Source organism: Roseinatronobacter alkalisoli (genome assembly GCF_028745735.1).
Lineage (GTDB): Bacteria > Pseudomonadota > Alphaproteobacteria > Rhodobacterales > Rhodobacteraceae > Roseinatronobacter > Roseinatronobacter alkalisoli.
This window is the reverse complement of the sequence record NZ_JAQZSM010000020.1, coordinates 1-57,671: the sequence shown is the minus strand read 5'-3', so window position 1 is coordinate 57,671 and position 57,671 is coordinate 1. Positions and strand designations below refer to the sequence as shown.

The window sequence follows — 57,671 nt, the reverse complement described above, 5'->3', positions numbered from 1 at the left end:
GCAATATTGCCCAGAAGGCTGCTCAGCCGGGGGTCGTCGCTGGTCATCAGATGTTCAACGACATTCAGCGCGGTATAGGCTACAAAGACAATTCCTGTCACGCGCCCGGCCGCGCGGGCAATCGATCTTGCACCCACAGTGATATGGGCAACCTGCGGATTGGACGCCAGATAGCGTGTGCCGCGCAGGACCGGTCTTTGTCTGGGGTTGCCCTTCAGAATCAGATATTGCTTGCCAGCATGGGTTTTCACATAGGCACGGCCCGACAGCCCCAGTGAATTCTTGACCTGTGCCACCCCATAGGCATCAACCCCCGCCGAGGCCAGCGAGACCATATCGAGGCCAGTTTCCTCGGCTATTCTTCTGTCAAGTTCGACAACATAGACCAAGGCCTGTTCGACATCATATGAATTCGTGCTGCCGGTGATGGTGTAATTGGCTGTCTGAAAGCCGGCGCCGCCAAAATTATCCGCCATATACTGTCTCCAAATCTTGTCAGATCGCCAGCCTACCCCGTCTGGGGGCCGGGTCAAGGTCAGAAAACCTCAGTCGCAGCCTCGATGCAAATACCTCGGCAGCAGCCGGGAACGGATCATCCCGACACCAGACGTTTTGTATCATGTTACGCTGGCGTCAAAGGCCTCTTTGACAGCTTTTTCAAAGCCTTTCCTGATAACAAACTGCTTCACCTTGCTGTTGGTAATCATCACGGCAGCAGCACCGGCGCCCATTCTGACCCCTCTTGCAAAATAAGCGGCATAAATCCCGTCTGCTATCAGCCCACTCGCAAAGTTCTGGAACATCTGCATGGCCATCTGGTTGAAACTGGGATCGCGCGACAGAATACCGACGTCATAGCGCCCTGCCATCGCAACCTCAACGACAGATTTGTTCTTAAGGCTGAGCGGAGACAGCTTGGCCGCTGCCCATTCACCCCAGGACACCCGGCCATCCTTGTTGCCATCGTAATCATCAAAGAATGAAATCACGATCACAGCATTATTGCCGATGAAGCCCACTGCGCCAATAGGCTCGGTGCCCCTGGCCGTCCGTCCTGTCACGACATGCCACGAAATAGTGTCTGCCATTTTTCATTTCCTCCAATGTTGAAATATCCTGTTTACAGTTTGCTATGCTGCTCACTCTATCTCATACACAAACCCGTCCGCGCCCATATCGACGCGCACATCTGAAAATTCCACGCCTTCCAGCGTGCGGGTCAGCACCGCGCGCGACAGGTCGGGCAGGATGGTGTTGGTGATGATATTATCCACCATCCGCCCGCCCGAATCCGGGTCGCGGCATTGCGCCACGATATGGTCCAGAACCGCATCAGTATAGACCATGCTGGCGCCATGACCTGCCTTCATCCGGCCCACGATGGCGTTCAGCTTCAGCCGCACGATACCCGCCAGCACTTCTGTGGATAGCGGGAAATAGGGGATGGTCACGATCCGGCCCAGCAGGGCGGGCGGAAAGACCGCCTGCAGATGCGGGCGCATCGCGTCTGACAGCGTGTCGGGGTCGGGGCGGGTTTCGCCGCGCGCGGCCATGTCCATGATGACATCCGTGCCGACATTCGAGGTGAGCAGGATGACCGTGTTCTTGAAATCGATCCGGCGCCCGGTGCCATCTTCCATCATCCCCTTGTCGAAAACCTGAAAGAACAGCTCATGCACATCGGGATGCGCCTTTTCCACCTCATCAAGCAGCACGACGGAATAGGGTTTGCGCCGCACGGCTTCTGTCAGCCGCCCGCCTTCGCCATAACCCACATAGCCCGGCGGTGCGCCTTTCAGCCCCGAAACAGTATGCGCTTCCTGAAACTCGCTCATATTGATGGTGATGACATTCTGCTCGCCGCCATAGATGGCTTCGGCCAGCGCCAGCGCAGTTTCGGTCTTGCCCACACCCGACGGGCCGCAGAGCATGAACACCCCGATGGGCTTGCCGGGATTGTCGAGTTTGGCGCGGTTGGTTTCAATGCGTTTGGCGATCTGAAGAAGCCCGTGATCCTGCCCGATCACCCGTTCGCGCAACCGGTCAGGCAGTTCCAGAATAGCACGCAACTCATCCGTGACCATGCGCCCCACGGGAATGCCGGTCCAGTCGGAAATCACGCTGGCCACGGCCTGTTCATCGACATGGGCATAGATCATGCGCCGGTCCGCATCGCCTGTTTCCAGATCAGTGACCCGCGCGCTGAGGGCCGCGCGCAGGCTGTCTTCGTCGGGGGGGGTGGGTTCATCTGCCGCCTGCCCGGAATCCCCGCTGCCCGGTTCCTCCTTGCCAGACTCATCTTCGTCGGCATCTGCCGTATCCGTATCTGCAGGCGTATCCGCCCCGGCGCCCGCTTCCGCACGCGCCTGCACCAGCTTTTCGCGCAACGACAGGATACCTTCGACCAGTTCCTTCTCGCGGGTGTAATCAGCCTCGGCCGCCGCCAGTTTATCGCCCAGCCCGGTCAGTTCCTCTGCAATCTCGGCCAGTCGCGCTGTGTCCTGGGTGCCCAGATCGGCTTGCGCCTCCTGCGCGGCCTGTTCACGTTCCAGCGCCTCGATTTCGGCGCGCAGATCGGCCACCATGGCGGGGGTTGCGGACTGGCTGATCGCCACCCGCGCAGCGGCCGTATCCAGCAGCGACACGGCCTTGTCGGGCAATTGCCGCGCCGGCAGATACCGCGCCGACAGGTTCACCGCCGCCACCACCGCTTCATCGGCGATGCGCACCTTGTGATGCGCCTCCATGGGGGCAAGGATGCCGCGCAGCATGGTGCAGGCGCGCATGATCGAAGGTTCATCCACATTCACTGGCTGGAAACGCCGCGTCAGCGCAGGGTCTTTCTCGAAATGCACCCGGTATTCGGCCCAGGTGGTCGCGGCCACAGTGCGCAGCGTGCCCCGCGCCAGTGCCGGTTTCAGCAGATTGGCCGCATCGCCCGTGCCCGCAGCCCCGCCTGCGCCAATCAGGGTATGGGCTTCATCAATGAACAGGATGATCGGCGTGGGGCTGGACTGCACTTCATCAATCACCGAACGCAGGCGCTGCTCAAACTCGCCCTTCATCGACGCCCCTGCCTGCATCAGCCCGATATCCAGCGCAAACAGCCGCACGCCCTGCAGCGCGGGCGGCACATTGCCCGCCACCAGCGCCTGCGCGAACCCTTCGACCACGGCAGTCTTGCCCACCCCCGCTTCCCCGGTCAGGATCGGGTTGTTCTGGCGCCTGCGCATCAGCACATCAATGATCTGGCGGATTTCCTCGTCCCGGCCCACGATCGGGTCCATCTTGCCCGATTCCGCCTGCGCGGTCATATCCACGGCAAAGCGCCCCAGCGCCGTGCTGCCGCCGGGCGCACCCGCGCCGCCCCCGTCACCCGTGGCCGCACCCGCCCCAAGGCCCGTGCCATCCATCGGGCGCATGTCTTCCTCTTCGGAGCCAGCCCAGAGCGTGCGCGCCTCTGCGGCTAGATGATCAGCTTCCAGCGTGCTCAGGAGCGGGCTAATCTGGGCCACCGCACGATAGAGGTCGCGGGTGCGCAGCACTGCCACCAGCACATGCCCGGAGCGGATCTGTGATTCACCAAACAAGAGCGTTGCATAATGCCAGCCTCGGTCCAGCGCATCGGTCAGATGGCCGGAAATGCCGGGCATTTCGGTGACATTGCGCCGGAACCCCGCAATCGCCTTTTGCAGGTCATTCATCACCTGCCCGCGATCCACCCCCATCTGCTGCAGCGTGACCGAAACATCCGAGCGTTCATTGGTCAGCAGATGATAGAACCAATGCGCAAGCTCCACATGACGGTTCCCCTCGCCCTTGGCATGGCGCAGCGCCTTCATAAAAGCGTCATACCCCACACGGTTTAGTTTGCCGGCAACGGTTTCAAGACTGATTTCAGACATGGAAAAACTCCTTTGAAGGCAGGCGGGTCAATGGGCGGAGGCCGAAAAAACGGCACAGGGGCGCAGCGTGGCTGCAAGGGGGGCGGGGGCATCCGGGGGGGGCGGAGACAGGGTGAAGCTGGTCCAGCCCAGCTGCCCCGCCTGCCCCAGCCGTGTGGGCGGGGCCAAGTATTCAGGTAGGCTCAGCGCGATATCAACCTCCAGTGTGGGGCCAAGATAGCTTTGCAGGAAATCGATCAGGCGGCGGCATTCGGGCTGACCGGGCAGAAAGGCGTTATATTCCGCCAGATCGCGGCAATGCAGCGTCAGGCGCAGCTTGTCATTCAGGCTGAAAGCACGGGTGCCCAGACAGATATCACGCCCCAATGTGCTGGCCACACGGCCCAGACGGCTGCAATCGGCGGGGTCGAATTCCAACCAGGTGCCGACATGTTCTTCAAGCGTGATGGGCGTGCCCAGAAGATGGAACAGGCATTGACGCAGCCGTGCGATGCTGCGCACGCGCATGTTCAGAAGCCCGGTCAGGCCCAGTCGGGTATCATCGGGCAGGCTGTCACGGTCGCGCAGCGCCGGACTGCCCCGCCCGATCAGCGCGCCCAACCATGCGCGGAAACGGTCGTCTTCGCGCCGGTCCATCTGAACCACAGGACGCGCATCCGCCCAGGCGCGGTAGAAGAACTGCACGAAACGCGCAGCAAAGATATCGGCGAAGCGGGCGAATGACGGATCATTGCGCTGCACCATCCAGCGATGGGCCTCTGCGCTCAGGGGCAGGGGCAACGCGCCTTGCGGGCCGAAATAGCCCATGAACTGCACATGCACATCATGCGGGCCGTCCGTGTTGAACTGCACTCGGGTCACATTGCAGCTGGGAAATTCCAGAAACGGATCCTGCCGCGGCACGACGATTTCCTGGGTCAGCGTCACTGATTTGCCCAGCCGCGGCATGTCAGGATGGGCCGCTTCCAGTCGGCGCAGCAGGCTGAGCACATCGAAATGCCAAGGTTCTTCGGCCATGCGCGCGCGCAGATCATCATCCAGCCGCATCGGATGGGCAAAATGCGCGGGTGACGACGCCTTCTGTGCCGGGCCGGACCGGGTATCGGCCATGCTGCCACTCATGCGCCTGCGCCCCCGCTCATAACACTGGTCCCGTGCCCGAACGCGGCACAAAGCGCAGCACCTCGCCACGCGCACGCGAACGGATGATCGTCTGGGTGAAACTGTTGACCTGCACATGATCGGCCAGGAACCGGTCGAGCACCGCACTCAGAAGGGTAAACCCCGTCCCCTCAAAGGCGCGGTCATCAAAGGTCAGTGTCACCTGCAGCCCGCGCACCGGCGCAAAACCGTCCGCATGGCGGATGGACCGCGTGACGGGCCGGATTTCCGAACCGACCAGCCCCTGCACATGGCGCGCGGTAATCGCATCCGAGAGATCGGCAAAAAGCGACAGCACCTCGCGCAGGCCATTGGCCGGATCTTCCGCAGACCGGTCCTGCAACCCCATATGATTGAACTGCAGGCAATTGATCAACTGCCACAACCGCGCCCCTCCGGTGCCATCAGGGCGGGCGGAATGGCTGTGGGGGGGTTCCTGTTCGGCCAGTGAATCGCGCGGGCGCGTCGGTCCCGCCAAGGCCCGCAACGCCACTGAAATGTCATCGACCAGATGAAAATCGGCGGCCTGCATGCCGATGGGCAATTGTGCAGGCAGATGGCGGTTGGTGCACAGTACATCCGCCTGCAGGCCGCGCACACGCATCGCGGCATCGTTCTGGGCGGGTTCATGCAGGCTGACCAGCATCTCGGAGCCGGTATAATCGCGGTTGGGGCTGCGGCGCAGTTCTGCCAGCGATACCCGGCGCGGACGGCGGCGCAGACTGTAATAAAGCGCATCACCGGGCCGCACCTCGCGGCCGGGCAGCGTATAGGCCGGCCAGACCGGCATCGCAGTCTTGCCATCGCCATAATAGGCGCGCATGCGCGTGACAGAATGAATTTCGTAATGCTCGGCAGGGCTCGGCTGCGGGCTGAGCAGATAATCATGCTGGCTGTCATCAATCTTCACCCGCGCGCAGCGCTCGGAAAACAGGTTGATCGCGGGCACTGTGTAAAGCCGGAAATTCCCCGGTTTCAGGATCGGCGGCAGCCGGGCATCGGCCTGTCCGAATTCAAACAGAATATCGAAGGCGGGCGCGTCAATCCGCGCCAGCGCCTGTGCCAGACCAACCAGCCGGAAGCCCTGAAATTTCTGCGGCAGGATGTGAAATTCCTTGAGCAGCGCAAAGCCCGGAAACGCGCGCCGTTCCTCGGGGAAAAACGCCTCTTCCGCGTCAAAGCCGATCTGTTCGACAAACCCCGTCGGCACAGACGCAAAGACCGGGTCCCCCTGCGGGTCAAGCCAGCGCAGGGTGATGCGCAGGCAGTTTCCGAAAATCTGCTCATAAAGCGCGGCCATCTCGGCGGCTGGCCCATGCAGATGCACCGGCAGCTGCGCAAGCCCGTTCCGCGCCAGCGCGCTGACTGGCATGACACTGTCTTGCGGGCCTGTGGGCAGGGCATCGGGGTCGGGCTTGCCCGCGCCGGTACGGCGCACCACGCGCAGTCGCAGCCCGGCTGCGGTTTCGCGCGTGACCTCCAGCCCCAGCGCCTGCAATGCACCCACCCCGGAATTGTAGCTTGCCCGGTCAATCTCCAGCGGCCATAATTCCAGCGGGGCCGACAGCCGGAATCGGCATTGCACGCGCCGGTCGCGGTCGCTGTAGCTGGCATCCAGATAACTGCCGGGGGCAAAGCGGCGGCCCGTGGCCAGATCGGGATTGGTGAAATCGGGATCGGCCTGCATCAGCGCCGCCGAAGGGATGGGACACAGATACCCCGGCAGAAGCTGGTCCAGAAGCGCGGTGGTAAAGGTTGAAAACTCTGCATTGAGTTTCAGCTGCACCCGTGCTGCCAGAAAGGCCGCCCCCTCCAGCAAGCCTGCAAGCCCCGGGTCCATACGATCGCGCGCAAGCCCGCCCAGACGGTCGGCAAGGCCCGGAAATTCCAGTGCGAAGGCCTCGGCCCGGTCATAAAGAAGTCCCAGTTCACGCTCATAGATATCAAGGAATTCCTGCCGCATGGCGCCCTTTCCTAGTCTTTGCGGCCCGCACCGGGGGTACGGGCGGCGTGCTGTTCCATGCCCGGGGGAATATGGACGCCCCCCCCCGCGCGCCGCGGCGTGGGCGCGTCAGGGGCAGGAGTACCCGAACGGGCAGCAGCACGCGGGCGTGCCAGATTGCGCAGATCTACCTTACCTGAACCGACATCGATCTCGGCCAGGAATTCCAGCGGCACATCGACCGGGCGGCACACCATCTCGGCGCGCACCGTGAAGGCAATGCGCTGGTTGACCTCGTCAATATCATCTTGCTGCGTAATCTCCAGCGAGGCCGCATTCAGCCGCGGTTCATGGGCCAGAAGGGCCGTGCGCAGGCTTTCGGCCAGATGCGACAGCCGGGCGGAATCGATACTCAGATGCACCAGATCCTGCATGCCGAAATTCAGCACCGAACGGCGCACATGCGGGTGGTCCTCCAGATCAAGGGCGGCGGCCAGATTGACCGTGTTCAGAAGATGCCCCAGATCGATATCCAGGCTGTGGCGCAGCGCCGCCTCGTTCGAGCTGACGCGGTTGGAGCGCTGCGTGACAATCCGCGCGCCATCCTCGGTATAGGTGATCTCGCTGCGCCGTGCATCACCGGCCTGCGCGGCATCGCGGAACGCCTGCAACAGCGGGGTATGCAAAACGCGGTCATGCTTGTCGGAACTGGTCTTCTTGCGCATCCTGCTGCCCCCGGCCCTGCAGACGGCATGACAACACAGTCCTGTCCGTTTCCGCCATCACCGGATGTGGCGCCGGACAGAAACGTCATGCAGCCGCCCTGCAGGCGACATTCGGGCAAATCCACACCCGCGCCCGCGAAGCGCGGCCGGGCCGGATCTGCGTCCTTGCCGAAAGATCAGGGCCACAAGCCGCATCACGCGGCACGCAGCCCTGACCGATGATAGCGATCAGGCCGCCTTGTTCTTGGCGATATCCCAGCCAGCCTTGGCCGAACCTTTCTTGCCACCCTTCTCGTCCTGCTGCTGATACTCGATCTCGAAGCGGGCGAAGTTGAAGGTCAGTGTTTCCTGCACGCGGTCCAGGTCATCATTGGACCCGCCGGTATTGTAGGATGACACCAGCACTTCCCACATTTTCAGGGTCAGATAGTTGATCGGCTTGGCCCCGCCGGCCTTGCGCACGACAAGGGTTGCTTCCTTGATGTGACGCCCGGACGTACAGGCCTTGATCAGTTCATGCGTGGCGATATCGACCAGCTTGGTAAAGGTAATGTCCGAAACATTTACCTTGCCGCCGCCGCCGCCAGTTGCAGTATGGGTGGTGCCGCTCTGGGTCATGCCCCAGGACCAGGACAGAACATCAATCTCATCCTGATGCCCGTCAATGACACTTTCACCTTTGATGCCGTCGATCTTGAGCAGAATGTCTACAGCCATGATATCCTCCGAAGTTTAGAACGTTGTGGTTTTAATTCAGGTTGATCGGTCAGTTTGAGGGAAGTTTGGATACCAAGCTCATTCCGATATCCATGCCTTCCAGTTGGAAATGTGGTCGCAGCAGGAATTTACCGACATAATACCCCGGATTTTCCGGATCTTCCAGAACTTCGACCTTGGCACCTGCCAGGGGCAGACGTGCCTTCTCATCCTCGCTGGCATTGGCCGGCGAGATATGCACATAGGAACTGATCCAGTCCTGCAACTCATACTCAAGCTGCTCGCGCTCACGGTTGGACCCGATCTTGTCGCGCACCATATGCTTGAGGTAATGCGCGAAGCGCGAGACTGCGAACATGTAGGGAATACGCGCCGACAGATTTTCCGACGCGGTCGCTTCGGGGCTTTGCATTTTCTTGGGCTTGTAGACTGACTGCGCCCCGATGAAAGCAGCCTTGTCGGTATTCGAGCGATGCACCAAGCTGATCAGGCCCGCCTTCGACAGTTCCGCCTCGCGCCGGTCGGTGATCGACACTTCGGTGGGGCATTTCATGTCGATCGACCCTTCATCGGTGCTGAAGGTATGCGCGGGCAGGTTCAGCACCTCGCCGCCCGACTGCACGCCGCGAATCTGCACGGTCCAGCCATAATCCTTATGCGCGCGGGCAATATTGGTGCCCATCGCATAGGCCGCATTCATCCAAGAATATTTTTCCCCGGTATGGCCGTCGGTTTCTTCGTTAAAGTTGAATTCCTCGACCGGCAGACTGTCCTGCCCATAAGGCAGCCGTGCCATCGCTCGCGGCATGGTCAGGGCCAGATAGCGCGAATTCTCGCTGTCGCGCAGGCCACGCCAGGCGGCATAATCGGGGGTCTCGAACAGGGAACCGATATCATGCGGGTTGTTGATCTCATTCCAGCTGTCCATCCCCAGAAGCGTGGGCGCTGCTGCCGCGAAGAACGGCGCATGCGCGGCGGCTGCCACCATGCTGACCCCGCGCATCACGCGCACATCAGCCGAGGAATGGTCGAACTGGTAATCCCCGATCAGGCAGCCGAAGGGTTCACCGCCCAGCGTGCCGAGGCCCGATTCATAGATTTTCTTGAAGAACGGACTCTGGTCCCATTTCGCGCCGGGATAGCTGCGCAATTCGCGGTCCAGCTCGGATTTGGAGATATTCATCACCCGGATCTTCAGCGTGGCATCGGGTTCGGAATTATTGACCAGATGCGCAAGCCCGCGCCAGGCGCTTTCGATCTGCTGGAATGCGGGCGCATGCAGGATTTCATTCATCTGCTCGGACAATTTCTCATCCAGCCGGGCGATCATCTCGTCCACGGTATCAAGGACATCTTCCTTGACCACAGACTGATCGGCCAGTGCCTCGCGCACCAGCGTGGTGATGGCATTGTCCACTTCCGCGGCCGCCGCTTCATTGCGCGGCTTGAAACTGGCCTTGAGCAACGATGAGAATTCATCGAGCTCTTCGGTCTGAGTCTCACCGGTCTGGCGAAGCTTTTCCTGTTCCATACTGTCCTGTCCCTGTCTGGCATGCAGTCATGCAAGCTGCGGCAAGATTACGCCGCCCGCCCCGTCGCGGGCGACTATTGGTCGTCGTCAGTGGCGCTGTCACCGGAAGCCGTCTTCTGGTCCAGCAGTTTCATCAGTTCCGGATCACTCAGCAACTGGCGCAGCATGTCCTGGGCCGCGGATTTGCCGTTCATGTAGCGCTGTAGATTGGCCAGCTGACGGCGTGCATCCAGCAAGCGGCGCAGTGCGGGCACCTGATCCGCAATCCGCCCCGGATCAAGATCATCCATGCCGCGGAAGGTCAGCGTCATGCCCAGCTTCTCATCCTTCGCATCGCCAAGCTTGTTGGGTACACTCAGGCTGATGGCGGGTTCGACACTGGCCATGAAATCGTCGAAACTTTGCGGATCGACCTGCGTGAAGGGCCGGTCGGCGACCTTCGGCTTTTCCCTGGCCGAAGCATTGCCGGACAAATCGGCCATGACGCCCATGACGAATGGCAGTTCGACCTGCGCGCTTTCATCATAGGGGTCCTGATAGCTGATATGGACGCGTGGCGGGCGATTGCGCCGCAGCGCCTTCTGGGCAGAGTCGGACATGATAACTCCATTTCAGGAAATCGGATGCTCAAATTGAAGCCTGACATGGCCATACTTGTCAATTCTTTTGCGGGATAATCCCGCATTTCCACACTGGAAATCAAGCGAAAACAGTCAGATTTTTTCCGAGCGCCGGAAAATTCCACAAGACCGACCCAAGCAAGCAACCCCACCCCTTGCCCTCTTGACGCAATTGGGGTGCAGACAAGGGAGGGCGCGCGCAGGAATTTTTGTTCTAAATATTCCCTGTCATTCGTGACTTGTTCCGGTGTGAAGGCGCCCTGCGGCGAGAGGACGCGCGCAAGGGATAATGCGCATAGGGGGCCGCCCCAGCCTGCGGCAATCGACCCGCTGACCCCGCACATGACAAAATATTTCGTTTTGAGCTTTGGACAATGTATAAGAATATGCGGATCACGCTGCCGGACCTGCCCGGTAGATTTCGAAGACGAAACCGAATACCCTATAGAAAAGAGCTTTCATCATGATCTCTCAGAAAGACAGGCTCGGGATTCTACATGCCAGTGGGACGGATCTGGCATTGGTGCGCTTCTGCGGGGATGAGGCGGTCAATGCCCTAGCCCATATCGATGTCGAATGCATCTCTGAAAAGGGCGGGGTGGATTTCAACAAGCTGCTGGGGCGCAATGTCACGGTCGAATTGCGCACCATCGACCCGGCCCACCCACCGCGCTATTTCGACGGGCTCCTGACCGAGGCGCGCGAAACTACTATCCTGTGGGGCGGCCATGGCTATGCGCTGACCTTGCGGCCCTGGCTATGGCTTCTGGGGCTACGCCAGAACCAGAAGATATTCCACGAAATGACCGCGCCCCAGATCATCGAAGCCGTCTTTGCCGAGTATGGTCATGCGCATGAAAACCTTCTGCAACGCAACTATCCAGTGTTGGAATACACGGTTCAATTTGCGGAGTCAGATCTGGATTTCGTCACCCGCCTGATGGCAATGTTCGGCATCAATCATACCACCATGCACGAAAAAGGCGCGCACAAGATTGTGCTGTTTGACGATGTAGACAGCCTGCCGGAAGTTCCCGGGGGCGCGCGTCCGCTGCGGGTGACCGACCGGCAATACCGCGATGTGGCGGAACATCTGCATGACTGGCGCGCAGAACGGCGCATGACGACAGGCCGTGTGGCGCTGGTGGATTATAATTTCAAAACCCCCCGTAGCAAGATGGATGCCGAACAGGCCGAAGGCACGGGCTATTCCCATGACGACCTAGAAAGCTTTATTTTTCCAGGAGGTTATCCGGATCAGGAGCTTGGCAAGAAACTGGCTGAAACCCGTCTGAAACAGGTGACTGCGGCGGATGGACATTATTTTGCCGAGGGTGATTGCGTGGGGCTTGGGGCCGGTATGCGCACGGGGCTGAGCGGACACCCGGACAAGGCCCTCAATGACATGACCTATGCCGTGATCTGTGCAAGCCACGAGTTTCTGTCCGAAGGGTATCGCACGGGCGATGGCGGCACGATCGAGCGCGACACTTATCAGGGCCGCTACGAATTTATCGAGACATCCCGCCCCCTGGTGCCCGCAGCCGCCCCCGCCGCCCCGCGCGTGCAGGGACCGCAGACCGCGATGGTCGTGGGCGAGGGCGAGATTGACTGCGACGAATATGGCCGCATCCTGGTGAAATTCCACTGGGACCGCGAGGGCGCGAAATCCATGCGCTGCCGGGTGGCACAGATGTGGGCAGGCAAGAACTGGGGCGGCATCGTCATCCCGCGCGTCGGCATGGAAGTGCTGGTCGAGTTCCTTGGCGGCGATCCGGCCCAGCCGCTGGTGACGGGGTGCGTCTATAATGACGATAACAAACCCCCGTTCGAATTGCCCGGCGCAGGCCAGATCATGGGCATGAAGTCGAATTCCACGCCGGGGGGGGGCGGGTATAATGAACTGGTCTTCGATGATACCAAAGGCAATGAAGAGCTGCGCATCCATGCGCAATATGACCTGAATGCCAAGGTGCTCAATGACCAGACATGGGAGATTCTACGAAACTGCACTACCACGGTCAATGTCGATGATGTGCTGACCGTCGGCGAGAATCACACGCTGACAGTGGGCGAGGATCGCACCACAGAAATCGGCATGAATGACACGCTTGATGTGGGTCAAACACTGCAGATCACCGCCGGGCAGAAGATCACGCTGCAGGTCGGCATGAGCAAGATCGAGATGGACGGCTCCTCAATCACTCTGCAATCCCCGACCATCGAGCTGAAGGCAACAATGCAGTTCAAATCCACAGCAGGCATAACATCGGAACACAAGGCCGGGGCCATGTTCGACATCAAGGGGGCGTTGGTGAAGATCAACTCGTGACGAGCATGGGGGTTATAGGGGCCATGACAAACAAATCGGGACAGATCGGGTACAGACCGGGGCAGCAGGCAGCATGATGACAGGACAGGACAGCGGATCACAGGGTTCAGGATCACGGGGACCACAATCACGGGGGCCAGGATTATCAGGGGCCGGCCCGTCAGGCGATGTCTCGGGGGAGGCACCGCATTCTGCCAGCCTGCGCTGTCATCTAGCTGCCGGCCTCTTCGCCGACATCCCCGAGATGACCGAGGACATGGATGCCCGCCCAACACAGGGCGAGGCCGCACTGGCCTTCGCCCTACGGCTTCTGAACAGCGCCACCCCGGAAGAGGCCGTCACCTTCACAGCACAACTCTTCACCCGACGTGTGGCCATCTGGTGGGGGCATGAATGCCTGCGCCACCTTGAGAATTTGCTCGATCCGCCTGATATTGAGATGATGGCGCTAGCCGCAGCATGGGTAGCCACCCCGGACGCGGCCCATCGTAGCCGCGTGGCCGAGGCCGCCGCTGCCTGCTCGACACGTAGTCCCGGTGTTTGGCTGGCGATGGCAGCGGGCTGGACCGGAGGATCGATGGCGCCTGCAGATGCGCCTGTGGTGCCGCCCCCGCGCTTCCTGACCGGGCGGGGCGTCAATGCCGCCGTGCTTTCGGCGTTGGCACGGGGCAAACGCGCAGACCGACAGGAGACGCTGGAAACCTTCATCGGCATGGCGCATGATCTGGTCTGACCCGCACACCTTTACCCCCCCGAACCGGTTAGCACGTGCAGAAAGCAAGAGACAGGTATCGTAAATCCATGGAAGCGCCACGGTATGATCAGATCGGGTTGAAGCATCCCGCTTATGGATGGTCCCGACGTGAAGCGACGGTTTTCGGCATGCCCAGGCGCGGGACAAAGGCTAGGCCTCGCCCGCTCCGTCTTTCTGTTCCAGCATATGATTGACACGAAAAGCCGCCGGCCGATTTTGCGCGACATGCCCTGCCGAAATATCGCATGTACATGCTGCAAACTGGGCTGCACTTTCCATCAGAACATTTTATGTTATTCAGCATCATGACCAGAACTCATCTGCATCTACGCATCGTCAACATGACCAGCCTGCCTGACGGCGGGCCGCTTGAAGTGTCGATTCCCCCGGGCGAGATGCTTGAAGCCGGGCGCGACAGCGGGCTGGGCTGGTGCCTGCCGGATCCGCAGCGCCTCATTTCCTCGCGCCATTTCGAGATCCGCTCTGAAAAAGCAGGCTGGATGCTGTATGATCTGTCCACCAACGGCACTTTCGTGAACGGGTCGGCAACCCGCGTAAAAAGCCCCTGCCTGCTGCACGACGGCGATCGTTTGCAGGTTGGCCAGTACAGTATCGAAACCCGGCAGGAAACGGTGGCAGGCCAGCCCGCGCCGACTCCGCCTCATATATCTCCGCAGATCTCACCATCACGCCCAGCGGCGCGCGATCTGCCCGGCGGCGTCGACCCTTGGGCGGTTCAGCCAAATCCTACCCCACAACCCGGCCCGCCCGCAGTCGGCGCCAGTCATGATATCTGGGCAATGCACGGCCAGGCGCCCGCACCTGAGGGCAATAGCGGGCCAGCACCTGCCCCCACCCCCCCACCTGACTTCGCCGCGCAAACTGATGTCACGCCGCCCCGCCCTGCCCCAGAAGCCTTCGCGCCCACCCCGGCCTTTCCATCATCACCACCAGCCGCAGGCCAGCAGACCGCAGGGGCACAGCATCAAACCAGTGCGCTGATCGAGATTATTGAAACTGCTGCAGGGCTGGCAGCAGGCACCCTTTCGCGCGGTGATCCGCAACAGGCCGCGCAGGAAATCGGGGAGACATTACGCGCCCTGACCGAAGAATTGTCGAGCCTGTTGCAGGCCCGCGCTGTAGCACGCCGCTCGGTGCGCTCGGCACAGGTGACAATGATCGGGAGAGAGGACAACAACCCACTGAAATTCATGCCCACGCCAGACCAGGCGCTCAGTGTCATGTTCGGCCCGCCCCGCCCCGGCTTCCAGCGCGGCCCGGCCGCAGTGCGCGCAGGTTTTGCCGATATCAAGAAACACCAATACGCCACCCATGCGGCGCTGCAACCCGCGCTGGCGCAATTGCTCGATGACCTTTCACCGGAAGCAATCGAGAAACGCTTGGGCAACGTGCGCCTTAACCGCAAGTCACGCGCTTGGGAAGCCTTTGTCGACCGCTGGGACGCTAAGAGTCATGCCCATGACAATGGCATGCTCGATGTGTTTCTCGCACATTTTGCCGAAGCCTATGACCGCGAAAGCGGGCGCGGGTAAGACCGGGAAACCCGCGACAAGGGCTATATTGCGGGCCCTGTCTCGGGCGCGCGCTTCTGGAACGACTACCCACTTCAGGCGCGGTTCAACCGCCTTACTTGGCGATCCACGAGACACTCCCAAGCTGTTCGGGCTTGCGTTTGAAAGAAGCACTGAACTGATGCGGTTGTCTGATCTCACACTGGGAGGTCGAGCATTTTCTCCATTGAAACGGCACTACCGGGCGCATGGCTGTCTTCGCGCTCGACTCTGTCGTCGCATGATGGTGCTTCGCTAGGCGAGTCTGCAATATGGATGACTCACTTTGCTAAGACAGCGGTACAACTGCGTCAACGCAATGGAGTGGAATGGCTCAAGTCCCGGCAAGGGCGCCTCAAAGCTCTCAAATCGTGAACACAATCTTGATTAACGACGTGGCTCCAGCATTTGAATTGAATAACTCGCCAGTTCTGACATCGTCTGCATGACCAGCGCCAATTTGGGTGCGACAGCCACGGCCGCTCGTTAAATTCAATCCACTCCCGAGGCTTTGACCCCAACGCCTAGACTGCTTGCTATTGAACAGCGTATAAGGATGACCGCAACAGGTTCATAGAGAAATCCCCGCAGATGCCAATCTCCGCATCTTGATATTGCCCGACATAATCGATCTCTCCGGATCGGTATCCGCAGGTTTCCATACCGATTCAGGCGGTGACGAACGACATCGCAGCAATCACGCCAGTCTTCCAGCATCAGCAGAACGATGAATGCAATCTGATCTTGATTTAAAAGAATGCATAGTACGCTCTTGTCGGATGTTGCCCCCCTCCCTGTAGGAACAATCAGGCCGAATCTTTTCATGATACCGTGGATCTGTCTCGAGAGCTCGGTGCTCCAAGACCCTCGGTGGGATCACACCCTACGAATACATCTGTAAGATCTGGACATCTGAGCCACACAGATTCATCATAAATCCGATCCACCAGATGCCGGGGCTGAACACCTACGCATTCTACCTGGAGTGGAAAATGCCGGAAATCGGAGAAATTAATTCTCGTGGATACACAATACTGACGGAGCGTTGGAAATATGTGCATCGTCAAGACTTTCCGCCAACGGGTATTCGACATGCAAACTGATCCGCATGAATCTCACCATCTTGGACGCGATGCCACACTTGAATCTGTCCGGCACGAAATGCGCGAACGGTTGTTTCAGAACCTTATCTCATGCAAGAACCGTGTGACATTGACCGATGAAGATGCTCGCGGGCGGCCACATCCGGGGGAACTCGGGATACATATCAGCGAGAGATAGCTTGACGCACGAGCTGGCCGCCAAGGCCATCTTGAAGATACCCATCAGGATTGAAAGAGCCAGACCGGGCTGGCCTGGCTCTTGCAGTTTTTATTGCTGTTTTGACTTAATAACCTTGTCAAAATAGGGCGCCGGCGCAACTGTCACGCTGATTTCACGCAGGCTGTGGGAGTCAACTGTGGCGCGTTTGCTGTTCGGTTCCCCCCAGAGCATGGTCAGTTTCGTGCCAGGTTGCGCATCCTCAAGATTGACCACGCCCAGCGAAATCATCTTGTTGTTCAGCGCGGTAAAGCCGGGCCATGTCGAAAACCCGACAGATTTGCCGTTGCGCAGCACCGCATCGGCCTGGAATGTCGCATACATCGGCATTGGCATCGCAATAAATTGCGCGCCGCCATTGCGTTTGAACATCGCATCGCCCATGACCCGCGCCACATCTTCATCATCCCATTCCAGGGTAACTTTCGTGCGGGTCTGATTGGCCTGCTTCGCTTTCAGCGCTTTGGCCCCGATAAAGTCACGGTCCCAGTCGATCAGACCGCCATAGCCGATTTCGATCGGATCCACATAGTAATCTTCGATCTTTTCTGACATGAAGCTGCCGCCCAGGGACGCAACGGATTCTAGGAAATAGCTGTTAAGCCATTCACGGTAGGGCTTCATCTCGGCACCGGCATAGATTGCCGGAATCGGCATGGGCAGCCAGCCCGAATGCTGCGCAGTGGTGGAATAGGCCATGGCACCGACCTTGCGCATATTGTATTTCCGGCCCAGCTTGTCAAAAGCCGCGCGGACGGCCTGCTGATCTTCCCAGGCACCGTAAAGTTCAAAACCGGGCGTACCCGCCATACCATGGCGCAATGCGCGTACCGGTTTGCCCGCGATGGTCATGTCGCCCATGCGGAAGAAGTTTATCTGCGGCAGCGTACCGCCAGTGATTTCGCGCATGAGTTCAAGCGCGTGCGGCCCCTGAATCTGGAACCGGAAACTGTGGCGCGGACGCTGGCCTACCGACCAGTTGTCATCCTTGGTGGCCTTAACATCATATTCCGACTGCTCTGCATGGAAAAGCAGCCAGTCGCTGGCGAAGGGCGCGCCGACGACACGGAAGAAGGTCTCGCTTTCGCGGAACAGGATCGCATCGGCGATATAATTCCCGTCATGCCCGGCCAGAACGATCTGTTTGGCCCGCAATTCCTGAAAAGGATCAAGCTTGTTCAGCGCGATGCCGGACAGAAACTTGATGACCTCTGTACCATGCAGGTGCAGTTCGGTCATGTGATAGGATTGTTCCAGAAGCGCAACGCCTTCATTCCAGGCCCGTTGCTCTGCGCGCCAGTTGCTGAATTCCGGGGGTATGCCCGGAAAGACATATGGCCCGAGATTGGAACTGCGCAGGAAATTCACCGCGCCGCCAGCATCCCTGATCAGCGCTTCCAGGCTTGCCGGAGCATCTATAGTAGTCATTCGTTTTTTCCTCCCATTACGAATTGAACGATAGCTGTTTTAATGACGGACATCTCTCTCAACGGGGTTGGCAATGCGGCGATCTGCGGGTTTGCGCAGCAGTCCAGTTGCCTGCGGGCCCCATGCCCGGAACGAAACGAAACGGCCTCCCTCCGTTCCGGTATTGCTGTGTCTTCATCCGCGATGATCCCGCGCGCCTCTGCCGTGACCATAATGCGCATGACACCCTTCCTGCAGAAGAAAGACACATCCACTGATTTTCTTGTCGCATGTGCCGGATTGCGACATTGCGTACCGACTAGAATACCGATACCGCTTGGAATGTCAAGTAAGATGCCGGTCTTCTATCCAGACTTATTGGCGCCAGAAAAATCAAGGATGATCAATGGCTTATCAAATAACCGCCCCCCATAATCTTATCCTTTATGCTGCATGGGGATGCCCGTTTTCGCATCGGCCACTGGCCGCGTTGCACCTTCTTGCGCTGGATTCTGTCGTGCCGGTCCTTTTCGTGGAGGATATCAAACGCGAAGACGGCTGGCGTTTTGCCACCCCCGACCCGGTTTTCGGTACCAGGACCCTGCGGGACCTTTATGATATCGCGGCCCCGGGGCAGGATCTCCGACCGTCTGTTCCGGTCCTGATCGAGCGTGGCAGGAAAAGAATCGTCTCGACTGAATCGCTCGATATCATGCGGTTTTTCTCAACCGGGTTCGCAGGGGCCATGCCGGTCCCGCTGGATCTTTGCCCCACCGACAGACGCGCCGAAATCGCAACAATTACCGCATTCCTGCATGACAGGGTTACCCGCGCTGTCTATCGCGTCGGGCTGGCGCGTGATCAGCATGTCTATGAAACGCAATGCCGGGCGCTTTTTGCCGCATTCGATCAGCTTGAAGAAACCCTCACGACCCGCATATTCCTGCTGGGCGACACCCTGAGCGAGGCGGATCTGGTTCTGTTTCCCACACTGGCGCGTTTCGATGCGATCTACGGGCCGCTGTTTCGCTGCTCCATCGCCCGGATTGCCGATTATCCCGCGCTGTCTTCCTATCTGAAGCGATGCCTCGCCATCCCGTCACTGGCCGCCAGCTTCAGCCTGGAACATGCCAGGACGAACTATTACCGCAGCATCATCCACCGCCCGGACGGCGCCTTCGAGATCAACCCCTCTGGCATCATCCCCCTGTAGCGCACGGTGCCTGAAAAACATTCCGCGCGCCCCCGCGCGCGGCCTTCCGGTCATCCCGGCACCACGTCTTCGCCCAGATAGGCGCGCAGCACGTCCGGGCTGGTGCGCAGCTCATCGGCCGGTCCCTGCCCCACGATATGCCCGTTTTCCAGAAGATAGCCGAAATCTGCGATTTCAAGGCTGAGTCTGGCATTCTGTTCGACCAGCAGAATGCCGATATCCGCCTCTGTCGCGATGCGGCGCAGGGAACGGAACATGTCTTTTGACAATAGCGGCGACAACCCCAGAGAGGGCTCGTCCAGCATCAGGAAATCCGGGCGCGACATCATCGCGCGGCCCATCGCCACCATCTGCTGTTCGCCCCCCGACATCGTCCGGGCAATCTGCGGCAGGCGCTCCCGCAGGCGCGGGAACAGTTCCAGCACATGTTCAAGGCGCGCTTTCTCATCAGTGCGCGCCCGATGTGCAAAGCCGCCCAGATGCAGGTTCTCTGCCACCGAAAGCTTGCCGAAAATGCCGCGCCCTTCCGGCACCAGTGCCAGTCCGGCCTCCACGCGGCGATGCGCAGGCATCCGGGCAATCTCCACCCCGCCCAGCCGGACAGATGCGCCCGGTTCAGTCGGCACCAGCCCGCCAAGCGCCTTCAGAAACGTGGATTTGCCCGCGCCATTGGTTCCCAGAAGAACCGTGATCCTGCCGCGTCTGACATTGGCGGCAACATCGAAAAGTGCCTGATGCCAACCATAGCGCACGGAAACATTTTGTATTTCAAGCATCTAGTCTTCTCCCAGATAGGCCGCCATGACCTGCGGATCGGCCAGCACGTCTGCGGTTGCGCCTTCGCCGATCCTGACGCCGGAATTCATGACCACGCAGCGCCCGCAAAGCGACCGGATCGCATCCATGACATGTTCCACCATGATGATGGTCATTCCTTCTGCGTGAATGGAACGGATCAGGCTTATCGCCATCTGAAGTTCGGCGGGATTAAGCCCCGCAAGCCATTCATCCAGCAGCAGAAGGCGGGGGTCGGCGGCCAGTGCGCGGGCCAGTTCAACCCGTTTCTGGTCGATATAGGTCATTGCCGACAACGGCAGATCGCTGCGCCCTTCCATTCCGACACGTGCCAGCAATTCGCGGGCGCGGGTTTCTGCCTCCGGGCCCCAGCGCCCGGCGCGAGAATAGACGCCCCCCGCAATCACATTCTCCACCGCTGACATGCCGGGAAGAATGCGCACCAGCTGAAAGGTCCGCGCCACCCCGGCCCGCGAGATTGCTGCCGCTGTCAGGCCGGTTATCGGCGAACCATCCAGCCTGATCGTTCCCGCAGTCGCCGGAAGGGCCCCCGATATCAGGTTCATCGTCGTTGTCTTGCCCGAACCGTTTGGCCCGATCAGGCCCAGAAGCTCGCCTTCCGCGACAGAAAAGGACACGTCATTCACCGCGACCAGCCCGCCGAACACCTTGCGCAGACCCTCGATCTGCAGAATTGGCCGCGTCATGGTTTTGCCCCCTGCGCCCTGGTCAGGCGATTGCTGCCAAGCGCCTTGAGCAGAATTCCCGAAACCCCGTCCTTGAGCAGATAGACAATCAGCAAGAACCCCAGCCCGATAATGATATTGATATGTTCGGGAAAATACGCTGAAATGAGATCAGCTATGATGGTGAAGGGGACAACCCCGACCAACGGCCCCCATAACCGCCGGGTTCCGCCCAGCAATGCCATGATCACCACCAGAAAGCTCATGGTCGAATTGAAGGCCGATGCCGGTTCCACATAGGCATAACGCGGTGCCATGATTGCCCCGGCCATGGCGATGAAGGCCCCGGAAATCACAAAGAGGATGATCTTGGAACGGGCCACTTCGATACCGAAATGTCTGGCGACCAGTTCGTCATTGCCGATGACCCGCATCGCAAACCCAAGGCGCGACCGCCCGATCAGCCAGCCGGTCACGAAAATGACCACGATCAGCGCCAGCAGATAATGGAACAGATCGCCTTCGCTATGATCGGTCAGAACGAACAACCCGATGGAGCCGAAGATCTTGGTCTGAAAGTAAGTCACAAGCTGGCGGGCCAGTTCGGCCAGCCCCAGGGTGAAGATCACGAAATACACACCGGACAGGCGCAATGTCATGGCCCCGACACCTGCGGCAAAAACCGCGCCTGCAAGGCCACCCAGCAAGATCACCACCGGGAAGGGCAGGTATTCAACCCCGATCGCCGTGGCATAGATACCGACCCCGAAAAAGGCTGCAGTGGCAAGCGATACAAGATGGGTCGGTCCGGAGAACAGTGTCCAGGCGGTACATAACGCAACATAAAGCGCGATATTGACCGCAAGTGTCAGATAGAACCCCTCTGTCATGAACGGCAGCGCAGCGAAGCACAGGACAACAAGCGCCAGCAAGATCAGTTGAATGAATACGCTTCGTGTCATCCTTTTGCGCCTCCGAACAGGCCCTGCGGGCGGAAAAGAAGGATCACGATGAACAGTCCGTATGTCGCCGCCAGGGTCAGTCCGGGGTCGATCAGACTAGCGACCAGCGTTTCCATCACGCCCAGAATAAGCGCGGCAATTGCAGCGCCGCGCACATCGCCCACGCCGCCCATGATCACGATGATCAGCGCCTTCATGACAAAAACCGCCCCCATGGAGGCATTGAACGTATAGAAGGTCGATAACAGAACGCCGCCACTGGCAGTGATCGCCCCGCCCAATGCAAAAGCGAATGCCGCAATCCGCCCCACATCAATGGCGACAAGGCGCGCGGCATCAGGATCGACCGCGACTGCGCGCACGGCGGTTCCTATCCGGGTTCTGTACAGGAACAGATACAGCGCCAGGGCAATAATGACGGCCGCGAAAAAGGCCGTGACCCGGTTCAGGGCATAACTGCCCCCAAGGAAATCGAAGGGCACAGCAAGAAACTGATAGTTGAAATACGCGCCGCCGAATGCCAGATGCATCAGCCCCTGAAAGAGAAACAGAAGACCAAAGGTCGCAAGGATGGAATCGACCTCAAGCATTCCCTGACTGCTCGCGCGTCTAACCAGCGGGCGCAGCAGTCCAAGATATATCGCCCCGTTCGCGATGAAACCAAGCGGGGCGATGATCAGCAATCCCCAGAGCGGGTTGATCCCCCCCGCTGTGAACAGCAGCCACGCCGCGAAACAGGCCGCGACCAGCGTTTCGCCATTTGATAGGTTCATGATGCGCGCAACACCGTATTGCAGGGTCAGCCCAAGCGCGATCAGGGCATAGGTCCCGCCCAGCAGGATACCTGTCACAAGAATTGTCATTGGAGTCCGCCTTGTTGTCCGGCAAGGCGTTTACAGACGCCCCGCCGGGTTTGCAGATGTCAGATCATCTGGACCAGACAGGCTTGACGAACGGGTCCGCCGCCGCATCCAGTCCCTTGGCATTGACGCCGTAGAAGACGCCGTCATGCCACTGACCCACGTTCCAGACCTGTTCAACAATGTTGTTGCTGAACGAAACCTGACCAATCACAGTATCAAAGCTTCCGCTCTGGATTTCACTGATGACCGCTGCCTTATCAAGGCTGCCGACCCGTTCGATTGCAGTGCCAAGGATTTCCATACCGGCATAGACGATCGGGTTGGCCCAGTAATCCGGCGCAACACCGGTAACCGCAATCTGTTGCGTGCGGAACTGCTGATAGGCGTCGGATACCGGGTCGATGCCACCCATCGACATCACGCCCTCGACGCCATCGCCGAAACGCTCGCCGAAACCTGTCAGCGCGCCACCGACACCGACATAGAAAACCGCAGGATTGAAGCTTTGCACCTGCGCCTGTTCTGTCAGGGCAAAGGAATCCGGCGGGTAGGAATAGGCGACGAAAGCATCCGCCCCCGAAGATTTCGCACCCGAGATGATGGGGGCAAGATCCTGCGCGCCGATCGGATAGGAACTTTCATAGACGATCTCAAATCCGGCTTCCTCGAATGCGGGTTTGCCACCGGCCATCATTTCCAGCCCGAAAGCATCGCCCACATATACAAGTGCGACCTTGTTGCCGACCTCGCCCTTCTCGCGCATGCTGCTCAGTGTTCCGACAATACCAGTGGACAGATCGGACGCCCGGCCAAGCAACCAGAAGGTATTCGGCCATTTTTCGACAAAAGGCTCCAGATCATTCAGGTTGCCGGTCGCCACGATCTGCGGCAGGCCGGCGCGCGCAATCAACGGGGCAGTCGCAAGGTTCAGCCCGGTGCTGTATGGCGCGGCAATGAAATCCACCTTGTCCTGGGTGGTCAGGCGCTGGATGTTCTTCACGGCCTCATCGGGCTGTGACTTGTCATCATATGCGACAAGTTCGATCATCATCTTTTCCCCGCCGACATCCAGCCCGCCCGCTTCGTTCACGTTGTGAACCCATAGCTCAAGCGTGGGCCAATACACTGCCGACGCGGCCCCAGCCTGCGGGCCGCTTCTGGGCGCGCTTGCCCCGATCCTGATCGTATCCGCCGATACGGAACCGGCATTCAGTGCAGCAGATGCGATGACCGCCAGTAAAACTGTCCCAGTATATTTCATGTTCTCCCCTCCCTGTTCAGGTTTGCGCAACCATCACCGACGGCCCTCCTCGGCAAACCAATTGGAATTGTAATACCAAATGGTATTCAGATCAATCCGGATTCTCGTTATTCTTCCGGTGCGATCTCGACAGTGACGCCAGATAATTCGCTGCGCCACGGCACCTGACAACTCAGGCGTGAGTTGGGTTTGCGGAAGTCGGATGCGTCCAGCATTGCATCTTCATCGGCATCCATTTCCGGCAATGCCTGCCCTGCGGGAACATTGTCGATATAGACATGGCAGGTGGCGCAGGACATGCAGCCGCCACACATGGCGATCAGTTCTTCATGTCCCGCATCGCGGATGATTTCCATCAGCGGGACATCGGCGCGCCCCGTAAGCGGGATGGCCCCTCCGTCGCGTGTGATCAGCGTGAAATTCCCCATTGGTTCCTCCTCCGATATTGATATCGCGTGCCTTATGTGCCCCGTATGTGCCCTGCCGACCCCGGCCATTACCGGGCCGCCCCGATCAGAACGAAACACAGCGTCGCGTTCTGATCGCTCTTGTTGCGCCAGGCATGGCGGGTGCCGCACTGCACCACCACATCCCCCCGGGTTAACCGAGTCTGCGCGCCGTCATCCAGTTCCAGCCAGATTTCGCCATCCAGCACGATGTCGTAATCGACAGTATCCGTGGTATGCATGCCGGGGGCATCGGGTTCGAATGTGTCGATCAGGCCGGGAATATGCGTGGCCTGTTCAGCAACCGCCGCCTCTGCATCAGCCCCGGCGAACACAGTATCGGGCGGCATGGTCACGATCATCAGCCGGGTTTCCCCTGGCGCGGGCGGGACGGGCATGCGCGGCGGGGCCTGTTCCGCCTGATCCTGCGGCAGGTTCGGCCTGGCCGCCGTGGCATAGACGACCGATGTCATATGCCCCGGCAATGCAGTGTAGTGATGCGTGTTTGGGACCGGCCCGTCGGACACGAACACGGATTTGCCATCGCGGATGCCGGTAATAACCCGGCGGGGTGTTTCAGGTGGATTCATATTTCAACCCTTTCCTTGCAAGCCGCTCACGCATGTTGTTGATATCCAGACTAAGCTGGCCACTCTCATAGAGATGGCGCTTTTCCTCTTCCATCGCCTCTCTCTGCCGGGCCTTATCAAGCACCGCTGCGGCATCCTGCCTGCGCACCACACAGATCCCGTCATCATCGGCAACAATCACATCGCCCGGATGAATGCGCATATTCGCGCAGGTCACAGGCACCTGCACATCCGCCAGCGTTTCCTTGACCGTTCCCTGCGCATGGACAGTTTTGCTCCAGACCGGGAACTGCATCCGGCGCAGATCGCGCAGATCACGCACCCCGGCATCGATAACGAGTCCCAGCACACCGCGCGCCTTGGCCGAGGCCGCCAGAAGGTCGCCGAAATATCCGTCATCACAGGGGCTGGTCGGGGTCACCACAAGAATATCCCCCGGCTGCGCCTGTTCCATCGCGACATGGATCATCCAGTTATCGCCCGGCGCCACCTCGCAGGTCAGGGCATTGCCGCCGATGCGGGCACCCTCCTGAATGGGGCGGATGCGGGGCGCAAGTAAACCGCGCCGCCCCTGCGCTTCATGGACTGTTGCAACCCCGAGCGCGCCAAGGCTGTGGCAAAGCGCGATATCGGTCCGCGTGACATTGGTGACAACTTTTGCCATCTCCGTGCTACTCCGCTGCTGCAGCAAGATACTGCGGATCAAACGCGCCACGCGCCTTTTGCCGGGCGTCGTCATCCAGCAGACCGGCACGGACCATCAGTTCAATGGAGGTATCCAGCGCCTTGTCTGAAATTGCCAGTTTCGCAGGCCACATTCCCATATCGCGCATATAGACAAGCCCCTGCCGCGCCAGACCGGCATCATCCTTGGTCGTAATCCGCTGGAAGATCGGCAAAATCCTGTCTTCCTGGGCCGGGTCATTGGTGATGTCATGCGCCGCGCTGAGTGCCGCGAGCAGACGCTGTATCGTGTCGCGGTTCTTGTCCAGCCAGGCGGCATTCCCGATCAGACCCGTGAAGATCACCTCTGGTATGGCCGCGTTGACCTCGCCGATCAGGTTGTAGCCCGCGCGCGCGGCCATGAAATTCCACGGCGCAGGTTGTGGCGCGCAATCGATCGTGCCCGCCTGCAAGGCGTCCCAGCGGGTGGTGTGAATGCCGGCCAGTTCGAAGTCGTAATCATCCGGATAGCTCAGTCCGGCATCGGCCAGCAGAATCCGGGTATAGATTGCGGTCCCTTCCGTCAGCGATGACGTGCCGATTTTCGCGCCCTTCAGCCCGCTCAGCGCCGTGATCCCGGGCCGGGCCACCAGTGACATCGGCAGACGGACAGCATTGGCGGCCACGATACGAAGATCGCCGCCATCGACAAAATCCCGCAACACCCCTTCCGGCGGGGTGATGGCCAGTTCCGCCCCCCCTTCCAGAACTGCGCTGGTGGCCAGCGCGACGCCGCCCATCTTCCTGTAGTCGATCTCCAGCCCGTGCTTGCGGAACAGGCCGAATTCCTCGGCGACGAAAACCGGCAGCCAGTTGAACCCCTGCGCGCCCCCGGCAATACGAAACCTGGTCAGCTCAGCCATGGAACTTCTCCCTGTAAATTAAACGGTAATGTCGGTCAGGCCGTCACCGGCCCTGCATCTTCAGCCGCGCGTCCAGCCGAGGATAGACCCGGCGCGCATTGCCTTCGAACACGGCATGGCGGGTGGCCGCGTCCAGACCAAGATTGTCGATATAGCGTCTGGTGTCATCGAACGGGTGGCCGGTTTCCGGGTCCGTGGCCTTCACCGCGCCCAGCAATTCGGACCCGAACAGAATGTTCTTGCTGTCCACGACCTTGAACAGGGTCTCGATTCCGGCCTGATGATAAACGCAGGTATCGAAATAAAGATTATGCATCAGATGGTCGGACAGGGTCGGCTTGTTCAGCATCATCGACAGGCCACGATAGCGCCCCCAGTGATAGGGCGCAGCGCCACCGCCATGGGGAATGATCAGCCGCAGCCCGGGATGACGCTGGAACAGGTCCCCTTCTATCAACTGCATGAACACGGCCGTGTCACCATTGATGTAATGGGCCCCGGTCGTGTGCAGGCAACGCTCGCAGGATCCGGAAACATGGATCATCGCAGGCACGTCCAGACGCACCATCGCCTCCCATAGCGGGTCCCACCAGGGGTCATAGACCGGCGGCGCCGACCATTTCCCGCCCGAAGGGTCCGGGTTCAGGTTGCAGCCGACAAACCCCTCTTGCACGCAGCGTTCCAGTTCGGCCACCACCGGGGCCAGATCCCCGTCGACAGTTTGCGGCAACTGGCAGACCCCGGCAAAATTCTCCGGGTACAGCTCAAAGATGCGCCTGATATTATTATTCGACACCCGCGCCCATTCGCCAGCGATGTCATCATCGCCGATATGGTGCCCCATGCCACTTGCACGCGGCGAGATGATCGTCACATCAGAGCCGCGCTCGCGCTGCATCCGCAGTTGATTGGCCGCGATGATCCCGGACAATTCCGCATCCGGTATACCGGGATAGTCCGGCCGCGCGCCCTTGCCTTCGGCAAAGGCAATCTGCGCCTTGCGATAGTCGTGATGATACTGCGGCTCGGTCGTGAAATGACCGTGACAGTCGATGACAAGGCCCATCAGGCGTCCCACTTCACCGGAAGTTCCTTGACACCCCGGAACCGCCAGCCGCTGGCCACCACGTTCTTGTCGGGATCAAGACGGATATTGGGCAACTGCCTGAACACCTCTGTCATGATGATTTCGCCCATTGCCCGGCTCAGGAAATGCCCCGAGCAGAAATGCGGCCGGAAACCGAAGGTCAGATGTGGCTTTTTCTTGCGGAACATGTCGAACCGGTCCGGATCATCGAACCGGGTTTCATCGCGATTGGCCGAAGACATGACGATGGCCACGGTCGATCCCGCAGGAATGGTGACACCGTTCAGTTCGAAATCCGCATTGGCCACGCGCGGCGTCACGCCAATGGGGGCAATCCAGCGAAGACCTTCGTCAAAGGCTTTCAGCGCATGTTCATCGGGGGCGTCAAGCATTGCCCTGCGCTGCTCTGCATCCATCAGCAGGCCCGTGGCCGCATTTGCCGCCGCATGTCCGGGTTCCTGAAACCCACCCAGAAAGATCACCCGCATGGTCGGCAACAACTCTTCAAACGACCGGACCTGCCCCTCTGGCATGCCACCATAGATAATATGGTTGGTGATCGCGCGCGGTCTGGGTTTGGCCAGACAGTCCTCATAGAGTTTGCCGAAATGCTTGTTGATATCCGCATTCGTGCGCTCCAGCCGGTCCCAGACCGCCTGCGGGTCGGGCAAGGGCGCACCGGCCCCCAGCGCCAGACCATCGGCCATGGCGTAGAACCATTCATAAAGGTTTTCCAGCGGGGTTTCAGTGAACCCCAGCGCATCACCAACGCAGCGCACCGATACCGGCTCGAACAGATCGGTGGTCAGGTTGGCTTCACCCCTGGGTTTCAACTCATCCAGAAAACGCTGCAGGACAGGACGGGTAAGTTCATCCACATAGCTGCGCACATGCGGCTGATCGACAATCGCATCAATGCCTTTGCGCAGGCTCTGATGCCTTTCGCCAGACATGGTCAGCACATTCGGCGTGCCCATCACGCGAAATTCCGGCCGCCCTTCGGTTGCGGCTGGGCCGAAAACCTTGTCATTGCTGCCAACGATGCGGCAATCATCATAGCGGGTCACCAGAAATTCCTGGGTGGCCTCGTAGAAATGGACGGGGGCTTCTTTGCGTAGCCGCGCAAACACCGGATAGGGGTCGCTGAACAGCGCCTCCGAGTTCAGAAAATCAAACGACATTACGACGTCCTCCCTGACGATACATTCCTGACCGGACCCTCCCGTCCGGACCGTCCCACTTCCGGGTCCCTACTTAGGATACCTATCAGTGTTCCGATACCTTTTAGTATTCCAATAGCCACCACACGTCAAGTGTTCATATTCCGGCGCCGCAAAGATTGACATTCCTTCCGGTTTTCAGATACGAAATGGTTGCCGCACGCATGCCCTGCAGCGCAGGACATGACAGCGCGGCTTCCGGGAGATTACGCAAATGTCTGACACGATTGACTTGTTCCGCCTTTTTCAGGTCATTTGCGGCGCCTGGTTCATTCCCCATCTGATCGGGAAAATCCGGCATTTCGGAAAAGCACAAGGAACATTCGAAGCCGCCGGCCTGAAGCCGGGGGTGGTCTTTCTAATCGCGGCAATCGTGATGGAAACTGTAGCGGTCATCGGATTGGGGGCGGGACTCGCACCAAGAACCGGCGGGCTGGTCGGGGCCATGGCGCTTCTGGGCGCGGCCTATGCTGTCGTCAGAATTAATGGTTTCAACTGGCGCTGGCAGAATATGGGGCCTGAATATCCGCTGTTCTGGGCTATGATGTGCCTGATTGCCGGTTTCATCCAGCCGGTCTGAAAACGACAAAAGAAAAGGTTCGACATGGTTTCTACAGCACCAAGGAAAAAAAGGCTTTCACGCGCGGAAAGCCAGGCCGCCACGCGACGGAAGCTGCTTGAATCGGCCTTCGAAGTGGTTTCGCGCCACGGGTATGACGGGGCTTCCGTGGAAATGATCGCGGAAGAGGCCGGATTCTCGAAGGGCGCCTTCTACTCCAATTTCAACAGCAAGGAAGACATCCTTCTGCAATTGCTTCACACCAATGCCTCGAATGATGTGGAGGATCTGACAGAACTGTTCGCAGATCTTGATGATGCCGAAAGCGTGCTCTCGGCCCTGAAACACTGGAGTGACAGCCGCAGCGCCAACCAGAAATGGGGGACGATCGCCATCGAATTCGTCCGGCGCACCATCCATGACGGCGACCCCGACAATCCGCAGTTGAACATCTTTGTCGCGCAGTGGAAAGGCGTCGGAAAACTCCTGCAGAAGAAACTGAATATTTCCCCGTCGCGGATTTCGGCGCTCAATCTTGGCGGGCTTGTTCTTGAAGTGACATATGGCGGGATCTCGGGTTTCCTCAAGGTGAATACATCCGGCGAAATGCTGGATGACATGCTGCGGATGATGCTCGGGCCGCCCGCGTCGGAACCCGCTGACAGCCAGGGCGGGGCGGAATCCGGCCAGCAATAACGGCGCGTCCTCAGGGCGCGTTACGGGCCATGCTGCGGCCCATATCCGGGTCACGGCAGAAGGCCGGTTTCCTGCGCCCCGGACATGCCCTGACGCGGGCAACACCTGCGTCAGAACCGGCTGTGTCAGGCGCGCACCCCCGGCCCGCGCGCCCCTGCAGACAGCAGATGCCCCCCCAATACCTACGCCATACCCCCATCAGCGCCCGCCCCCGGCAGCGCTGTGTCATGTCATCGCGACTCATGAAGATGATGTGTGGTTTTTGAAATCTTTTTAGCACTTGCATACTCACTGGTATCTGATTAACCTCCCGCTTGCTCAGTCCCCGATCTGAGCGGCACACCGGAGGAGGACGGACCATGCCAGCTATTCCAGAAACCATGACCGTGGCGCGGATGCACGCTGTGGGGGAGGCGCTGAAACTTGAAAAGGTGCCGGTCCCCACACTGGGGTCAAATGATGTTCTGATCCGGGTGCGCGCCTGCGGGATTGTCCCTAATCTGGGCAATATCCTGGCAAACTGGACAACCTGGTATCCGCAAATGCCCTTGCCGCCCCTGCCCGCCATCTTCGGCCTGGACCCCGCCGGAGAGATCGCGGCGACAGGTGATCTGGTTCACAATCTCAGGCCCGGTGACCGGGTTTATGTGAACCCGCTGCGCAGCTGCGGGTCCTGCAGGCATTGCCGCAGGGGGGATGAACGTTCCTGCCGCCATGCCGCGTTCCAGGGGTATTTCGGTTTCAGCCCCTTCGCGTTGCAGACCTTTGGGGACTACACGACCGGGGGTCTGGGCGAATACATGGTCGCGCCCGCCTCTGCCATCGTCAGCCTGCCTGACAACATGAGCTATGATCACGCCGCACGACTGGGCTATATGGGCACGGCCTATTCAGCCCTGTGCAAATCCGGCGCAGGCGTCAGCGACACCGTGCTGGTAAACGGGATCAGCGGCACGCTCGGCATCGGCTGCGCGGTGTTCGGTCTGGCCATGGGGATCAGAAAGATCCTCGGAACAGCCCGCGACAAGGCCCTTCTGGAAGACATCAGGGCACTGGCCCCCCACCGGATAGAAGTGCATTCCATCAAAGACGGCCCGGTCGATGAATGGGCCCGCAGCCACACTGTAGATGGCGAAGGCGTTGATGCCTTCATCGACTGCAACGGCCCCGGTGCCGCGCATGAAAGCTTTATTCAGGGAATGCGTGCCCTGCGCCGCGGCGGCACAGCCGTGGATATCGGCGCGCTGACCGGTGACGTTCCGATGGATCTGCATTTCATGATGGATAACAACCAGACATTCATCGGCTCGCAATGGTTCACCACCGAAGAAGGCCAGCAAATGGCCGATATGGTCGGCGCAGGTGTCGCGGATTTTTCCTGTCTGGAAACACATGCCGTACCGCTGGCAGACGTGAACGCGGCAATCTCGGGCATTGCCGGGCGCCATGGCGGCTTTTCCAATTTCGTCATCCATCCCTGATCCTCAGACCACAGGAATTCCGGACATGAAACATGTATCCGTACTGGTCGCAGGCGGCGGTCCCGTCGGGCTGACCCTGGCGCGGGATCTGGCACAGCGCGGCGTGGATTGCCTGCTGGTGGAACGCAACCCGACCACGACCAGACATCCCAAGATGGACAATACCAATGTCCGCAGCATGGAGCTGTTCCGCCACGCCGGGCTGGAAGACCAGCTGCGCGCGGTTGCCGTGCCCCAGGACCACCCTTTCGATGTGGCCTGGGTCACGACCATGACCGGTAATGAGCTGATGCGCTTTTCCTACCGCGCGCCCGCCGAAGACCGCGTGCATTACCAGACGGTCAATGACGGCGCGCAACCTTTCGCCCCCCCGATGCGGGTGTCGCAGGCAGAAATTGAACCGGTCCTGCGCAAGGCCCTGGAAGCAGAGGATCTGGCCGAGATCCGGTTTTCAACCACGCTGACCGATCTGCAAGAAGATCCTGACGGGGTAACCGCCACCATCCGCGATGAAACCACCGGCAGGACCGAACAGATCCGCTGCCAGTATCTGGCCGGTTGCGATGGCGGCGGCAGCACAGTGCGCGAAGCTGCCGGGATCAGGCTTGATGGCCGTTTCAGCATCATGCCGCGCTTCATGACACATTTCCGCACTGATGACCCTGCGGCGCGGGCGCTTCTGCAACGCTGGGGAATGACCTGGCACTACCAGTCGGTCCATGGCACGCTGATCGCGCAGAATGATGTCGACACCTGGACATTGCACACCCGCTACCCCGACAATGTCACGGATGGCGTGTCACCCGAAGCGCTGGTCGCGCGTTTCACCGGCAGGGAAATCCCCATGGAAACCCTTGTGGCCAATCCCTGGTCACCGCATCTGGCCGTGGCACAAAGCGCGGGAACCGCCCGGATCCTGCTGGCCGGGGATGCGGGCCATCAGTATATTCCCACTGGCGGCTATGGCATGAATACCGGCATAGGCGATGCTTACGCTCTGGGCTGGATGCTGGCCGCGGTTGTGCGGGGCTTTGCCGGCCAGCCGCTGCTGGAGGGCTACAAGGCCGAGCGCTGGCCTGTCTGGCAGCGCAATCTGGCGGCATCGGCGCGCCATAACGCCGTGCGGGGGCAGATTGCCGCCCTTTATGAAGATGCGGCAATCCATCAGCCCGGCCCTGCGGGTGACGCAGTGCGCAGGGACGCCGCCGCAAAGATTGCCGCAATCGGCAATGCCGAGAATGAAAGCCATGGGATCGAGCTGGGATATGTCTATGCCACATCGCCCGTGGTCGCGACTGAAGACCTTCTGCCCTCGGACGACCCGGTCACCTATGTCCCCACAACGCAGCCGGGTGCGCGGCTGCCCAGCCTTTATCTGCATGACGGGCGCGCGGTCTTTGACGAACTGGGCCAGTGGTTCACAATCATCGCACAGGAAGATGCCGACATAACGGGGCTTGAGGCATCAGCACATGCGACGGGCATTCCCCTGACCGTGCTGCGCCATGATGACGCCCATGCCCGCGCAGTCTGGGGCGCCGGTATTCTGGTGGTGCGGCCGGACCAGCATGTGGCCTGGCGCGGCAATAGCGGCCCCGACCGGGACACGGCGCAGCGCCTGTGGAACCGCTTTCTGGGCCGGTGAATCGGGGCCAGTAAACCCGGACCGGTAAATCCGGGCGCATGTCGCGCAAAGGCGCATGTCACGACAAAAGCGGGGTCAGTACAAAAGCGGGGTCATGGGCCCCGCCTTTTCCGGCCCGTTTCCTGCTCAGCGGGTGACAAACGCGCGCAATTGCATATCAGGATCGGCAAGGGCGTTCAGATCCGGCTTCAGCCCCATCTCTATGGCCTTGCGCCCCTGCACGAAATCCCTGGGCCGGTTGACACAATCAAGCGCGATAAGCCTGCCGTCTTTCAGATAAGCCAGCGAGAAGCTGGCCGTGGCCGGATCGCCGCGCAGCACCCAGTCATCATGGCCGGTATTCAGGCCGATGGTCTGCAGTTTCAGATCATACTGGTTCGACCAGAACCAGGGCAGCGCTGCATAAGGCTGCGGGTCGCCGCAGATTGTCCGGGCCACGGCAGAGGCCTGATCAGTGGCATTCTGAACGGATTCGATACGGATACCAGGCCCGTCGCGCAGCAAGGCGCAATCGCCGATGCAATACACATCCGTCAGGGTCGTCCGGCAGAATGCGTCAACGACAATACCATTCGCCGTTTCCGCACCCGCCGCCCGCAACACGCTGACTTCAGGATCAATCCCCACACCCACGATCACAAGATCGGCGGGCAGGGTTCCGCCACCTTCCAGCGTGACCCCTTCGACCTGACCACTGCCGGTAATCGCGGCAACGCCTGTGCCCGGCCGGATATCAACGCCTTTTGACTGATGATATTCCTGATAAAAGCGGGAAACCGGAGCAGCGGCCACACGCGCCAGCACGCGGTCCTGCATTTCCAGCAGGGTTACGTCCACCCCCCTGGCCCGCAGCACGGCTGCCGCTTCCAGCCCGATATATCCGCCCCCGATGATGACCGCACGACAGGCCCCTTCCAGACGCTTTATCAGGGCATCGGCATCGGTTCTGCTGCGCAGGGTAAATACGCCGGGCAGATCAGCGCCCGGACAACTCAGCCCCCGCGCACGCCCGCCTGCCGACCAGATCAGCTGGCCGTATCCGATGGTTTCGCCAGTATCGCATGTGACCGTATGCGCGCAGGCATCAACAGATACGACCCGCAGGCCCAGCTTCAGGTCAATGGCACGCTGCGCCCAGAAATCTTCGGGACGCAGCGCGATACGATCAAAACATCTGGCGCCGGAAAGATAATCCTTGGACACGCTTGGCCGGTCATAGGGTATATCCGCCTCTTCGCCGATAATTGCGATACTGCCCCCGAACCCGGCCTGACGCAGGGCCTGGGCGGCCTGCGCACCACCATGCCCGCCGCCGACGATCACACACTCATATCTGTTCATGGCCAGCCTCCCCGCTATCCGCCGCCTGATGTCAGAACACGACAACCGAACGGATCGACGCGCCCGCATGCATCAGATCGAAACCCTTGTTGATCTCCTCCAGACTCAGCACATGGGTGATCATCGGATCGATCTCGATCTTGCCGTCCATGTACCAGTCGACGATTTCAGGCACATCCGTGCGGCCCTTCGCACCACCGAAGGCCGTGCCTTTCCAGACCCGGCCGGTAACAAGCTGGAAAGGACGTGTGGCAATTTCCCTGCCCGCCTCGGCCACGCCGATAATGATCGACTCGCCCCAGCCCCGGTGACAGCATTCCAGCGCCTGGCGCATCACCTCGGTATTTCCGGTGCAGTCGAAGGAATAATCCGCGCCACCATCAGTCAGCGCCACGATATGCGTGACCACATCTGTATCAATTCTGGCAGGGTTGACGAAATCGGTCATGCCGAAACGTCTGCCCCAGCCGGCCTTGTCATCATTGATGTCTACACCGACAATCCGGTCGGCACCCGCCATCCGCGCGCCCTGAATCACATTCAGACCGATACCGCCCAGCCCGAACACCACCACAGTGGACCCCGGCGTGACCCTGGCAGTGTTTATCACCGCGCCCACACCCGTCGTCACACCGCAGCCGATATAGCAGGCCTTGTCGAACGGCGCATCCTTGCGGATTTTTGCAACCGCGATTTCAGGCAGAACCACGAAATTGGAGAATGTCGAACACCCCATATAGTGATAGATCGTTTCGCCCTTGTAGCGCATCCGTGACGTGCCATCGGGCATGACGCCCCGGCCCTGAGTGCCGCGGATCGACGTACACAGATTCGACTTACCCGAAACACAGGTTTTGCATTCGCGGCATTCGGGGGTGTACAGCGGGATCACGTGATCATCGGGGGCCACGGATTTCACGCCGGGGCCTGTCTCGCGCACGATCCCTGCCCCCTCATGACCCAGAACAGCGGGGAATATCCCCTCGCTGTCCAGCCCGTCCAGCGTATAGGCATCAGTATGGCAGATACCTGTGGCCATAAGCTCGACCAGAACCTCGCCCTCTTTCGGGCCTTCCAGGTCAAGCTCGACAATCTCAAGCGGCTTCTTGGCCTCGAAGGCCACGGCTGCGCGCGTTTTCATGGGGTGTCGTCCTTTCGGGAAAGGGTCAGTCGATCTCGATGAGATAGCTGGTAAAGCCGCCATTGCCGTTGGCCGCACCGCTGATCCCTTCATTGATATCCGCCAGGGGCCAGGACTGGGTTTCAAGCACGCCCAGATCGACAGCACCAGTGGCGAACATACCGGCCATTTCATAGCCTTCGGCGACAGTGAACCAGACCGAACCGATCAGCTCGATCTGTTCATCCATCCACCATTTCACATCGACCTGAAGATCGCCTGCCGTGCCGCCGATATTGACCAGCCTGCCGCCCCGCCGCAGCCCCCCCATCGCATCCTTCATCGAGGACAGATCAGCGACCGCGCCCAGCGTATCAAGCATGAAATCCGCCCCCAGACCGCCGGTCTGCGCCATGATCCATTCACGCGAAGACCCGTCCCTGTTCGAGAAGATCTCGATCCTGTCCGGGTCAAGCGCCTTGAGCCGGTCCAGCAGGGGCTTGCCCCGGGCAATGGCATAGATCTTGCCTATCCCCTGCGCGAGCGCAAAAAGCGTGGCCCCGACACCCAGCGTCCCCGTTGCGCCGTTGATGACAAGCTTCTTGCCGGCCAGCGATCCGCATTTGCGCAGAGCGGAATAGGATGTGCCAAGATACCCGAAACGGGTGGCCTGCCTGAATTCTATATTGTCGGGGATCCGGACCAGCGCGTTCGCAGGGGCTGTCATATACTGGCAGAACCCCCCCTGCGGATACCGCTCGAACACGCGCAGGCTGTTTTCATTATAGCCAAAATAGCCGTTCAGGGTCCAGTGATCGCATTTCTGCGGCTGGCCGGACATGCACATGGCGCAGCCACCGCAGGACCGGCCCGGGTTCACATAAACGCGGTCGCCGACATTGACCGACATGACCTTCTCGCCGACTTCATGCACGATGCCGACAGCATCCAGCCCGTGGATCGCCGGACGCGGCGGAAGCGGCATTTGCGGATACCAGCTTTCCCAGTTCGCCAGAACATTCGCCAGGTTCGGCACCATGCCGCAGGCGCGGACCTCGACAACAACATCCGCCCCGGTCGCGCGGGGTTTCTGAACCTCGTCGATCTGCATTGGCGCGCCAACCTCATGAAGCCTTGCCGCCCTCATCGTGCTCATACATGTTCCTCCCCGTCATGGTCCCCGGATACATGCAGGACCATTTAAATACCTTTAGTTTTCTAATACTGATTGGAATTTAAATGTTTGTCAAGCAGCTCTATTGCACTCTTCTTAGGGGCAATTTATCTATAAAATTCAATATATTGTCTTAAATTCTTGCGTAGACAGCCAACCCACACCTAAGAGATCAGGAACTTGCCGGGGCATCGTCAACTTATCGAATCTTGCCTAAAAGGAGCCACACACACTTGGTCAAGCGGCCTTCAACTCACATGTGATGTCTTCCCAAATGCTGTGAGCATCTGAGCGAGATTGTCGATAGGCAGGGGCAGACAGTTTGTGGCGGCGGGGGTGAAAATACAGAACCTCAAAAGGTGCATACTTGAAGATTGAACCGCAATCCCCTAACTCTTCGATTACAAAGGCCGACGCCACTGCACGGCGGACACGAGCTTATTCCGTAGAAACTCTGGTTGATTTGGGCTTGGTCGCTGATTCACTTTCGTTAGTGAAACGGGGGCTAAGTGATGCTGGGTCCAAGGCAAGAAGCACAAGCGCGACGCGTTTGAGCTGGATCACTGGGTCGTGTTCTCTCCTTTGAGTGTGACTCGCATCAAAGCCTCGCGGCGGCGTGCCCTGAAGCGATCAAACTGAGTGTCCGCAATGACGCCGATCAGAATGACGCCGCCCATTACTGCGAAGTTGAGCGATGACGGCACGCCCAGCAGATTGACGAGGTTCTGAAGGACCTGGAGCAGGATGACGCCGAGGCAGACGCCGATAATGGACCCTTCGCCGCCGCGCAGGGAGAATCCGCCCAGCACGGCGGCAGCGATCGCATAGAGCTCGTAAAAATTGCCGTGCGACGACGGCTGGACCGAGCGGGTGTACATCGCGAAGAAGATCGCCGAGAGCGCGGTCAGAACGGCACAGATGACATAGGCGGCGACGATCGTCCGCCGCGTGTTGATCCCGGAGTAACGCGCTGCCTCCTCGTTCTTGCCCACGGCAAACAGGTGGCGGCCAAAGACCGTCCGGTGCAACAGGAACCACGATCCCGCCGCCACGAAGAGGAAGGCTACGGCGGAATGGGGCACGCCCGAGGTCCGTCCGGTCGTGAGATATTCCAGCATCGGGAAACTGCTTCCGAACGGAAACCCGGCCGTTCCGTCGGCAGTATAGAACCGGGCAACTCCACGATAGATCAACAGACCGCAGAGCGTGACGACGAAGGGTTGCAGTCGCAGGCGTGTGATGAGCCAGCCGTGCAGTAGGCCGATTATACACCCCAACCCCAGCACGATCAGCGCTGCGATCGGCCATGGCACGCCGTTGGCTATCATGTCGACGAAGAGTACGCCCAGAAGGGCGATGACCGAGCCCACAGAAAGCTCAATCCCCGCCGTCACGATAACGAAGGCCTGCGCGATCGAGAAAAGGCCAAAAAGGCCAATCAGGTTGGCCGTATTCGCCAAGTTCACTGCCGACAGAAACCTGGGATTAATCAGAGCGACCATCACGCCCACGCTTATGACCAAAAGCCCCAGTCCGATATCCTTGCGTAGCACCGACTTCTCCTTATTCCACTGCAAGGCGAAGGATCGCCTCTTCCGTGACCGCCTTCTGCACGAGCATCCCTGCGATCCGGCCCCGGCACATCACAGCGACCCGGTCCGATACGCCGATTACTTCTTCCATGTCCGACGAGATCATGAGGATCGCGACACCGCGATCCGCCAGATCCCGCATCAAGGCATAGACCTCGGCCTTGGAGCCAACGTCGATCCCCCGGGTCGGTTCATCGAAGATCAATACACGTGGCTCCATCGCGAGCCATTTGGCGAGGACCACCTTCTGCTGGTTGCCGCCCGACAATTCTGCCGACGCGCGGTGCAGATCCGCCGCCTTAATCCTCAATCGCGTGCGCGAAGTCTCGGCCAGCGCCATTTCGGCGCGCGGATCGAGGCGGCCCCATCGCGAAAGGCGGGAAAGGCTGGGCAATGAAATGTTGTCGCAGACCCCGAAGTCCAACAAGAGCCCCTGCCCCTTCCGATCCTCGGGCACCAGACAGAGACCAGAGGCAATCGCATCGGCGACACTGTAGCCGGACAAGGGCAGGCCATTGATGGTGACAGTCCCTTCAAGCGCACTGTCAATGCCGAACAATACGCGCGCAAGCTCCGAACGACCAGCGCCGACCAGACCTGCCAGTCCGAGAATTTCGCCGCCGTGCAACGTCAGATCGACAACACTTGCGGGATGCGCCGCAGTACGCAGGCCCTGCACCTCAAGAACCGGGGCGCCCGGCGTCTGGTCCTGCCGCTGGAGCGTGCGGCCGACATCTCGCCCGATCATCATACGCACCATCCGGTCGCGGGTTATCTCGGCCCTCGACAGGGTGCCTGCGTTCTTCCCGTCACGCAGTCCGACGACGCGATCGGCGACCGCCTCAATTTCCGACAGCCGATGCGTGATAAACAGGACTGCTACATCGCGCGCCCTGAGATCAGAGATGACCTCCAGCAAGCGCTCGGTTTCGGACAGGGTGAGGCTCGACGTCGGCTCGTCCAGAATCACGAGACGGGCATTCATCGAAAGCGCCCGGGCAATTTCCAGCATCTGCTGATCGGCGAGCGACAGACCCAGAACCGGATCGTCGGGTCCGAACCGCGTCCCGAGCGGTTTCAGGATCCCCGCGACCTCGCGCGACATGGCGGCACGATCCAACCTACCGAACGGGCCGCGCCGGATCTCCCGTCCAAGGAGCACATTACCAGCCACGTCGAGATTGGTGAAAGGGTTCAGTTCCTGATGTACGAACGCGATGCCGAGTTCTGTCGCCTGCACGGGAGTCAGTCGGGCGTGGGCGATGCCGTCGATGACGATCTCGCCGGCGTCGGCGGCAATGGTTCCGCCCAGCACCTTCATCAGGGTTGATTTTCCTGCGCCATTCTCTCCAATCAGTCCGACGACCTCGCCTCCGCGGATGGAGAGATCGACAGCAGAGAGCGCAACCGCGCCTGGATAGACTTTGGTCACGCCTGAAAGTGTCAGGTCGATGGGTTGAGCGGAAACTGTCACGCGCGGGGTCCTTGGATCAGGCGTCGAAGCCGGCCACACCGGGCCTATTATCTGGCCTGGTGTGACCGGTCTTGAGCGACGGGAGGGGCCGCTCAGCCGCCGAGGCGTTCGCGCAGTTCAGCCTCGAAAGCATCTACATTGGATTGGTCGATCACCTTTGTTGGCACGATGATCAGTCCGTCTTCAGGTACGCCCGAAGTGTCGCCCGCCACTACCGCTGCCATCAGAAGCATGCCCTGATACCCCCATTGATAGGGGTCCTGCACGACCGTACCCGCAAAGTTGCCTTGGCGTACAGCGCCAAGGGTGATCGGATCTTCGTCAAAGGCTACGACCGTGATTTCGCCCAGGCGACCGGACGCCTGCAGCGCTTCGTATATCTTGGGCGGATTGTAGGAGTAGAAGCCAACCATGCAATCGATCTCGGGATTGGCGGCAAGGACGTCGTCTACGTTGGACCGTGCGCGGGCGAAGTCGACGTCATCGCCGCGTACATCCACAAGTTCGATCCCCGACCCTTCGATCGCCTGACGAAAGCCCGCAATCCGCTCGATGGCGTTATCGGCGCCCAGAAAGCCGACGAACCCCATGCAGGTGCCGCCGTCCGGCATCGCCGAAACCGCGATTTCGCCGGCCTGAACCCCCGCCAAGGTGTTGGACGATCCCAGATATGCGATCCGGTCACTTTGGGGCGCGTCGCTGTCGGTCGTCAACAGCGGGATCTGGGCGGCGATCCGGTTGAAGGCGTCGATCGAATTACTCGGATCGACCGACGAGATCATGATGGCATCGACGCCGGCGGCGACCAGATCGTCCATCAACTGGTTCTGCGCGGCGGCGGTGCCGGTCGCCGGATAGCGGAACTGCAGGTCATGGTCCGGAAGTTCGGCCTGCGCGGCGAGAACCCCGGCTTCCGCGAGTTTCCAGAAGTCGGAAGCGGCATTGACCACGAAGGCAAGCGAGAGCTGCTCCTGTGCGTGGGCACCACCCCCGGCGCAAATAGCCACGGCTGCAAGGAGTGCTGATGAGCGTTTCATGACTGTTTTTCCTTTCGGCTTTAGGGTCCGCGGCGTCCACACGGACGATGGACCGTGTCTGTCGTTAATATTATTACTGATTATGCAGGATTCCGGCCCGCGGGGGCGATTTCACCACACGGGTTGAGGGCAATCACTTCGGGTCTGCGGTCGCGAGGCAGACCAGCCGCCCCGCCTTCGCCTCAGTTGTCTGCGCAGAAACCTGGTTCGGTTTGATTGCAGGTGTCGAGACCGGTAAAGAGCGGGTCCTCGACGGTCTCTCCGTTCAGGAGCTGGATCATCACATCGGGCGCGCGCAGGCCCATCTCGAACGGGCGCTGACCCACCTGCGCATGACTGCGCCCCTCGCGGAAAGCCTGAGTTTGCGGCGGCAGGGTGTCGCCCGCGATGACAATAAGCTCATTGGACTCCATCCGGTCCATGACCTGATCGGTGACCTGCGCATAGGCCTGCGGTGCGAACTGCGCCCATCCCCCGATGAGGATGAAGGCATCGAGATCGGGGTTCGCCGTGAACACGTCCGACATCTGCTGGTTGGCGAGATCGGCCTGATCGTTGGTGAACACCGGACAGCCCTCGATTTCGGTCCACCCGTTCTGTCCGGTCAGGCGGTCGATCCCCGCTTCGCCCCCTGCCGTATCGCGGAACCCCTCTGCGCGAGCATTGATGTTGGCGGCCGCGACATTGCCGAGCTGGAGGCAGACCGTGCCGCCCTCGGGTTTGAGGGCCGCCGCCTGCTCGGCCATCGCGACACCCATCAGGTAGTTATCGGTGCCAAGATAGGTGGCGCGCAGGTCGGAATCCGCGGGCAGGAGATCGGCGTCGATGGTCATGATCGGGATATCCGGTGCAAGTGCGCGGAGCCGGTTGGCCATGGCCGGGGCGTTCGACGGCGAAATGGCGATTGCGGCAACGCCGGCAGAAATCAGGTCATCGACGATCTGCACCGCACCGGCCTCATCCGCCGATGAGGCGGGCCCGGTGTAGAGGCAGGTATACTGACTGTCAGGGTTTTCGGCCATCCATTGCTGGCAGCCAAGGTTGATCTGCTCGAAGAAGGGGTTGTCCAGCCCCTTCACGACGATGGCCAGTGTATTAGCGTCCTGGGCCATGCCTGCCCCGGCCGTCATGGTCGCGAGGATCGCGATTGTGCCAAGTTTGTAAGTCATTCTTCACTCTCTCCCTGTTGAAGTCCTGCGCCGGTCCGCCGCTCCCCACGGTCAGCCGGGATACCATGTTGTGCGCGCCTCTCCCGCCGCACGGCGATAGGCCCACGCGCGGTCCACGAGCGTTTCGAGGTCGACCCTTGGCCGCCAGCCAAGCAGGTGCGCGGCCTTGGTGCAGTCGAGCCAGTTGCTGTGGAACGGCGTCTCAATGTCGATGGGCTGCGCGCCCGTCCTTTCGTTCAGCAGGACGGCAAGACGGCCATAATCGACCGGCTCGGCCATCGCGATGTTGAAGGCCTGGCGCGCCGCATACGGGTGGTCGAGGGCGGTCAGGAGGGCCTCGACCACGTCGTCCACATGGATGAAATTGCGCCGCAGCGGCGCACCAGTCACGTCCCGCAAAAGCGGCACATGTTGGCCGGTCCGGGCGGCGGCGAGCGTATCGGGCGTCATCAGATCCGCCCAGTTCGGGCCGCCGAACTGATCCTCGCCAAAGCTCATGGCATAGCGCAGATCATCCTTTTCCATGATCCACGGCGCCCGCAGGATGCAGCCGTCGATGCCGTACTGATACCCGTATTGCTCCAGCATCACCTCTTCGATGACCTTGGTCAGCGCATAGCAGCCCGGATAGGCGCGGCGCGGCGCGGTCTCGGTGATCGGGGCGTCATAGGCCTGAAAGATGTGGCCCACGGAACAATCGCCGCCCAGAAGGACGAACCGTCGGGCCACAGGATTTGTGCGGAACGCCTCCAGCAGGACGAACATGCCCTTGACCGACACGTCGATCGCCAGGCGCGGCGATTCCTTTACTGCGGCGAGATGCAGGACATGCGTGACACCGTCCATCGCGGCTGCGACGGCTTCCGGATCGGCGATGGACCCGCGCACCACAGTCAGGTGGTCGGTCTCGGGTATCGTCCGGTTGTGGCAAAGTGCGACGATCCGCCCCCCGGCGGGGATCATGGCGGTCGTCAGCGCGGGCAGAAGATGCTGCCCTACTTTGCCTGTGGCCCCCGTCACCAGTACTTTCATAGGCTCCCCCCGATCCTGATGCCGATTTATATTTACTAATAATATTAAGTCAAGTATTTAGTAGCGGCGGCTGAACGGGAGGTTTGACCGCCGAAACGAGGGCGCGGGCAGAGGCGGCCTGCGAACGGCAATAGAGGGGGAGCAGGCGTGTCACGCTTGAAACTGGAAAACATTTCAAAGAATTTTGGCGCGATTCAAGCGCTCTCGGGCGTCTCGCTCGAGGTGGCGCCGGGCGAGGTTTTGGGTCTGATGGGTGACAACGGCGCAGGCAAGTCAACGCTGGTAAAAATCATCGCGGGCAATTTCCCGGCCTCGTCGGGCGAGATCCGGATCGATGACCGGTCCACCCATTTCAACAAGCCGCTCGATGCACAAACGGCAGGTGTCGAGATCGTCTATCAGGACCTTGCGCTGTGCAACAACCTGACCGCCGCGTCCAACGTCTTTCTCGGGCGCGAGGCGATGCGCCGGTTCGGGCCGTTCAGGATGCTCGATTATCCGACGATGAACCGGCGGGCGGCGGACCTGTTCAAGCAGCTTAAATCCGAGACACGCGCCCGCGACGTGGTGCGGCGCATGTCGGGCGGCCAGCGGCAAGCGGTCGCCATCGCGCGCACGCTGCTGTCCGAGCCGAAGATCGTGCTGATGGACGAGCCGACCGCCGCAATCTCGGTGCGCCAGGTCGCTGAAGTTCTCGACCTGATCCGCCGCCTGCGCGACCGTGGCATCAGTGTCATCATCATCAGCCACCGGATGCCCGATGTCTTTGGCGTGGCCGACCGGATTGCCGTGATGCGGCGCGGCCGCCTCGTGGCCAGCAAGGCCACCGCGACATCCTCGCCCGAAGAAGTGACAGGCCTGATTACCGGCGCTATCGAAGCCGCGTGAAGGAAAGAAAATGACATCTCTCGACGACCTCATCGGCCGGACCGAACACAACAGCCTGTTCGCCCGCCTCACGTCTGTCCCCGTGTTCTGGGTCATCCTTGCGGCACTCGTGGCCTGTATCGCGCTCACGCTGTTGACCGATACCTTCGCGACCCAGCGCAATCTGTTCAACGTGCTGCGCAACTTCACCTTCGTGGCGATTATCGCCATCGGCATGACCGTGGTCATCGCGTCCGGCGGGATCGACCTGTCGGTTGGCTCGACCGTCGTCCTCTCGGCGATGGTGCTCAGCGTGCTGATGACGGGAGGATGGAGCTTTGCATTCGCGGCCATCGCCGCGCTGACCGCGGCTTTGGCGGTGGGGGCATTCAACGGCGCGCTGATCGCCTATGCCGGCATGCCGCCCTTTGTCGTGACGCTCGGCACCCTCTCGGGCGCCCGCTCGTTGGCCATGGTCCTGTCCGACAACAAGATGATCTGGGAGTTTGGTCCCGACCACAACCTGTTGCTGTGGCTTGGCGGCGGGTCCACCCTTGGGCTTCCCCACCCGACCTTCGCTCTTGCCCTCTTGGCGATCGCGGCGTCACTGATCCTCAGATGGACGCGCTGGGGGCAATATGTCTACGCCATCGGAGGAAACGAGCAGGCCGCCATCCTGACCGGCATCGCCGTCAAACGACAGAAGGTGACGATCTACATGTTCTCGGCCTTCACCGCCGGGATCACGGGAATCCTCATGACCGGATGGCTTGGCTCGGTCACAACCAACCTCGGCCAATCGATGGAACTTGCCGTGATCGCGGCGGCCGTCATCGGCGGGGCCAACCTCGCAGGTGGAGAAGGCACCCCGCTGGGCGCCGTTCTCGGGGCGCTCTTGATCGAAGTGATCCGCAACTCACTTATCCTGCTCGGCATCTCGACATTCTGGCAGGGGATGTTCATAGGTACGTTCATCATCGTCGCCGTCGCTTTTGACAGGTTCCGTAATGCCCGGACATGACGTATGACATTGAATGCACGGAAAAGGGAGCGCGACCGCCACTATGAAGAAGCCGACGATGATGGACGTAGCCGCACGTGCCGGGGTGTCGCAGGCGACGGTCTCCCTGATCCTTAACGGCAGTCCCGGCGCGAAATTCAGCGATGATACCCGCCGCAAAGTCACCAGCGCCGCCAAGGAGATCGGCTATCGTCCGGTCCAGCGAGGACTTCCGCAGTTTGCCATGACCACAAACCAGATCGCCTTTGTGGTCGACGAACTGACAAGCGATCCATGGATGGCCCTTGCCTTCGAGGGAGCGCGGGAATTTGCGCTCCAACAGGGCGTCTCGGTCTCGCTTTCCGTCTGTCGCGGCGGAAAACTGCTCGACGAGGACCTGTTGCGCGAATTCGTGCATCAACCTGTCATCGGCTTCATTTATGGCACGATCCTCACCCGCCGGATCACTTTGCGCGGTCCTTTCCAGAACCTGCCGACGGTCCTGCTCAACTGCTACGACGGCAAGCGCCAACTTGCCTCGGTCGTTCCGGGAGACGTCGAGGGCGGGCGGAAGGCGACACAGCGCCTCATCGCCGCTGGCCGACGGCGAATCGGCTTCATCAACGGTCAGGATGGGATCGATGCATCGCGCGACCGCCTGCGTGGCTATCGTCAGGCCCTCGCAAGCAGCGACATCACCTTCGATCCTGATCTCGTATACAACGGCAACTGGGAACCACCGTCGGGCCATGACGGCACCCGGGCATTTCTTGCACTTGATGCGCCGCCCGATGCGATATTCTGCGCCAACGACCTGATGGCCATCGGATGCTATGAGGCGCTAAAGGAAGCCGGACTGCGAATTCCGCAGGACGTCTCGGTGATCGGCTTCGACGACCGCGAAATTGCCCTGTTCATGCGACCACCGCTCACGACACTTGTTCTACCCCATTTCGACATGGGGGCCGCTGCCGCTGAACATCTGCTCGACATCGTAGGCGGCCTTCCGACGCGACATAGCCAGATCAAGGTCGAGTGCGAGTTGATCGACCGCGCATCCGTATGATGCCTTCCGGCAATGGAACGACTATGCCCACGAAATGACGGCATAAATGACGAGAACCACCATCACTACAACCAACCATCAATAACTTGGCAATGCCCTTGGAGACATGGCCAGTGCCCCGTGGTTGCACGCAGTTATACGAACGTGCAATAAAAGATGGGTGAAGCCAGACCAACTAGGATTCCCGATGAGAGACGATGGCCCGATCCAAGGCGTTTTTCCTGAGCCGGATGCTGGACCTGAAAAGCCTGTACGGAACTGCCCTGCGCACGGCCGGTCCTGATATCGAGGTGCTTCGCCCCGAGGAAGTCCCCTATCCCGAGAAAATCCGCTTCGCCGCGTGCTGGTTGGCGGAGGCAGACAGCTTTGCCGCGTATCCCAACCTCGAACTGGTGATGTCGATCGGTGCTGGCGTCGACGACCTGCTGAGCAATTCCAAACTCTCTTCCGAGACCGCCATTGCCCGCATGCGTGATCCGCATCAAGCGGCGCTGATGGCAGGTTATGCCGCGCATGAGGTGCTGCATGTCTCACGCAACTTCGCGCAGTTTGCGGCCTCGGCCAGCCGCGCAGCTTGGGAGCCCCTGCCCATGCAGGCCCCAGAGGCCACAATCGTCACCGTTCCGGGCAACGGCACCATGGGCGAAGCCGTCATCCGCATCCTGCGCGGCTTGGGGTTCACGCTTCGCGTCGCTTGCCGGACCGATCCCGACCGACCGATTGAGGATGTCAGCTACTTCAGCGGCGCAGATGGCGTCATCAGGGCTGCAGCCGGTGCGCATTTCGTCATCAACATCCTGCCGCTGACCCAAGCTACCGAGGCCGTGCTGAACTCCACGCTATTTCTGGCCATGGCGCAGGGCAGCTGGCTGATCCAGATAGGGCGCGGCGAACATCTGGTCGAATCCGATCTGATTGCCGCGCTCGATAGTTGCCAGCTTGCCGGTGCCACGCTGGATGTGTTCCACGCCGAACCGCTGCCAGAGGATCACCCTTTCTGGCACGATGATCGCCTGCGCATCACGCCGCATATTGCGAGTGCCTCGGTTCCTTCTGTCGTAACCGAACAAATTGTCACCACGGCGCGCGAGTTGCGCGAAGGTGCCCCTCTAAGCTTCGGCGTTGAACGCGCGCGCGGCTACTGATCGAATAGGAAACCCCAATGAAACAAGCTGCAACCGCCGCCCCGACCACCACGAGCGACGACGAATGGCAGGCCCGCTGCGACCTTGCAGCCTGCTACCGACTGGCCTGGCACTATCGGTTCACTGACCTGATCTACACCCACATCACTGCCCGCGTACCCGGCGAAGAAGGTCATTTCCTGATCAACCCCTACGGCCTGTCGTGGGATGAAATAACTGCCTCGTCTCTGGTCAAGATAGACGTGGACGGCAACAAGGTCGATGACAGCCCCTATCCTGCGAACCCGGCGGGATTCACCATCCACTCGGCGATCCACCGCATCAGCCATGACGCCGCTTGGATCATGCATACGCATACGCGTGCCGGTGTGGCGGTTTCGACGTTGAACGAAGGACTCTTGCCACTCAACCAGATTGCACTGCAGTTCCACAACCGGATTTCATACCATAACTACGAGGGCATCGCGCTGGATTTGGGCGAGCGGGAGCGCTTGGTCGCGAGTCTTGGCGATAACCCGGTGCTGGTACTGCGCAACCACGGTCTGCTGACCACTGGAACGAGCGCAGCTTCGATGTTCAATACAATGTTCTACATGGAGCGCGCCTGTGAAATTCAGGTGGCCACTCTTTCGATGGGGCAACCTTTGCGTGCGGTCCCCGACAATGTGGTCGACCATGTAGCCAAGCAGTACGAAGGCTCGATGGGCGAGGATGATGACGTGGCGCTGGAATGGGCGGCGCACCTGCGCCTGCTGGACCGGATTGCGCCAGACTATCACGACTGACCGGCGCGTTTTGAGGGCTTTGGGCAAGAAGGGGCTGGCGCACAGCCTTTTGCTTATGCCTGTGCCTTTGCGGGGAGTTTTGCGGCACAGAGCCGGGCCGACAGGGCCGCGATGCGGCGCACGGCTTCTGCCAGCTTTGGGTCGGGCACGGTCAGGCCCAGCCGGATCAGGTGTCCGGCCTGCCCGCCGAAAGAGTTGCCCGGCATGACTGCCACGGCTTCTTCCTCCAGCAGCCGCCAGGCAAATGCTTCACCGCCCAGTCCGGTGGCCGATACGTCTACCAGCATGAACATCCCGCCGCGTGGCAGAAAGCACGACAACCCCTCGGCTGCCTCGAAGGTTGCCTGACAGGTCCGCGCGCGACGCGCCAACGAGGTGCGCAACCGTTCGGAGGTGTCGTAATTGTCTGTCAGCGCGGCTTCCGTCATGTCGGCGATAAAAGGTTGGTTCCCGAAGAGCATGGTTTCCGAGATTGGCAGTAACAGGCGCATCGCCTCTTTGGGACCAATCGCCCAGCCGCTGCGAAATCCGGTCGCGGCATGGCTCTTGGAAATAGAAGAGACTACGACCGTGCGTTCACGCAAAGGAGCGAATTCTAAAGGAGAGCAGAACTCGCCTTCGAAAATCAGCGACTCGTAGACCTCGTCGCAGACGATCCACAGGTCATGGGCAAGGGCAATATCGCCAATGGCGCGCATGCTCTCGCGGTTGATGACCGATCCACTGGGATTGTGCGGGGTGTTCAGAAGCAGAACGCGGCTATTCGGCCTGATCGCAGTTTGCAGATCATGGGGCTGCGGGACGAAGCCGTGCTCCATCTTCAGCGGCACGGCCTGAACCTTGGCGCCAGTCGCTTCGACCACCCCATCGTATGTCGCATAGTAAGGATCGCCAATCAGCACGCCATCGCCCTCTTCGACCAGCGCAAGCATCACAGCAAACAGGGCGGTCTGCGTGCCGGGGAAGCACAGGATATTTTCAGGCCCGATTTCGGGCAGGCGCGACGCGTAGGTCCGTTGCAGCGCTTTGATAAGGCCCGCCTCGCCACGGCCGTTGGAATAGCGCGTGCGGCCGCGGCGCATCGAGTCGGCACAAATCTCGATCAGGCCGGGATCGGTGGGAATATCCGGCTCGCCGATTGTCAGTTCGATGATATCCTCGCCTCGGTCAATGCGGTCGCGGGCAGCGTTGTGAACGGCCCACTTGTCCCCGCCTAGATCCTTCAGCCTGCGTGTGATGGCAGCATACTGCATGTGTCTTCCTTTTCTTCAGTGCGCAAATGGATGCGTCAGTGTGTCGTTGGGCAAGCGCAGGATGCCCTCTGCGGCAGAAAGCGCGATCCGGGGCAGCCGTGCAGGGTCATAGAGCCCGTGACCAAGCGAGCCTTCGATCCATAGCCCGTCGATCAGCCCGTTCAGGGCGATGGCGTGACTATGGCAAGTTGCCGGGCCTGCCGGGAGATTGTGCTGGGTCAGAACCGGGTGGATCAACGCTTCAAGCAGGTCGAGGAATTCGCGATAACTCTCTCGGTGGATCTGGGCATAACGCTGTCCGGAACGGACGCGCCCGATGAAGGTCGCCCAAAGCGAAACCTTGCGTGACGACAGGTTGGGGTGCTTGACATTCGCGGCAATAAAATGCGCCAGCGCCTGCGCAGGCCCCTCGGAGGCCATGCGCGCCGACTCTGCCGCTGCACCGGTGAGGTTGCCCATAAGATAGGCATAGGCCGCGTGGACCATCTCATCCTTCGACAAGAAGTAGTACCGGATCAGACCGGCAGAAACACCCGCACGCTCGGCGATCTTGCGCACACTGGCGCCGCCCATGCCGTCCTCGGCCAGACAATCCAGCGTGGCTTCCAGCAAGGCATTGCGTCGGGCGTCCTCGCCCAGGCGTTGATAGCTGCGCTGTGTCATTGGGCACCCTTCTGTATTGTGACTGTTACCACGCTGTTGGCGGGCAACTGCGGCGGCAATCAAGTCCTGCGAGTTCAATTTGTAAGCAGAAGTGCTCAGAAACCCATCAAATTACTTCGATGGCGACTGGTCCGCTCCAAACGTGTTCGGAATACTATACATTTGTATAATAACGTGGTAAATAAGGTCCCGTACCAAAGCCGAAGTTACACAGAATATTGCGAACGAGGAACGATCTCGCACGCGATAGAAAGACAAAAAAGATTACTGAATTTGCCAATGATCCCGGCCCCGAGATCGAAAAGCTTGTTCGTGATTGTCAATCTGCATTCAAACTGACCCAGCGTGATCATTTAGAAATTACCCACCTCAGGGGGAGCAAAGCCCACAGGCGAGCGGCCCCCATGTAGCAGGCTCGTCTGTGGGCTTTGCTTTTTCTGGTTCAGAGTTTTGTTCGAGATTTGCTTTGGGCGAAACGGTAGGACGTGTTGCCGGTCTCGATGATGCGGCAGCGGTAGGTGACCCGGTCAAGCAACGCGGGGGTCATCTTGGAATCGCCGAAGACAGAGACCCACTCGCCGAATTCAAGGTTCGTCGTGATGATGACGCTGGTGGTTTCATACAGCTTGCTGATCAGATGAAAGAGCAGCGACCCGCCGGATTTCGGGAAGGGGATATAGCCGAGTTCGTCGATGATGACGCACTCCAGGGCGGTCAGTTGCTTGATGATTTTTCCGGTGTTGCCTTCGGCCTGTTCTGCGATGAGGATGATGTTATGGGCGTCCTCAGTGAACTGGCCTGAACAAAACGGGTCGATCTGCGCTTTGGTGACGGTCGCCGCGCCATAGTCGAAAGTGGCAAAATCCTTGTGGTGGGGAAATTTGGCGATGCGCATCTGATACTGGATGGACCGCACCCGCCGCTCTTTGGTCTCGGCTTCGATCAAGGTCTTCAGCGCTGTTGTCAGGCTTGGTGGCGTGCGCGCGGCCAGCAAATCCTGAGCGCAAGCTGCCATCCCATGAAGCCTGAGGGCAGCGAGTTGGTCGATGAGGGCGTTCATGCTGCGACCCTCCCCGCAGCACACAGCGTTTCATATCGCTTGCAATCGGCCTCTGGGCGCAGGGTCAGCTGTGGATAGGCATGTGTCTCCGCCAGTGGCGCGATTGTCGGCTCCAGCAGCTGATTGACCAGATTGATGATCGCGGGCAAGCGCAGGGTGCGTTGTTCGACGGCCAGATCGCAGGCCATCTCGACCACGTCGATGCCATGCTCAAGTGCCAGCAGCAGCAGGTCGACAAACTCCCGGTCGCCACCTTTCTCGCGCATGTAGTGATCCTTGATCTGCTCCATCGATTTGGGCAATTCCCAACCGACAAAAGGTGCGCCATCACGCAGCGCACCGGGCTTGCGATCGAGCAGCGGCACATAGTGCCAGGGCTCAAAATAGCTGATATTGCGTGTAAAGCGCCGCTTATGTTCAGCGATAATTTCGTCGTTTGCGATCATGACAAGCCGATCAGCATAGGCGCGCAACGAGACGTGATGCCCCGCATGTTCGCACGGCACGCTGTAGCGATTGCTGTCATACTGCACCAGGCAGGTGGATCTGACCCGCAGAGTTTTTTCGACATAACCGTCGAAAGGGCGGCCCAGCGGGCGCAGCTCAATCTTCTCATCCTCAAAGACTTCGGCGATTGTGCGATGCTGTTGATCAGTATGGCGGCGTTCAGCCAGCTCCTCGCAGCGCAGCAGAAGCCAGGCATTCAGCGCCGCCAGATCGTTAAAGGCCAGCCTGGGAGTGAAGAGCTCGCCACGCAGAAACTGCACCTGGTTCTCGACCTGACCCTTCTCCCATCCCGAGGCCGGCGTGCAGGCGACAGGCTCGATGACGTAATGGTTCATCAAGGCCAGAAAGCGTGGGTGAAAGATCCGATCTTTCGATCGCGAGACATAGGTCACCATGGTTTTGGGGTTGTCAATGATCACCCGGCGCGGGACGCCGCCGAAGAACGTCAGCGCCCGCACAAAGGCATCGAGCACCATCTCCTGCTTCTCGTTCATATAGGCCACGACGAAAGGCTTGCGGCTGTGGCACAGGCGGAAATGGGCGACGTGAACCTTGTGTTGGACACCGCCCAACAGGACATATTCTTCGCTCCAGTCGAACTGAAGCGCATCGCCAGGCGCGAAATAGAGCGGGATGAATGCATCAGTTCCGTCGGTTCCCGATGACTTCTTGAGCTCACTGACAAAACGCTGAACTGGCGAATAGGACCCCGTGTAGCCCTGCGCGACGAGCTCTTCATAGAGCTTCTTCGCTGTGCGCCGATCACGGCGCCGAAGGGACAGATCGTGCTCGAAAAGTTCCCGCAGGCGCGCCTCGAACTGCGCGTTCAGTTTGGACCCGACGCGCGGTTGCCGTCTGCGATATCGTGGTTGCTCCGGGTCCCTCAGATACTTCTTGATCGTCGTCCGCGAAATCCCCGTCTCGCGCGCCACGGAATGGATGCTGCGCCCATCCCCCAAGATCCAGCCTCGGATCTTCATTGACGTTTCCATCAGTAACACCTGCTCTTCCTCCGTGCCAAAGCGCACGGATGTTAACAATGCAGGTGGGTCAAATTTAGATGATCATAACCCACCAAAGTGGGTCACTTTTGCATGCCGATTCACAGCTTCATTCCTTAAATCTGCGTAGAAAGTCCTCCGCAAGCATATGCTCAAACGGCTCTACGCTTAGAGCAAGCAAAATCTCACATGCGTGGCGCAAATCGGCCATATCTACATACGAAGGAGACCGCAACAAAGACAGGGCCAACTCGATCTGTTCGGCACGACGCTCAGGACTTAAATCAATATGATAGCACATGAAGAAAATTAACCTGCTGACTCTTGAATAAGAATTACGTTCTCATTCTTTCGCGGTTAAAGCAACTCACTTACATGTCTCATGGTGGCATTGCCAAGTTGTTGTCCGTTAGGTGCGTTGGTCTGTGCTTCGTGCATTCCTGCGGTCATTTCACGGGTATAGCCGGCCCACAACCCGAAGGCATCAGCACGGGCGGGGCGATAGGACGTGGCTGTCAGTCGGTAGCGGCGGGGTTTGAAGATCGTATTGATTTGGTCATGTGCGGCGAGAAAGCGCTGTGCCTGGCGTGGAGACTTGAAGCGGCCCATGATCTTCTCCCGCCTTCGGGTCGGCCTGTGGCTACCCTCGATCCGGTTGTTGAGACCCTTGTGGGCGCGATGGTCAGCATTGGATGCCAGCTGTGCGATCGGCTTTGCATAGCTACGCAGCTTGTCGGTGATGACCACTCTCGGCTGGCCATATTGAGTGATCAACCGTGTCAGGAAGCGCTTTGCAGCTTTGGCATTGCGGCGTGTCTGGACGAGAATGCCGAGTGTGTCTCCGTTGGCATCGATGGCCCGCCACAGCCAGTGCTTTATGCCGTTGATCGGTATGACGACTTCGTCCAGATGCCATTTGTCATTTGGTCGGGGACGGTCCCGGCGGATGCACGCCGCGAAATGCACACCAAAGCGATTAACCCGGAGGCGGACGGTTTCGCGGCTGACGATGACGCCCCGCTCTGCCAGAAGATCCTCAACATCTGCCGTGCTGAGGGCAAACCTGTGGTAGGCCCAAACAGCGTAGGCGACAATCTTACGTGGGAAACGAAAGCCTTTCAGGTGCAGCATGGACGGTGGCACTTGCATCGGTCACCATCTATCCAAGTCATGCCACATAAACAACTTGGCAATGCCACCGGAGCTTCTACCATAATCACGCCGGTGATTATCAGCCCTCAATCGCGCGCCAGATAACGCAGGATCATGTCAGTCAACTCGGTCTCGAGCCGGCCGTCCTCCATGGCCGCACGATGGTGAACAAGGGCGCGGTTGAGCGCACCGTGGAGAAGCTACATAATCAGAAATGCGGCCACTGTGACTTCGCCGACGCGCAGCCGGTCAGTATGGCGCCTCAGGAAATGTATGATCGCGGCCTCGTAGCGGCGCTCAAAGGCCTCGAGTTCACTTTCCTCCAGCACGTCGGCCGCCAGATCGTTGAGCGCTCTCTCTAGTGTGGGGTTTTCCAAGTGGATGTCAACGTGCCAGCGGACGCTGGCAAGAACAGCTTCTTCGAGGCTGGCAGTGCTTCCTTCGTCGAGTTCCGGCGGACGTCGCGCCTGTGCGGACGCGATACGCTGGCCAAGCAGGATGCGCAGTAGCGCCTGCTTGTTGGGAAAGTACTGGTAGAGCGAGCCTACGCTCACGCCCGCCTTCCGGGCGATGCGATTGGTTATTGAATCCGGCCGCGCCTTCTTCCCCCAATATGCGAGCAGCGGCTTCCAAAATCGCCCCGACAGTCTCTCGGGATCGGCTCTGGACCGGCAGTTTCCTTGGGCGTGAGGCGGCCGGGCGTGTCATGGGTGGGCATCTCCTAATGCGAGTCGACGATGCGAGTAAAAACTCGCATATTCCCGGATCAGTTCCAACAACGAAAGTTCCGACGTGATCCTGTCGCATACCACCATGATTGCCGCGCCGGCCGGGCGCATATTCGCCTTCTTTGACCGGATGGAGGAGAACTACACGCGCTGGCATCCAGACCACATCACCTTCCGCTGGCTGCAGGAGGGGCGCCAGGCGGTCGGCAATCGGTTCTATTTCGAGGAGCACATCCACGGCCAGCATTTGAAGCGCACCATGCGCTACTCAAAGGTCGAGCACGGCCGGCTGATCGAGTTCGTCCCCGACAGCGCGCTGATCCGCTTCTTCCTCAAGCGGGTGAGTTTCATCATCGAGCCCACGGACGGGCAGTGCCGCTTCACCCAGGAGGTGCAGGTGCTGAGCGGGCCCATCGGGCGCCGGCTGAACCGGAAAGGCTTCGCCGCAGTCGAAAAGCACATGCGCGAGGAAGGCCAGAATCTGAAGGCAATCATGGAAGCCGACGAACGGCCCAGTCCGGCCTGATCCACACTTTTACCCGGTCATCCCCCACAACATCGATACCGCCGCACACAGCTGTCGCACGGCGACCTTCCCGTTCAACAACCCATCGAAGTATCGCGAAACCCCTTGCCAATTCTGGCTCCAAAGCTGGGAAAGTTCACATACTTGGGAATAGCCAAGTTGCGCCACTCTTCCGACAAGCGATGCACCGTCCAAACGGATGAACACTTGTCTCCTATCAACCTCTGCCCAACCGGTATCCGGGTGCGCTGCCGGAGGTCTCGTTCGAGGATTCTTAGCAGCCGATTTGATCGGACACGGTGCAAGACCGACGCAATCCTTTGGGGCCGATGCTAGGAGATAAGTGAACCCAGCTTCTGGTAGAAATCGAGGCGGCGAGGGACCCACTCGATGTCCCACCGCTCTTCGACCTGGTTGCCGAAACTTACGGCCTGACCACGGTGGCATATCTCGGTGCGGGTAGCAGAGTCCGACCGACGGCATTTAGGCCGCCGTCTTAGCTGGCTTCATGGAAACCAGCCTTTCATGCTCTGGATGATGCCCCAGAGCTTGGGCGGAATTTCCAGATCGCTATCCCCTGCAGGATCAAGTGCAGTTTCAATCTCGCCGCCTTCTGCGACGATTTTCACCCAGTCCGGATTGATGATCAGCCCACGGCCGACGGCGACAAAGGCGAGACCAGCGTCAAGTGCCTGGACAGCCTGGTCGGGCGTCAAAATCCCTCCCGCGGCGAGCACCGGCACGCGACCAGCAACGCGTTCGACGATGCGAGCGACAATGGTCGCTCCATCCGGATCACTGATTGGGCGATCGCCTAAGAGATTGGCGAGAGAGACATGGATGTAATCGACGCCGCTCTCGATCAGCCGGTCCACCAGCGTCAAGGTCTGGTCGATCCGATACCCTTGCTCGCCCGGCTCCTCGGGTGAAATCCGGAAACCAAGCACGAAGGGGCGGTCGACACTCTCGATGACTCGCCTCACCTCTTCGATGACAGCCAAGGGGAAGCGCATGCGGTTTTCAAGCGATCCGCCCCACTGGTCGTCCCTTCGATTGGTCGCCGGCGACAAGAAGTTCTGCATCAGGAAACCGTGGGCGCCGTGCAATTCGACACCGTCAAAGCCTGCCTCGATGCCGCGGCGCGTGGCTTCGCCGAAGGCCCTGATGATTTCCGCCACCTCATCGGTCTCCAGCGCACGAGGCGTCTGAGATTCCATGAAGGGCGTGGCTGCTGTCGGGACAGCGCTCGCGCTCACGACATCGCCATTTTCAATGAGATAGGGCAGAGCTTTGTTACCAGCGTGGAAAAGCTGCAGCAGTGCAGGCGCCCCACCGCTTTTCGCAGCCATGGCAAGCCGCTTCAGACTGGGGACGAAGCTGTCGTCCGCAGCCGAGAACTCGTCGGAAAAACCAATTCCGTTCGGTGTTACCTGCGCACAGCCGGTCAGCACCAAGCCGACGTCCTTGACGCGCCGACGGTAGTAAATCTCCTCTTCCGGCGATATCTGGAAGTCTGGCGTGCCGGACCAGGTCGTCATCGGCGACATCACGACGCGATTGCGCAACGTCACGCCGTCGATAAGCGTGATGGGTTCAAACAGTTCAGCGTATTTTTGGTTCATTCAATTCACCTATGGAGCAAGTGTTCCCGACCTGACGGAAGGGAACAAGATTTGCAGCGGGACCTGTGACAGGTACAGGCCAGGTTTCGCCAGCAAGGCAAAGACCGGTCCGTTGCGTTTGACCGTCGATAAGTATATGTTTGATACTTAGCGTCAATCAGGCACCTGAAGTCGCCCAGATATACGGAAGGAAACCGCAATGCCCGATCTTGACCCGTTATGCTTTTCGTCGGACTGCCCCAGCCGGTCGTTGTTCGACCAAATCGCTGACAAGTGGTCGATGATGGTTCTGGCCGTGCTTGATGACGGCCCGCAGCGCTTCAATGCGATCCGGCGCCGATTGGAAGGGGTGTCGCAAAAGGCGCTCACCCAGTGCCTGCGCCGGCTTGAGCGCAACGGGCTGGTGTCGCGCCAGGTGATCTCGCTCTCGCCCGTTGCGGTGCAATATCAGATCACACCCTTGGGCCGCTCGCTGCAGCAACCGTTCCGGGAGCTGCACAACTGGACCGTTGACATGTTGCCGGAAGTCCAGGCCGCCCGGCAGATGTTCGATGGCGCATCGGCTGGACCGAACGCGGTGACCGCGGGGCCTGTTCCTGATCGCCCGCCTCTTCGGCGAGGAAGAGGCAATGCGTCTGGCTAGCGCTCATGGACAAAGGGTATCCATGGCATTGCCAAGTTGTTTGCGCGGCGTGACTTCGCTACGGGTTGAGGTATGAAATTACCGATGTCCACGCGGCGCCTGAAGGGCTTTCGTTTTCCACGCGAGATTGTCGCCTACGCTGTCTTGGCGTACCATCGGTTTGCGCTAAGCACGGCGGATGTCGAGGATCTGCTCGCCGAACGAGGCGTCATCGTGAACCGTGAAACGATCCGTCTCTGGGTCAACCGGTTTGGCGCGCATTTTGCCGCCTGCATCCGTCGGGACCGTCCCCGCCCCCGCTCAAATGGCATCTGGACGAGGTTGTGATCCCGATCAACGGGGTGAAGCACTGGCTCTGGCGGGCGGTCGATGCCAACGGCGACACGCTTGATATTCTCGCGCAGACGCGTCGGAATGCCAAAGCTGCCAAGCGCTTCATGGCAAGGCTGATCGCGCAATTCGGCCAACCAAGGGTCGTCGTTCCAGACAAACTGCGCAGCTACATCAAGCCGATTGCCCATCAAGCGCCGGAGGCTGACCACCGGGCCCATAAGGGCATTCACAACAGGATTGAGGGCAGTCACAGGCCAACACGACGACGAGAAAAGATCAGGGGCCGGTTTAAGTCGCCCAGACAGG

At 60.0% G+C, this 57,671-nt stretch carries 52 protein-coding genes and 2 pseudogenes (1 of these 54 running past the window's edge); 17 read left to right on the top strand and 37 right to left on the bottom strand.

What is annotated here, in order from left to right; translation table 11 throughout:
* The 9 genes from PUT78_RS17385 to tssB all read right to left on the bottom strand — a co-directional run.
* A protein-coding gene (locus PUT78_RS17385; protein ID WP_274353545.1) for a hypothetical protein crosses the window boundary here: on the bottom strand, nt 1-476 show its 5' portion. Its footprint begins 301 nt before the window's first position; only the first 476 of its 777 coding nucleotides appear in the window; its start codon is at nt 474-476; the stop codon falls past the left edge of the window.
* 141 nt (nt 477-617) lie between these two features.
* Nucleotides 618-1,088 carry a hypothetical protein gene (locus PUT78_RS17380; protein WP_274353544.1) on the bottom strand — a complete coding sequence of 157 codons (471 nt, stop codon included), beginning with the start codon at nt 1,086-1,088 and terminating at the stop codon, nt 618-620.
* Nucleotides 1,089-1,139: 51 nt separating this feature from the next.
* Nucleotides 1,140-3,905 carry a type VI secretion system ATPase TssH gene (gene tssH, locus PUT78_RS17375; protein WP_274353543.1) on the bottom strand — a complete coding sequence of 922 codons (2,766 nt, stop codon included), beginning with the start codon at nt 3,903-3,905 and terminating at the stop codon, nt 1,140-1,142.
* A gap of 27 nt (nt 3,906-3,932) precedes the next feature.
* Entirely contained in the window at nt 3,933-5,015 is a 1,083-nt protein-coding gene (gene tssG, locus PUT78_RS17370; RefSeq protein WP_274353542.1) for a type VI secretion system baseplate subunit TssG, read from the bottom strand.
* 28 nt (nt 5,016-5,043) lie between these two features.
* Nucleotides 5,044-7,029 carry a type VI secretion system baseplate subunit TssF gene (tssF, locus tag PUT78_RS17365; RefSeq protein ID WP_274353541.1) on the bottom strand — a complete coding sequence of 662 codons (1,986 nt, stop codon included), beginning with the start codon at nt 7,027-7,029 and terminating at the stop codon, nt 5,044-5,046.
* An 11-nt stretch (nt 7,030-7,040) separates the two neighbouring features.
* On the bottom strand, nt 7,041-7,733 hold the full coding sequence (gene tssE, locus PUT78_RS17360) for a type VI secretion system baseplate subunit TssE (RefSeq protein WP_274353540.1): 693 nt from the start codon (nt 7,731-7,733) through the stop codon (nt 7,041-7,043).
* Nucleotides 7,734-7,961: 228 nt separating this feature from the next.
* On the bottom strand, nt 7,962-8,450 hold the full coding sequence (locus tag PUT78_RS17355; RefSeq protein WP_274353539.1) for an Hcp family type VI secretion system effector: 489 nt from the start codon (nt 8,448-8,450) through the stop codon (nt 7,962-7,964).
* A 49-nt stretch (nt 8,451-8,499) separates the two neighbouring features.
* Nucleotides 8,500-9,981, bottom strand: a complete 1,482-nt coding sequence (tssC, locus tag PUT78_RS17350) for a type VI secretion system contractile sheath large subunit (RefSeq protein WP_274353538.1) — start codon at nt 9,979-9,981, stop codon at nt 8,500-8,502.
* Nucleotides 9,982-10,055: 74 nt separating this feature from the next.
* Entirely contained in the window at nt 10,056-10,580 is a 525-nt protein-coding gene (tssB, locus tag PUT78_RS17345) for a type VI secretion system contractile sheath small subunit (RefSeq protein WP_274353537.1), read from the bottom strand.
* Nucleotides 10,581-11,064: 484 nt separating this feature from the next.
* Here tssB and PUT78_RS17340 point away from each other — a divergent pair, with 484 nt between their 5' ends.
* The 4 genes and pseudogenes from PUT78_RS17340 to PUT78_RS17325 form a co-directional block, all read left to right on the top strand.
* The gene (locus PUT78_RS17340) at nt 11,065-12,933 is read left to right on the top strand and encodes a type VI secretion system Vgr family protein (protein ID WP_274353536.1); all 1,869 of its coding nucleotides are present in this window, start codon (nt 11,065-11,067) and stop codon (nt 12,931-12,933) included.
* A gap of 256 nt (nt 12,934-13,189) precedes the next feature.
* Nucleotides 13,190-13,666, top strand: a complete 477-nt coding sequence (locus PUT78_RS17335) for a DUF6931 family protein (RefSeq protein ID WP_274353535.1) — start codon at nt 13,190-13,192, stop codon at nt 13,664-13,666.
* A 326-nt stretch (nt 13,667-13,992) separates the two neighbouring features.
* Nucleotides 13,993-15,240, top strand: coding sequence for a type VI secretion system-associated FHA domain protein TagH (gene tagH / locus PUT78_RS17330; RefSeq protein WP_274353534.1), 1,248 nt, complete (start codon nt 13,993-13,995; stop codon nt 15,238-15,240).
* An 878-nt stretch (nt 15,241-16,118) separates the two neighbouring features.
* A pseudogene (locus PUT78_RS17325) lies at nt 16,119-16,226 on the top strand (IS481 family transposase); the annotation flags it as partial.
* A gap of 403 nt (nt 16,227-16,629) precedes the next feature.
* Here PUT78_RS17325 and PUT78_RS17320 read toward each other — a convergent pair.
* Nucleotides 16,630-18,006 carry an aminomethyl transferase family protein gene (locus tag PUT78_RS17320; RefSeq protein ID WP_274353533.1) on the bottom strand — a complete coding sequence of 459 codons (1,377 nt, stop codon included), beginning with the start codon at nt 18,004-18,006 and terminating at the stop codon, nt 16,630-16,632.
* Nucleotides 18,003-18,227 carry a hypothetical protein gene (locus tag PUT78_RS17315; protein WP_274353532.1) on the bottom strand — a complete coding sequence of 75 codons (225 nt, stop codon included), beginning with the start codon at nt 18,225-18,227 and terminating at the stop codon, nt 18,003-18,005. Before PUT78_RS17315 ends, PUT78_RS17320 begins: the two co-directional genes overlap by 4 nt.
* Before the next feature lie 164 nt (nt 18,228-18,391).
* Between PUT78_RS17315 and PUT78_RS17310 the strand changes: the two genes are divergently transcribed.
* Entirely contained in the window at nt 18,392-19,198 is an 807-nt protein-coding gene (locus tag PUT78_RS17310; RefSeq protein WP_274353531.1) for a glutathione S-transferase C-terminal domain-containing protein, read from the top strand.
* A gap of 50 nt (nt 19,199-19,248) precedes the next feature.
* On the opposite strand, the gene PUT78_RS17305 is transcribed toward PUT78_RS17310, so the two are convergent.
* The 11 genes from PUT78_RS17305 to PUT78_RS17255 form a co-directional block, all read right to left on the bottom strand.
* The gene (locus PUT78_RS17305; protein ID WP_274353530.1) at nt 19,249-19,974 is read right to left on the bottom strand and encodes an ABC transporter ATP-binding protein; all 726 of its coding nucleotides are present in this window, start codon (nt 19,972-19,974) and stop codon (nt 19,249-19,251) included.
* The gene (locus tag PUT78_RS17300; protein ID WP_274353529.1) at nt 19,975-20,700 is read right to left on the bottom strand and encodes an ABC transporter ATP-binding protein; all 726 of its coding nucleotides are present in this window, start codon (nt 20,698-20,700) and stop codon (nt 19,975-19,977) included.
* Complete coding sequence (locus PUT78_RS17295) at nt 20,697-21,641, bottom strand: branched-chain amino acid ABC transporter permease (protein WP_274353528.1); 945 nt, start codon at nt 21,639-21,641, stop codon at nt 20,697-20,699. The genes PUT78_RS17300 and PUT78_RS17295 overlap by 4 nt, the downstream gene beginning before the upstream one ends.
* Nucleotides 21,638-22,504, bottom strand: a complete 867-nt coding sequence (locus PUT78_RS17290) for a branched-chain amino acid ABC transporter permease (protein WP_274353527.1) — start codon at nt 22,502-22,504, stop codon at nt 21,638-21,640. The genes PUT78_RS17295 and PUT78_RS17290 overlap by 4 nt, the downstream gene beginning before the upstream one ends.
* A 64-nt stretch (nt 22,505-22,568) precedes the next feature.
* Complete coding sequence (locus PUT78_RS17285) at nt 22,569-23,765, bottom strand: amino acid ABC transporter substrate-binding protein (RefSeq protein WP_274353526.1); 1,197 nt, start codon at nt 23,763-23,765, stop codon at nt 22,569-22,571.
* A gap of 107 nt (nt 23,766-23,872) precedes the next feature.
* Nucleotides 23,873-24,193 carry a 2Fe-2S iron-sulfur cluster-binding protein gene (locus PUT78_RS17280; protein WP_274353525.1) on the bottom strand — a complete coding sequence of 107 codons (321 nt, stop codon included), beginning with the start codon at nt 24,191-24,193 and terminating at the stop codon, nt 23,873-23,875.
* 68 nt (nt 24,194-24,261) lie between these two features.
* Nucleotides 24,262-24,801 (bottom strand): cupin domain-containing protein, encoded by a 540-nt coding sequence (locus PUT78_RS17275; RefSeq protein WP_274353524.1) that lies wholly within the window; start codon nt 24,799-24,801, stop codon nt 24,262-24,264.
* The gene (locus PUT78_RS17270; RefSeq protein ID WP_274353523.1) at nt 24,788-25,465 is read right to left on the bottom strand and encodes a 4-carboxy-4-hydroxy-2-oxoadipate aldolase/oxaloacetate decarboxylase; all 678 of its coding nucleotides are present in this window, start codon (nt 25,463-25,465) and stop codon (nt 24,788-24,790) included. Before PUT78_RS17270 ends, PUT78_RS17275 begins: the two co-directional genes overlap by 14 nt.
* A gap of 7 nt (nt 25,466-25,472) precedes the next feature.
* The gene (locus PUT78_RS17265; protein WP_274353522.1) at nt 25,473-26,387 is read right to left on the bottom strand and encodes an ABC transporter substrate-binding protein; all 915 of its coding nucleotides are present in this window, start codon (nt 26,385-26,387) and stop codon (nt 25,473-25,475) included.
* Nucleotides 26,388-26,430: 43 nt separating this feature from the next.
* Nucleotides 26,431-27,465 (bottom strand): amidohydrolase family protein, encoded by a 1,035-nt coding sequence (locus PUT78_RS17260; RefSeq protein WP_274353521.1) that lies wholly within the window; start codon nt 27,463-27,465, stop codon nt 26,431-26,433.
* On the bottom strand, nt 27,453-28,655 hold the full coding sequence (locus PUT78_RS17255; RefSeq protein WP_274353520.1) for a cytochrome P450: 1,203 nt from the start codon (nt 28,653-28,655) through the stop codon (nt 27,453-27,455). Before PUT78_RS17255 ends, PUT78_RS17260 begins: the two co-directional genes overlap by 13 nt.
* A gap of 253 nt (nt 28,656-28,908) precedes the next feature.
* Between PUT78_RS17255 and PUT78_RS17250 the strand changes: the two genes are divergently transcribed.
* The 4 genes from PUT78_RS17250 (at nt 28,909) to PUT78_RS17235 (ending at nt 33,075) form a co-directional block, all read left to right on the top strand.
* Nucleotides 28,909-29,274, top strand: a complete 366-nt coding sequence (locus tag PUT78_RS17250) for a DoxX family protein (protein WP_274353519.1) — start codon at nt 28,909-28,911, stop codon at nt 29,272-29,274.
* Between the two features lie 24 nt (nt 29,275-29,298).
* Nucleotides 29,299-29,949, top strand: a complete 651-nt coding sequence (locus tag PUT78_RS17245) for a TetR/AcrR family transcriptional regulator (protein ID WP_274353518.1) — start codon at nt 29,299-29,301, stop codon at nt 29,947-29,949.
* A gap of 359 nt (nt 29,950-30,308) precedes the next feature.
* Entirely contained in the window at nt 30,309-31,430 is a 1,122-nt protein-coding gene (locus PUT78_RS17240) for an alcohol dehydrogenase catalytic domain-containing protein (RefSeq protein WP_274353517.1), read from the top strand.
* Nucleotides 31,431-31,455: 25 nt separating this feature from the next.
* Nucleotides 31,456-33,075, top strand: a complete 1,620-nt coding sequence (locus tag PUT78_RS17235) for an FAD-dependent monooxygenase (protein ID WP_274353516.1) — start codon at nt 31,456-31,458, stop codon at nt 33,073-33,075.
* Nucleotides 33,076-33,201: 126 nt separating this feature from the next.
* Here the strand turns inward: PUT78_RS17235 and PUT78_RS17230 are convergent, their stop codons facing one another.
* The 8 genes from PUT78_RS17230 to PUT78_RS17195 form a co-directional block, all read right to left on the bottom strand.
* A complete protein-coding gene (locus tag PUT78_RS17230) occupies nt 33,202-34,416 on the bottom strand; it encodes an NAD(P)/FAD-dependent oxidoreductase (RefSeq protein ID WP_274353515.1) in 1,215 nt (404 codons plus the stop codon).
* A gap of 31 nt (nt 34,417-34,447) precedes the next feature.
* Nucleotides 34,448-35,557 (bottom strand): S-(hydroxymethyl)glutathione dehydrogenase/class III alcohol dehydrogenase, encoded by a 1,110-nt coding sequence (locus PUT78_RS17225; protein ID WP_274353514.1) that lies wholly within the window; start codon nt 35,555-35,557, stop codon nt 34,448-34,450.
* 25 nt (nt 35,558-35,582) lie between these two features.
* Entirely contained in the window at nt 35,583-36,692 is a 1,110-nt protein-coding gene (locus PUT78_RS17220) for an alcohol dehydrogenase catalytic domain-containing protein (RefSeq protein WP_274353513.1), read from the bottom strand.
* 578 nt (nt 36,693-37,270) lie between these two features.
* Complete coding sequence (locus PUT78_RS17215; protein ID WP_274353512.1) at nt 37,271-38,263, bottom strand: ABC transporter permease; 993 nt, start codon at nt 38,261-38,263, stop codon at nt 37,271-37,273.
* Between the two features lie 10 nt (nt 38,264-38,273).
* Complete coding sequence (locus tag PUT78_RS17210; RefSeq protein ID WP_274353511.1) at nt 38,274-39,776, bottom strand: sugar ABC transporter ATP-binding protein; 1,503 nt, start codon at nt 39,774-39,776, stop codon at nt 38,274-38,276.
* A gap of 92 nt (nt 39,777-39,868) precedes the next feature.
* Nucleotides 39,869-40,813, bottom strand: a complete 945-nt coding sequence (locus tag PUT78_RS17205; RefSeq protein WP_274353510.1) for a sugar-binding protein — start codon at nt 40,811-40,813, stop codon at nt 39,869-39,871.
* 182 nt (nt 40,814-40,995) lie between these two features.
* Nucleotides 40,996-41,982: a substrate-binding domain-containing protein gene (locus PUT78_RS17200; RefSeq protein ID WP_274353509.1), complete on the bottom strand. Its 987-nt coding sequence runs from the start codon at nt 41,980-41,982 to the stop codon at nt 40,996-40,998.
* A gap of 51 nt (nt 41,983-42,033) precedes the next feature.
* Nucleotides 42,034-43,014, bottom strand: a complete 981-nt coding sequence (locus tag PUT78_RS17195; protein WP_274353508.1) for an NAD-dependent epimerase/dehydratase family protein — start codon at nt 43,012-43,014, stop codon at nt 42,034-42,036.
* A 147-nt stretch (nt 43,015-43,161) separates the two neighbouring features.
* Here PUT78_RS17195 and PUT78_RS17190 point away from each other — a divergent pair, with 147 nt between their 5' ends.
* From PUT78_RS17190 to PUT78_RS17170, 5 genes are all read left to right on the top strand, one after another.
* Nucleotides 43,162-43,902, top strand: a complete 741-nt coding sequence (locus tag PUT78_RS17190) for an ATP-binding cassette domain-containing protein (RefSeq protein ID WP_274353507.1) — start codon at nt 43,162-43,164, stop codon at nt 43,900-43,902.
* 10 nt (nt 43,903-43,912) lie between these two features.
* Complete coding sequence (locus PUT78_RS17185; RefSeq protein ID WP_274353506.1) at nt 43,913-44,902, top strand: ABC transporter permease; 990 nt, start codon at nt 43,913-43,915, stop codon at nt 44,900-44,902.
* Nucleotides 44,903-44,960: 58 nt separating this feature from the next.
* Nucleotides 44,961-45,947 carry a LacI family DNA-binding transcriptional regulator gene (locus tag PUT78_RS17180; protein WP_274353505.1) on the top strand — a complete coding sequence of 329 codons (987 nt, stop codon included), beginning with the start codon at nt 44,961-44,963 and terminating at the stop codon, nt 45,945-45,947.
* A gap of 197 nt (nt 45,948-46,144) precedes the next feature.
* Nucleotides 46,145-47,092 carry an NAD(P)-dependent oxidoreductase gene (locus tag PUT78_RS17175; RefSeq protein WP_274353504.1) on the top strand — a complete coding sequence of 316 codons (948 nt, stop codon included), beginning with the start codon at nt 46,145-46,147 and terminating at the stop codon, nt 47,090-47,092.
* Nucleotides 47,093-47,109: 17 nt separating this feature from the next.
* Entirely contained in the window at nt 47,110-47,877 is a 768-nt protein-coding gene (locus PUT78_RS17170) for a class II aldolase/adducin family protein (protein ID WP_274353503.1), read from the top strand.
* Between the two features lie 53 nt (nt 47,878-47,930).
* Here PUT78_RS17170 and PUT78_RS17165 read toward each other — a convergent pair whose 3' ends face one another.
* The 6 genes from PUT78_RS17165 to PUT78_RS17140 all read right to left on the bottom strand — a co-directional run bounded on the left by PUT78_RS17165 (nt 47,931) and on the right by PUT78_RS17140 (nt 54,085).
* Nucleotides 47,931-49,130, bottom strand: a complete 1,200-nt coding sequence (locus PUT78_RS17165; RefSeq protein ID WP_274353502.1) for a pyridoxal phosphate-dependent aminotransferase — start codon at nt 49,128-49,130, stop codon at nt 47,931-47,933.
* A 15-nt stretch (nt 49,131-49,145) separates the two neighbouring features.
* Nucleotides 49,146-49,793 carry a TetR family transcriptional regulator C-terminal domain-containing protein gene (locus tag PUT78_RS17160; protein WP_274353501.1) on the bottom strand — a complete coding sequence of 216 codons (648 nt, stop codon included), beginning with the start codon at nt 49,791-49,793 and terminating at the stop codon, nt 49,146-49,148.
* A 442-nt stretch (nt 49,794-50,235) separates the two neighbouring features.
* Complete coding sequence (locus tag PUT78_RS17155) at nt 50,236-50,853, bottom strand: ATP-binding protein (protein WP_274353500.1); 618 nt, start codon at nt 50,851-50,853, stop codon at nt 50,236-50,238.
* Entirely contained in the window at nt 50,850-52,352 is a 1,503-nt protein-coding gene (istA, locus tag PUT78_RS17150; protein WP_274353554.1) for an IS21 family transposase, read from the bottom strand. The genes PUT78_RS17155 and istA overlap by 4 nt, the downstream gene beginning before the upstream one ends.
* 366 nt (nt 52,353-52,718) lie before the next feature.
* Nucleotides 52,719-53,510, bottom strand: coding sequence for an IS6 family transposase (locus tag PUT78_RS17145; protein ID WP_476453967.1), 792 nt, complete (start codon nt 53,508-53,510; stop codon nt 52,719-52,721).
* A 203-nt stretch (nt 53,511-53,713) separates the two neighbouring features.
* On the bottom strand, nt 53,714-54,085 hold the full coding sequence (locus PUT78_RS17140; protein ID WP_274353553.1) for a TetR/AcrR family transcriptional regulator: 372 nt from the start codon (nt 54,083-54,085) through the stop codon (nt 53,714-53,716).
* Nucleotides 54,086-54,305: 220 nt separating this feature from the next.
* Between PUT78_RS17140 and PUT78_RS17135 the strand changes: the two genes are divergently transcribed.
* Nucleotides 54,306-54,767, top strand: a complete 462-nt coding sequence (locus tag PUT78_RS17135; RefSeq protein ID WP_274353499.1) for an SRPBCC family protein — start codon at nt 54,306-54,308, stop codon at nt 54,765-54,767.
* A gap of 506 nt (nt 54,768-55,273) precedes the next feature.
* On the opposite strand, the gene PUT78_RS17130 is transcribed toward PUT78_RS17135, so the two are convergent.
* On the bottom strand, nt 55,274-56,389 hold the full coding sequence (locus tag PUT78_RS17130) for an NADH-dependent flavin oxidoreductase (RefSeq protein WP_274353498.1): 1,116 nt from the start codon (nt 56,387-56,389) through the stop codon (nt 55,274-55,276).
* 199 nt (nt 56,390-56,588) lie between these two features.
* On the opposite strand from PUT78_RS17130, the gene PUT78_RS17125 reads away from it, so the two are divergent.
* Together PUT78_RS17125 and PUT78_RS17120 are read left to right on the top strand one after the other, a co-directional pair.
* Complete coding sequence (locus PUT78_RS17125; protein WP_274353497.1) at nt 56,589-57,032, top strand: winged helix-turn-helix transcriptional regulator; 444 nt, start codon at nt 56,589-56,591, stop codon at nt 57,030-57,032.
* Between the two features lie 72 nt (nt 57,033-57,104).
* Nucleotides 57,105-57,671: pseudogene (locus PUT78_RS17120) on the top strand (IS6 family transposase); the annotation flags it as partial.

Bases quoted from the DNA above. Each gene is read 5' to 3' on its own strand.
- PUT78_RS17225 (WP_274353514.1), bottom strand. From the start codon at position 35,557: ATGAAAACGCGCGCAGCCGTGGCCTTCGAGGCCAAGAAGCCGCTTGAG.
- PUT78_RS17315 (WP_274353532.1), bottom strand. From the start codon at position 18,227: ATGCGCATTATGGTCACGGCAGAGGCGCGCGGGATCATCGCGGATGAA.
- PUT78_RS17305 (WP_274353530.1), bottom strand. From the start codon at position 19,974: ATGCTTGAAATACAAAATGTTTCCGTGCGCTATGGTTGGCATCAGGCA.
- PUT78_RS17320 (WP_274353533.1), bottom strand. From the start codon at position 18,006: ATGACTACTATAGATGCTCCGGCAAGCCTGGAAGCGCTGATCAGGGAT.
- PUT78_RS17205 (WP_274353510.1), bottom strand. From the start codon at position 40,813: ATGAAACGCTCATCAGCACTCCTTGCAGCCGTGGCTATTTGCGCCGGG.
- PUT78_RS17155 (WP_274353500.1), bottom strand. From the start codon at position 50,853: ATGAACGCCCTCATCGACCAACTCGCTGCCCTCAGGCTTCATGGGATG.
- PUT78_RS17265 (WP_274353522.1), bottom strand. From the start codon at position 26,387: ATGGCTGAGCTGACCAGGTTTCGTATTGCCGGGGGCGCGCAGGGGTTC.
- istA (WP_274353554.1), bottom strand. From the start codon at position 52,352: ATGGAAACGTCAATGAAGATCCGAGGCTGGATCTTGGGGGATGGGCGC.
- PUT78_RS17180 (WP_274353505.1), top strand. From the start codon at position 44,961: ATGATGGACGTAGCCGCACGTGCCGGGGTGTCGCAGGCGACGGTCTCC.
- tagH (WP_274353534.1), top strand. From the start codon at position 13,993: ATGACCAGAACTCATCTGCATCTACGCATCGTCAACATGACCAGCCTG.
- tssC (WP_274353538.1), bottom strand. From the start codon at position 9,981: ATGGAACAGGAAAAGCTTCGCCAGACCGGTGAGACTCAGACCGAAGAG.
- PUT78_RS17295 (WP_274353528.1), bottom strand. From the start codon at position 21,641: ATGACACGAAGCGTATTCATTCAACTGATCTTGCTGGCGCTTGTTGTC.
- PUT78_RS17200 (WP_274353509.1), bottom strand. From the start codon at position 41,982: ATGACTTACAAACTTGGCACAATCGCGATCCTCGCGACCATGACGGCC.
- PUT78_RS17160 (WP_274353501.1), bottom strand. From the start codon at position 49,793: ATGACACAGCGCAGCTATCAACGCCTGGGCGAGGACGCCCGACGCAAT.
- tssF (WP_274353541.1), bottom strand. From the start codon at position 7,029: ATGCGGCAGGAATTCCTTGATATCTATGAGCGTGAACTGGGACTTCTT.
- PUT78_RS17175 (WP_274353504.1), top strand. From the start codon at position 46,145: ATGGCCCGATCCAAGGCGTTTTTCCTGAGCCGGATGCTGGACCTGAAA.
- PUT78_RS17290 (WP_274353527.1), bottom strand. From the start codon at position 22,504: ATGACAATTCTTGTGACAGGTATCCTGCTGGGCGGGACCTATGCCCTG.
- PUT78_RS17230 (WP_274353515.1), bottom strand. From the start codon at position 34,416: ATGAACAGATATGAGTGTGTGATCGTCGGCGGCGGGCATGGTGGTGCG.
- PUT78_RS17280 (WP_274353525.1), bottom strand. From the start codon at position 24,193: ATGGGGAATTTCACGCTGATCACACGCGACGGAGGGGCCATCCCGCTT.
- PUT78_RS17335 (WP_274353535.1), top strand. From the start codon at position 13,190: ATGGATGCCCGCCCAACACAGGGCGAGGCCGCACTGGCCTTCGCCCTA.
- PUT78_RS17310 (WP_274353531.1), top strand. From the start codon at position 18,392: ATGGCTTATCAAATAACCGCCCCCCATAATCTTATCCTTTATGCTGCA.
- PUT78_RS17195 (WP_274353508.1), bottom strand. From the start codon at position 43,014: ATGAAAGTACTGGTGACGGGGGCCACAGGCAAAGTAGGGCAGCATCTT.
- PUT78_RS17185 (WP_274353506.1), top strand. From the start codon at position 43,913: ATGACATCTCTCGACGACCTCATCGGCCGGACCGAACACAACAGCCTG.
- PUT78_RS17165 (WP_274353502.1), bottom strand. From the start codon at position 49,130: ATGCAGTATGCTGCCATCACACGCAGGCTGAAGGATCTAGGCGGGGAC.
- PUT78_RS17285 (WP_274353526.1), bottom strand. From the start codon at position 23,765: ATGAAATATACTGGGACAGTTTTACTGGCGGTCATCGCATCTGCTGCA.
- PUT78_RS17170 (WP_274353503.1), top strand. From the start codon at position 47,110: ATGAAACAAGCTGCAACCGCCGCCCCGACCACCACGAGCGACGACGAA.
- PUT78_RS17355 (WP_274353539.1), bottom strand. From the start codon at position 8,450: ATGGCTGTAGACATTCTGCTCAAGATCGACGGCATCAAAGGTGAAAGT.
- tssH (WP_274353543.1), bottom strand. From the start codon at position 3,905: ATGTCTGAAATCAGTCTTGAAACCGTTGCCGGCAAACTAAACCGTGTG.
- PUT78_RS17255 (WP_274353520.1), bottom strand. From the start codon at position 28,655: ATGTCGTTTGATTTTCTGAACTCGGAGGCGCTGTTCAGCGACCCCTAT.
- PUT78_RS17300 (WP_274353529.1), bottom strand. From the start codon at position 20,700: ATGACGCGGCCAATTCTGCAGATCGAGGGTCTGCGCAAGGTGTTCGGC.
- PUT78_RS17235 (WP_274353516.1), top strand. From the start codon at position 31,456: ATGAAACATGTATCCGTACTGGTCGCAGGCGGCGGTCCCGTCGGGCTG.
- PUT78_RS17270 (WP_274353523.1), bottom strand. From the start codon at position 25,465: ATGGCAAAAGTTGTCACCAATGTCACGCGGACCGATATCGCGCTTTGC.
- PUT78_RS17340 (WP_274353536.1), top strand. From the start codon at position 11,065: ATGATCTCTCAGAAAGACAGGCTCGGGATTCTACATGCCAGTGGGACG.
- PUT78_RS17380 (WP_274353544.1), bottom strand. From the start codon at position 1,088: ATGGCAGACACTATTTCGTGGCATGTCGTGACAGGACGGACGGCCAGG.
- PUT78_RS17145 (WP_476453967.1), bottom strand. From the start codon at position 53,510: ATGCAAGTGCCACCGTCCATGCTGCACCTGAAAGGCTTTCGTTTCCCA.
- PUT78_RS17240 (WP_274353517.1), top strand. From the start codon at position 30,309: ATGCCAGCTATTCCAGAAACCATGACCGTGGCGCGGATGCACGCTGTG.
- PUT78_RS17125 (WP_274353497.1), top strand. From the start codon at position 56,589: ATGCCCGATCTTGACCCGTTATGCTTTTCGTCGGACTGCCCCAGCCGG.
- tssE (WP_274353540.1), bottom strand. From the start codon at position 7,733: ATGCGCAAGAAGACCAGTTCCGACAAGCATGACCGCGTTTTGCATACC.
- PUT78_RS17245 (WP_274353518.1), top strand. From the start codon at position 29,299: ATGGTTTCTACAGCACCAAGGAAAAAAAGGCTTTCACGCGCGGAAAGC.
- tssB (WP_274353537.1), bottom strand. From the start codon at position 10,580: ATGTCCGACTCTGCCCAGAAGGCGCTGCGGCGCAATCGCCCGCCACGC.
- PUT78_RS17250 (WP_274353519.1), top strand. From the start codon at position 28,909: ATGTCTGACACGATTGACTTGTTCCGCCTTTTTCAGGTCATTTGCGGC.
- tssG (WP_274353542.1), bottom strand. From the start codon at position 5,015: ATGGCCGATACCCGGTCCGGCCCGGCACAGAAGGCGTCGTCACCCGCG.
- PUT78_RS17220 (WP_274353513.1), bottom strand. From the start codon at position 36,692: ATGAGCACGATGAGGGCGGCAAGGCTTCATGAGGTTGGCGCGCCAATG.
- PUT78_RS17275 (WP_274353524.1), bottom strand. From the start codon at position 24,801: ATGAATCCACCTGAAACACCCCGCCGGGTTATTACCGGCATCCGCGAT.
- PUT78_RS17130 (WP_274353498.1), bottom strand. From the start codon at position 56,389: ATGAACCAAAAATACGCTGAACTGTTTGAACCCATCACGCTTATCGAC.